This is a genomic window from Mesorhizobium sp. M0816, from assembly GCF_040320005.1.
Classification (GTDB): Bacteria; Pseudomonadota; Alphaproteobacteria; order Rhizobiales; family Rhizobiaceae; genus Mesorhizobium.
Map to the genome: position 1 here is coordinate 1 of NZ_JAMYOT010000011.1, position 55428 is coordinate 55428.

General features: G+C 59.7%; 57 protein-coding genes and 6 pseudogenes (1 of these 63 only partly in view). 42 read left to right on the plus strand and 21 right to left on the minus strand.

What is annotated here, in order from left to right; translation table 11 throughout:
* The 3 genes and pseudogenes from NKI17_RS18360 to NKI17_RS37005 all read right to left on the minus strand — a co-directional run.
* Positions 1-991: pseudogene (locus NKI17_RS18360) on the minus strand (recombinase family protein); the annotation flags it as partial.
* The gene (locus NKI17_RS18365; protein WP_128178386.1) at positions 978-1166 is read right to left on the minus strand and encodes a hypothetical protein; all 189 of its coding nucleotides are present in this window, start codon (positions 1164-1166) and stop codon (positions 978-980) included. The gene NKI17_RS18365 and the pseudogene NKI17_RS18360, both read right to left, overlap by 14 nt.
* 308 nt (positions 1167-1474) lie before the next feature.
* Positions 1475-1810: pseudogene (locus NKI17_RS37005) on the minus strand (IS66 family transposase); the annotation flags it as partial.
* A gap of 32 nt (positions 1811-1842) precedes the next feature.
* On the opposite strand from NKI17_RS37005, the gene NKI17_RS18375 reads away from it, so the two are divergent.
* Positions 1843-2241, plus strand: coding sequence for a hypothetical protein (locus NKI17_RS18375; protein WP_352906490.1), 399 nt, complete (start codon positions 1843-1845; stop codon positions 2239-2241).
* Between the two features lie 354 nt (positions 2242-2595).
* On the opposite strand, the gene NKI17_RS18380 is transcribed toward NKI17_RS18375, so the two are convergent.
* Positions 2596-4053 carry a toll/interleukin-1 receptor domain-containing protein gene (locus tag NKI17_RS18380; RefSeq protein ID WP_352692247.1) on the minus strand — a complete coding sequence of 486 codons (1458 nt, stop codon included), beginning with the start codon at positions 4051-4053 and terminating at the stop codon, positions 2596-2598.
* A gap of 268 nt (positions 4054-4321) precedes the next feature.
* Between NKI17_RS18380 and NKI17_RS18385 the strand changes: the two genes are divergently transcribed.
* The 4 genes from NKI17_RS18385 (at position 4322) to NKI17_RS18400 (ending at position 6341) form a co-directional block, all read left to right on the plus strand.
* Positions 4322-4828, plus strand: coding sequence for a hypothetical protein (locus NKI17_RS18385; protein ID WP_352692246.1), 507 nt, complete (start codon positions 4322-4324; stop codon positions 4826-4828).
* A complete protein-coding gene (locus NKI17_RS18390) occupies positions 4825-5052 on the plus strand; it encodes a hypothetical protein (RefSeq protein ID WP_352692245.1) in 228 nt (75 codons plus the stop codon). Before NKI17_RS18385 ends, NKI17_RS18390 begins: the two co-directional genes overlap by 4 nt.
* 90 nt (positions 5053-5142) lie before the next feature.
* Positions 5143-5649: a hypothetical protein gene (locus tag NKI17_RS18395; protein WP_352906491.1), complete on the plus strand. Its 507-nt coding sequence runs from the start codon at positions 5143-5145 to the stop codon at positions 5647-5649.
* On the plus strand, positions 5649-6341 hold the full coding sequence (locus tag NKI17_RS18400) for a glycine-rich domain-containing protein (protein WP_352828437.1): 693 nt from the start codon (positions 5649-5651) through the stop codon (positions 6339-6341). The genes NKI17_RS18395 and NKI17_RS18400 overlap by 1 nt, the downstream gene beginning before the upstream one ends.
* 127 nt (positions 6342-6468) lie before the next feature.
* Here the strand turns inward: NKI17_RS18400 and NKI17_RS18405 are convergent, their stop codons facing one another.
* Positions 6469-6951 (minus strand): hypothetical protein, encoded by a 483-nt coding sequence (locus NKI17_RS18405; RefSeq protein WP_352906493.1) that lies wholly within the window; start codon positions 6949-6951, stop codon positions 6469-6471.
* Between the two features lie 402 nt (positions 6952-7353).
* Between NKI17_RS18405 and NKI17_RS18410 the strand changes: the two are divergent.
* Positions 7354-7550: pseudogene (locus NKI17_RS18410) on the plus strand (hypothetical protein).
* Positions 7551-7581: 31 nt separating this feature from the next.
* Positions 7582-7782 (plus strand): hypothetical protein, encoded by a 201-nt coding sequence (locus NKI17_RS18415; RefSeq protein WP_352692240.1) that lies wholly within the window; start codon positions 7582-7584, stop codon positions 7780-7782.
* Between the two features lie 190 nt (positions 7783-7972).
* Here NKI17_RS18415 and NKI17_RS18420 read toward each other — a convergent pair whose 3' ends face one another.
* A complete protein-coding gene (locus NKI17_RS18420; RefSeq protein ID WP_352906495.1) occupies positions 7973-8866 on the minus strand; it encodes an ATP-dependent DNA ligase in 894 nt (297 codons plus the stop codon).
* A 397-nt stretch (positions 8867-9263) separates the two neighbouring features.
* Positions 9264-9470, minus strand: a complete 207-nt coding sequence (locus NKI17_RS18425; protein WP_352646961.1) for a KTSC domain-containing protein — start codon at positions 9468-9470, stop codon at positions 9264-9266.
* Between the two features lie 152 nt (positions 9471-9622).
* Here NKI17_RS18425 and NKI17_RS18430 point away from each other — a divergent pair, with 152 nt between their 5' ends.
* Together NKI17_RS18430 and NKI17_RS18435 are read left to right on the plus strand one after the other, a co-directional pair.
* On the plus strand, positions 9623-10435 hold the full coding sequence (locus tag NKI17_RS18430; protein WP_352828441.1) for a thermonuclease family protein: 813 nt from the start codon (positions 9623-9625) through the stop codon (positions 10433-10435).
* 100 nt (positions 10436-10535) lie between these two features.
* Positions 10536-10985, plus strand: a complete 450-nt coding sequence (locus NKI17_RS18435) for a hypothetical protein (protein ID WP_352906496.1) — start codon at positions 10536-10538, stop codon at positions 10983-10985.
* 279 nt (positions 10986-11264) lie between these two features.
* Here the strand turns inward: NKI17_RS18435 and NKI17_RS18440 are convergent.
* A pseudogene (locus NKI17_RS18440) lies at positions 11265-11515 on the minus strand (DUF2285 domain-containing protein).
* A 132-nt stretch (positions 11516-11647) separates the two neighbouring features.
* Here NKI17_RS18440 and NKI17_RS18445 point away from each other — a divergent pair.
* The 3 genes from NKI17_RS18445 to NKI17_RS18455 are packed head-to-tail and all read left to right on the plus strand — an operon-like array spanning position 11648 to position 13588.
* On the plus strand, positions 11648-12775 hold the full coding sequence (locus NKI17_RS18445; RefSeq protein WP_352692236.1) for a hypothetical protein: 1128 nt from the start codon (positions 11648-11650) through the stop codon (positions 12773-12775).
* The gene (locus NKI17_RS18450) at positions 12772-13125 is read left to right on the plus strand and encodes an STAS-like domain-containing protein (protein ID WP_352646953.1); all 354 of its coding nucleotides are present in this window, start codon (positions 12772-12774) and stop codon (positions 13123-13125) included. The genes NKI17_RS18445 and NKI17_RS18450 overlap by 4 nt, the downstream gene beginning before the upstream one ends.
* Entirely contained in the window at positions 13109-13588 is a 480-nt protein-coding gene (locus tag NKI17_RS18455) for a hypothetical protein (protein ID WP_352646951.1), read from the plus strand. The genes NKI17_RS18450 and NKI17_RS18455 overlap by 17 nt, the downstream gene beginning before the upstream one ends.
* A 28-nt stretch (positions 13589-13616) precedes the next feature.
* Here the strand turns inward: NKI17_RS18455 and NKI17_RS18460 are convergent, their stop codons facing one another.
* The 8 genes from NKI17_RS18460 to NKI17_RS18495 all read right to left on the minus strand — a co-directional run bounded on the left by NKI17_RS18460 (position 13617) and on the right by NKI17_RS18495 (position 19784).
* Positions 13617-14375, minus strand: coding sequence for a tyrosine-type recombinase/integrase (locus NKI17_RS18460; RefSeq protein ID WP_352692235.1), 759 nt, complete (start codon positions 14373-14375; stop codon positions 13617-13619).
* 26 nt (positions 14376-14401) lie between these two features.
* Positions 14402-14980, minus strand: coding sequence for a hypothetical protein (locus NKI17_RS18465; RefSeq protein ID WP_352692234.1), 579 nt, complete (start codon positions 14978-14980; stop codon positions 14402-14404).
* A 65-nt stretch (positions 14981-15045) separates the two neighbouring features.
* Positions 15046-15588, minus strand: coding sequence for an FRG domain-containing protein (locus NKI17_RS18470; RefSeq protein WP_352692298.1), 543 nt, complete (start codon positions 15586-15588; stop codon positions 15046-15048).
* A 288-nt stretch (positions 15589-15876) separates the two neighbouring features.
* Positions 15877-16314: a hypothetical protein gene (locus tag NKI17_RS18475; protein ID WP_352692233.1), complete on the minus strand. Its 438-nt coding sequence runs from the start codon at positions 16312-16314 to the stop codon at positions 15877-15879.
* The gene (locus NKI17_RS18480; protein WP_352906499.1) at positions 16311-16832 is read right to left on the minus strand and encodes a hypothetical protein; all 522 of its coding nucleotides are present in this window, start codon (positions 16830-16832) and stop codon (positions 16311-16313) included. The genes NKI17_RS18475 and NKI17_RS18480 overlap by 4 nt, the downstream gene beginning before the upstream one ends.
* 521 nt (positions 16833-17353) lie before the next feature.
* On the minus strand, positions 17354-17998 hold the full coding sequence (locus tag NKI17_RS18485; RefSeq protein WP_352906500.1) for a nitrogen fixation protein NifQ: 645 nt from the start codon (positions 17996-17998) through the stop codon (positions 17354-17356).
* Between the two features lie 291 nt (positions 17999-18289).
* A complete protein-coding gene (locus tag NKI17_RS18490; protein ID WP_352646943.1) occupies positions 18290-18526 on the minus strand; it encodes a ferredoxin in 237 nt (78 codons plus the stop codon).
* Between the two features lie 40 nt (positions 18527-18566).
* Entirely contained in the window at positions 18567-19784 is a 1218-nt protein-coding gene (locus NKI17_RS18495; RefSeq protein ID WP_352906501.1) for a cytochrome P450, read from the minus strand.
* A 328-nt stretch (positions 19785-20112) separates the two neighbouring features.
* On the opposite strand from NKI17_RS18495, the gene NKI17_RS18500 reads away from it, so the two are divergent.
* The gene (locus tag NKI17_RS18500) at positions 20113-20562 is read left to right on the plus strand and encodes a hypothetical protein (protein WP_352906502.1); all 450 of its coding nucleotides are present in this window, start codon (positions 20113-20115) and stop codon (positions 20560-20562) included.
* A 124-nt stretch (positions 20563-20686) separates the two neighbouring features.
* On the opposite strand, the gene NKI17_RS18505 is transcribed toward NKI17_RS18500, so the two are convergent.
* Positions 20687-21754, minus strand: a complete 1068-nt coding sequence (locus NKI17_RS18505; RefSeq protein ID WP_352906504.1) for a hemin-degrading factor — start codon at positions 21752-21754, stop codon at positions 20687-20689.
* 725 nt (positions 21755-22479) lie between these two features.
* On the opposite strand from NKI17_RS18505, the gene NKI17_RS18510 reads away from it, so the two are divergent.
* The 17 genes from NKI17_RS18510 (at position 22480) to NKI17_RS18590 (ending at position 39149) form a co-directional block, all read left to right on the plus strand.
* Positions 22480-22800 (plus strand): iron-sulfur cluster assembly accessory protein, encoded by a 321-nt coding sequence (locus NKI17_RS18510; protein WP_352906505.1) that lies wholly within the window; start codon positions 22480-22482, stop codon positions 22798-22800.
* A gap of 264 nt (positions 22801-23064) precedes the next feature.
* Positions 23065-23310: a NifU family protein gene (locus NKI17_RS18515; RefSeq protein WP_352906506.1), complete on the plus strand. Its 246-nt coding sequence runs from the start codon at positions 23065-23067 to the stop codon at positions 23308-23310.
* Positions 23261-24478 carry a cysteine desulfurase NifS gene (nifS, locus tag NKI17_RS18520; RefSeq protein ID WP_352906507.1) on the plus strand — a complete coding sequence of 406 codons (1218 nt, stop codon included), beginning with the start codon at positions 23261-23263 and terminating at the stop codon, positions 24476-24478. Before NKI17_RS18515 ends, nifS begins: the two co-directional genes overlap by 50 nt.
* On the plus strand, positions 24475-25683 hold the full coding sequence (gene nifV / locus NKI17_RS18525) for a homocitrate synthase (RefSeq protein WP_352906509.1): 1209 nt from the start codon (positions 24475-24477) through the stop codon (positions 25681-25683). The genes nifS and nifV overlap by 4 nt, the downstream gene beginning before the upstream one ends.
* Positions 25680-26060, plus strand: coding sequence for a nitrogenase stabilizing/protective protein NifW (gene nifW / locus NKI17_RS18530; protein ID WP_352491471.1), 381 nt, complete (start codon positions 25680-25682; stop codon positions 26058-26060). Before nifV ends, nifW begins: the two co-directional genes overlap by 4 nt.
* Before the next feature lie 188 nt (positions 26061-26248).
* The gene (locus NKI17_RS18535) at positions 26249-27100 is read left to right on the plus strand and encodes an electron transfer flavoprotein subunit beta/FixA family protein (RefSeq protein ID WP_352906510.1); all 852 of its coding nucleotides are present in this window, start codon (positions 26249-26251) and stop codon (positions 27098-27100) included.
* 18 nt (positions 27101-27118) lie between these two features.
* On the plus strand, positions 27119-28228 hold the full coding sequence (locus NKI17_RS18540; protein ID WP_352720363.1) for an electron transfer flavoprotein subunit alpha/FixB family protein: 1110 nt from the start codon (positions 27119-27121) through the stop codon (positions 28226-28228).
* 8 nt (positions 28229-28236) lie between these two features.
* A complete protein-coding gene (locus tag NKI17_RS18545) occupies positions 28237-29544 on the plus strand; it encodes an FAD-binding protein (protein ID WP_352906601.1) in 1308 nt (435 codons plus the stop codon).
* A gap of 11 nt (positions 29545-29555) precedes the next feature.
* Positions 29556-29855 carry a ferredoxin family protein gene (locus NKI17_RS18550; protein ID WP_352480510.1) on the plus strand — a complete coding sequence of 100 codons (300 nt, stop codon included), beginning with the start codon at positions 29556-29558 and terminating at the stop codon, positions 29853-29855.
* 257 nt (positions 29856-30112) lie between these two features.
* Complete coding sequence (gene nifA, locus NKI17_RS18555; protein ID WP_502894551.1) at positions 30113-31801, plus strand: nif-specific transcriptional activator NifA; 1689 nt, start codon at positions 30113-30115, stop codon at positions 31799-31801.
* Positions 31802-32039: 238 nt separating this feature from the next.
* Entirely contained in the window at positions 32040-33515 is a 1476-nt protein-coding gene (nifB, locus tag NKI17_RS18560; RefSeq protein ID WP_352906512.1) for a nitrogenase cofactor biosynthesis protein NifB, read from the plus strand.
* A gap of 31 nt (positions 33516-33546) precedes the next feature.
* On the plus strand, positions 33547-33741 hold the full coding sequence (locus tag NKI17_RS18565; RefSeq protein WP_352457023.1) for a 4Fe-4S dicluster domain-containing protein: 195 nt from the start codon (positions 33547-33549) through the stop codon (positions 33739-33741).
* Positions 33742-33840: 99 nt separating this feature from the next.
* Positions 33841-34161, plus strand: a complete 321-nt coding sequence (locus NKI17_RS18570; protein WP_031256099.1) for a nitrogen fixation protein NifZ — start codon at positions 33841-33843, stop codon at positions 34159-34161.
* Positions 34158-34370, plus strand: coding sequence for a putative nitrogen fixation protein NifT (nifT, locus tag NKI17_RS18575; RefSeq protein WP_352457024.1), 213 nt, complete (start codon positions 34158-34160; stop codon positions 34368-34370). Before NKI17_RS18570 ends, nifT begins: the two co-directional genes overlap by 4 nt.
* Before the next feature lie 36 nt (positions 34371-34406).
* Positions 34407-35312 carry an SIR2 family NAD-dependent protein deacylase gene (locus NKI17_RS18580; RefSeq protein ID WP_352784635.1) on the plus strand — a complete coding sequence of 302 codons (906 nt, stop codon included), beginning with the start codon at positions 34407-34409 and terminating at the stop codon, positions 35310-35312.
* Positions 35313-35385: 73 nt separating this feature from the next.
* Positions 35386-37254, plus strand: coding sequence for an ABC transporter ATP-binding protein (locus NKI17_RS18585; RefSeq protein WP_352827691.1), 1869 nt, complete (start codon positions 35386-35388; stop codon positions 37252-37254).
* The gene (locus tag NKI17_RS18590; protein WP_352906513.1) at positions 37254-39149 is read left to right on the plus strand and encodes an ABC transporter ATP-binding protein; all 1896 of its coding nucleotides are present in this window, start codon (positions 37254-37256) and stop codon (positions 39147-39149) included. Before NKI17_RS18585 ends, NKI17_RS18590 begins: the two co-directional genes overlap by 1 nt.
* Before the next feature lie 611 nt (positions 39150-39760).
* Here the strand turns inward: NKI17_RS18590 and NKI17_RS18595 are convergent.
* The 3 genes from NKI17_RS18595 to nifA (NKI17_RS18605) all read right to left on the minus strand — a co-directional run bounded on the left by NKI17_RS18595 (position 39761) and on the right by nifA (NKI17_RS18605) (position 44039).
* Entirely contained in the window at positions 39761-40801 is a 1041-nt protein-coding gene (locus NKI17_RS18595; RefSeq protein WP_352906515.1) for an LLM class flavin-dependent oxidoreductase, read from the minus strand.
* A 91-nt stretch (positions 40802-40892) separates the two neighbouring features.
* Positions 40893-42032 (minus strand): histidinol-phosphate transaminase, encoded by a 1140-nt coding sequence (gene hisC, locus NKI17_RS18600; protein ID WP_352749981.1) that lies wholly within the window; start codon positions 42030-42032, stop codon positions 40893-40895.
* A 234-nt stretch (positions 42033-42266) separates the two neighbouring features.
* The gene (gene nifA, locus NKI17_RS18605) at positions 42267-44039 is read right to left on the minus strand and encodes a nif-specific transcriptional activator NifA (protein WP_502894552.1); all 1773 of its coding nucleotides are present in this window, start codon (positions 44037-44039) and stop codon (positions 42267-42269) included.
* 735 nt (positions 44040-44774) lie between these two features.
* Between nifA (NKI17_RS18605) and NKI17_RS18610 the strand changes: the two genes are divergently transcribed.
* The 4 genes and pseudogenes from NKI17_RS18610 to NKI17_RS37010 form a co-directional block, all read left to right on the plus strand.
* Positions 44775-44984: a hypothetical protein gene (locus tag NKI17_RS18610; protein WP_156937379.1), complete on the plus strand. Its 210-nt coding sequence runs from the start codon at positions 44775-44777 to the stop codon at positions 44982-44984.
* Between the two features lie 54 nt (positions 44985-45038).
* On the plus strand, positions 45039-46367 hold the full coding sequence (locus NKI17_RS18615; protein ID WP_023678259.1) for a dicarboxylate/amino acid:cation symporter: 1329 nt from the start codon (positions 45039-45041) through the stop codon (positions 46365-46367).
* A 303-nt stretch (positions 46368-46670) separates the two neighbouring features.
* Positions 46671-47702, plus strand: a complete 1032-nt coding sequence (locus tag NKI17_RS18620) for a LacI family DNA-binding transcriptional regulator (RefSeq protein ID WP_023678260.1) — start codon at positions 46671-46673, stop codon at positions 47700-47702.
* Between the two features lie 414 nt (positions 47703-48116).
* Positions 48117-48361, plus strand: a pseudogene (locus NKI17_RS37010) (IS1634 family transposase); the annotation flags it as partial.
* 93 nt (positions 48362-48454) lie between these two features.
* On the opposite strand, the gene NKI17_RS18625 reads toward NKI17_RS37010, so the two are convergent.
* Positions 48455-49477 carry a LysR family transcriptional regulator gene (locus NKI17_RS18625; RefSeq protein WP_352750603.1) on the minus strand — a complete coding sequence of 341 codons (1023 nt, stop codon included), beginning with the start codon at positions 49475-49477 and terminating at the stop codon, positions 48455-48457.
* 270 nt (positions 49478-49747) lie between these two features.
* Here NKI17_RS18625 and NKI17_RS18630 point away from each other — a divergent pair, with 270 nt between their 5' ends.
* The 8 genes and pseudogenes from NKI17_RS18630 to NKI17_RS18665 form a co-directional block, all read left to right on the plus strand.
* Positions 49748-50341 carry a NodA family N-acyltransferase gene (locus tag NKI17_RS18630; RefSeq protein WP_023678262.1) on the plus strand — a complete coding sequence of 198 codons (594 nt, stop codon included), beginning with the start codon at positions 49748-49750 and terminating at the stop codon, positions 50339-50341.
* Positions 50338-50994, plus strand: a complete 657-nt coding sequence (gene nodB, locus NKI17_RS18635) for a chitooligosaccharide deacetylase NodB (RefSeq protein ID WP_352586914.1) — start codon at positions 50338-50340, stop codon at positions 50992-50994. The genes NKI17_RS18630 and nodB overlap by 4 nt, the downstream gene beginning before the upstream one ends.
* A gap of 14 nt (positions 50995-51008) precedes the next feature.
* Complete coding sequence (nodC, locus tag NKI17_RS18640; protein WP_352756525.1) at positions 51009-52367, plus strand: chitooligosaccharide synthase NodC; 1359 nt, start codon at positions 51009-51011, stop codon at positions 52365-52367.
* A 48-nt stretch (positions 52368-52415) separates the two neighbouring features.
* A complete protein-coding gene (nodS, locus tag NKI17_RS18645; RefSeq protein ID WP_352450799.1) occupies positions 52416-53012 on the plus strand; it encodes a nodulation methyltransferase NodS in 597 nt (198 codons plus the stop codon).
* 35 nt (positions 53013-53047) lie between these two features.
* A pseudogene (locus tag NKI17_RS18650) lies at positions 53048-53296 on the plus strand (carbamoyltransferase N-terminal domain-containing protein); the annotation flags it as partial.
* 38 nt (positions 53297-53334) lie between these two features.
* On the plus strand, positions 53335-54246 hold the full coding sequence (gene nodI / locus NKI17_RS18655) for a nodulation factor ABC transporter ATP-binding protein NodI (RefSeq protein ID WP_023678267.1): 912 nt from the start codon (positions 53335-53337) through the stop codon (positions 54244-54246).
* 3 nt (positions 54247-54249) lie between these two features.
* Complete coding sequence (locus NKI17_RS18660; protein WP_023678268.1) at positions 54250-55038, plus strand: ABC transporter permease; 789 nt, start codon at positions 54250-54252, stop codon at positions 55036-55038.
* A 67-nt stretch (positions 55039-55105) separates the two neighbouring features.
* Positions 55106-55428 carry the 5' portion of a LysR family transcriptional regulator gene (locus tag NKI17_RS18665; protein WP_023678269.1) on the plus strand. Its footprint extends 640 nt past the window's final position, so 323 of the gene's 963 nt are visible here — the first part of the coding sequence; its start codon is at positions 55106-55108; the stop codon falls past the right edge of the window.

The window sequence follows — 55428 nt, forward strand, 5'->3', positions numbered from 1 at the left end:
GGAGCAGCGCGCGACCGCCGCGGCCCGACTTGACGCCGCCGGCTTTGCCATAAGCGTTGGCCGCGAGCAGTTCCTGGTTCCGTTCGTACTCGCTCCATCCGATGTAGCCTTCGTGATGGTCCTTGAGCACCACCGCCCACTCGCTAGCCGGCTTATAATGGCCATAGCTCTTGCGAACGCGGCCATCGACGATCTCAGTGCGCTTCTCGCTCTTACCATAGACATAGGCGCCGGCGTAGAATGGGTTCTTCAGGATCGAGATCACGTTGCGGTAGCGGATCGGAACCCAGTCGAAGGACACCATCTTGTTGCCGTCGGAGGGTCTGGGGAAATGCACGTCATCGTCGATCATCGAGATCAGGACCTGGCGCGCACTGCCGAGTTCGCGGAAGCGCGCGAATATCAGGCGAATGGTCTCCTGCAGGCGCATGTCGGGATCGAACCCGAGACCGTAATCGCGGTGCCAGACATAGCCGAAAGGTACGGAGATGCGCAGTTCCCCGCGCTGTGCCTTGGCGCGGGCGGCCTCTTACATGCGGGCACGCAGCACGCCGAGCTCGAACTCGCTGATGCTGCCCTTCATACCGAGCAGCAGGCGGTCGTTCGGCAATCCCGGATCGTAGACTCCGTCCAGATCGATCACGCGTGCATCAACTTCGCCGCACAACTCGAGCAGCCGATGCCAGTCCGGCCCGTTGCGCGACAGGCGGGACGCCTCCAGGCAAAGCACGGCGCCCACATGGCCGGTGCACAGATCGTCGACCAGGCGCTCGAAACCGGGACGCTCCACAGCCCCGCTTGCGGTTCGTCCCAGATCCTCGTCGATCACCTCTACTTTGCGGAATCCCCAGCGCCGCGCGACGTCGACAAGCTCATATTGCCGACGTTGGCTCTCAAGGTTGAGCTGGACCTGCGCCTGAGTGGACTGACGCACATAGACGACAGCCTTGCGCTTGAGGACGGCAGTCGGAATCAGATTACCGCTCGTCATCGCAGCTCTCCTCCTCCGTTGCCACGCCGGCGGCGGCCATCAATACATTGGCGAGCCGGGCGATCACTATGGTCCGTTGCGCTGAACTCAGCCCGTTCAGCTTCTGCGAGTCGAGCGGCAAGCTGAGTTGGCGAACGACCACGAGAGATCGTGTCGGTGGTGGCAGGGTTCTCATGTTGCGCCTCCGCGATGGTGAAACCATCCGGACAGCCTCGCCGGAAACGGCGTTCGATCAAGAGCTTGTGAAGCTCAAGCAGCGCGGCAAGCGATACGCGCGGGGAGCCCAGGTCCATCGCCGCGCAAGCCACGGGATCGATCATCCAGGCCGGAGCGGTAATGACATGCCCGGGCGCGACGACGAGATGAATGATCCGGCCGTTGGCGCGCTCTTCGCTGTTCTCGCAGCGAAGCCGATGTCCGAAATACGGGTGCCAACGGTAATGGACCTCGACCTCCTGCCCAACATGGGCAGAATGACCCCGAGATGGTCTGCGGCCGGATGGCGCGCTCGACGGTGTTGGAGTCGATTTCGATGCGGCCGTCGGTGAGGAAGCGCTCGAGCGCGCCACGCCGGCCGAGCGCATAGCGGATCGCCTCGGCGGGCTTCGATTTTCCCGACAGCTTGGGCAGCTCCTTTTCCCACAGCGCAAAGAGAGCGGCAACGATGGCGGCGGATTTCTCCTGACGCGCAGTAATCCGTACTGCCGGGTCCTGGCCGCGTACGGCCTCCTCGGCGGCCCACAGTGGGGCCATCTGCGCCACCGTCTGCGAGGCGATAACGGAGGAGCCTGCGGCATGCAGTTCGTAGAACTTGCGGCGGCAACGACACACGCGCGGCAGTACTCGACGCGGTGCTGCGCGAGTTGCCGAACAAGCAGGCATCTCTGTCGATGCCGGAACTTCTTGACGTGCTTCAGGCGACGGGCCGCCGAGAGCAAGTCGGCAGTGCCACGGCGTTCAATCACTCGATTAAGGAATCTCTCGGGACAGCATCGCCGTCGGTGGCCTTGTTTAATATGGCCAGATCGCTTGGCGCCAGCTACTTGACGCGGGCGGGCGATGCTACACGGCGTGCGGCATGGCACGGCAACTTGAAGACGTTGGCGGACATGTTCACCGGCCCGAGCTCAGTGGAGATGATCCGCGCCGCCACGCAGCGGAGCCCGCAGATCAGCGTGTCGGAAGCGTTGCTGCGATCTGCGCTCGAGAGCGGTGGGACTATTTTCGATCCAGCCGGGCAGAGGCACTGAGATTGCGGCGCATCCGCTTCACTCGCCAGTGATCACGGATGCTCTCAGCCAGCGGCCCGAACACGAAGTACAGCACGTTTCCGACGATGCAGATCAGGATGAGCGTTATGAGAATCCCCATCGCGCGAACGTAGCAGACAGTATTTTGTATGTCGAATGACCTCTAGTGCGTCGCGCAGTGGGTCTATTATGCGCAACACTGCTGAACTCGAAAACGCCATCGGCAGCGCGACGGAATTCAATCGGTCGATAAATGCCGACCAGGGCGGCGATGCGTCGCCGACTGGCGCGCACCGGCGCCGAAACTGGCGGGACTCTTGATACGCGAAGCGGAGGGGAGTAGTACCGATCCGGCTAAGGCCGCGAGGCGAGCAACTCCAAGCCAAAAGCAGCCGGAATATCAAGCGTTGTATAGTCCCACCTAGGCAATCTCGATTCCGGAAGATCAGTGATAAACCGCTCCAACTCTCCCTTGCTTTGGACGCCAAGTAGCATCTTCGCCCTGTCGAAATAGGCGCTCGATTCGCTGCGGGCGAACACCTCAAAGGCTCCATCATAATCGTGCCGGTAGAGTAGAGTTGTCGGCCACCACATTCGACGCCCGCCATCGTTCTTTGCCCGTGCGCGATCTATCTGGTCGCGGAGATAAAGGATGAAATCGGCCTGCATCATCTGCTCAAAAGAGAACGGTTTCCCGACGCACCTTTCTTTCAACAGATCGGCATGCACAGACACTCGTCGTAACTCCAATCGCTTATTTCGGCCTCCGTTGAGCGAAGGCATACCCGCCCAGAAATGAGCAAAGGAAGCGCTTTTGGGCCCGCCGTGACGGCTTGGGTGATAGTATCGATTCGACAGAAGGTGAGCCGCAAACTCGAAATTCTCGCGTCTCACCAAGAACGCCACAAAGGACAGAAACAATTCGTGGCTGAAGAACTTAAAATTATCGAAATGCCATTCCGTGTAATCGCGGGCACTCTCCGGCGCTTCGTTGAACGCTAGCAGCGCCTCAAAAAATCGATCTGTCATATGGAACGCGTCTTCATCTGATCGGTAGCTCGAAAGCGTCGTCAGAAGGGCGAGAATTTGATTTTCGCAAGGGGTCAAACTTTCAATCGACTGAAAAATGACTTCGTCCAACAATTCGTGCTGCCCTTGAATTCGAAAGGCTGCCAAGCCTTCGAGCACGCTGGCGAGGTAATCTTCGGCTGCACCCTTAAAATTCGGACGGCCCGCTTTCAGACCATCCATCGCAGAGTGGTAAGCGGCTGCGTTTCCAAACAGCTTCGGTTTGTTTTCATCGAAGAATTCGGGCGGCTTTCCGATCGCGGGTTTCACATAAACAGGCTTGTCGAAAATCCACCGAACGAGCTGTTCGAAGTTCTGCCGGTAGAGGTCGTCGGCGCTCAAATCTATGTAAATTCGCGAACCATAGTAGGCGGGTAAGAGCGCCCTCCCATCCGCATCACGTTCCCGGACCACCGCTACAAATTTGGTCTGCTTGGCGCTCGCATAGACCTTTGGCGAGATAATTTGAGACTCTATTCCAACGCCACCGCTTCGCTCATTTGCCCGTTCCACGTACTTAGCGTCACAAACCAAAAGCACCTTGGTGATCGTGTCGTCAGTGATCATCGCCTCCATGAAAACGTGCGGATCTTGCCCCTCGCGAAGATCCCACTTGTCGAGAACGACGTCGATGCCGCTTTGACGAAGCTCGGTCCCCAGTTGAAGAACCCATTCCTCGTGATCAGGGTTCGTCCAACTGTAGGAGATAAAGCATCTCGGTGGTTGTGCTGAAGCCTCTGCCAAGTGCTATCTCCTGCTCGAACTGCCTTTTGCGGTGCCATGTCTATGTCGACGGCGAATCGCAGTTTCGCCTAGACTAGCCTAGTTTTCCGAGCCCAAATCGGGTAGAGTTATCGCGCCGGAACAATCGCAGACTCGGGCAACTGCACCAACCGCTTCGGATCCCACCGGGGCTAACGTCAACGGCTTCCAACAAGCATCTGAAATCTGAGTGCGGAGCGCTGCTCCTGCGCCGTGATGCTATCTGGAAGACGACGTTCTGGTGCATCAAATGGCTGCTCCCGAAAAGCCCGTCATCGAATTCAGCTACCAGTACTACCTGCCTTACGGCACGCAGCTTGACAATGTTCTTGCCGAACTCGTCACCAGCATTGACGAGACGATCGACGCTTTGGCCGACGTACGCCGCAGTGACGGCGCGCTGCCGAACGAAAAGGTCACGGTCGACAGCCTTTCCCCTTCCGTCCTGGCGCTACTGCGCGGCGACGGCCCAACCGGACCCACAGGGCCGACCGGCCCGACTGGTGTCGGGGCCACCGGCCCTACAGGGCCGACTGGCATCACCGGTGCTACCGGCCCCACGGGCGTTGTCGGAGCGACCGGCGTTGGCGCGACAGGTCCGACCGGCGTCACCGGAGCAACTGGTCCGACAGGTCCAACCGGCGTCGTCGGCGCAACCGGTCCTGCTGGCGGCCCGACCGGCGCGACGGTGTCGCAGGCCCGACTGGAATTACGGGTGCAACAGGTCCAACTGGCGTTACCGGAGCAACGGGCGTGACCGGCCCCACTGGCCTCATCGGCCGCGATGCCGGACTGCGCTTTCTGTGGGACACTGGCACGACAGCGGCCGATCCGACGACCGGCAAGCTGCGCATCAATAACGCCACCCTGACATCGGCAACGGCGCTCTACATTTCCGAGAACGACAACGACGGCAACGCCATTGCGACGTCGATCGCGCTTTGGGGTGACAGCACGACCACGGCGCGCGTGGCCTGGTGACGATCCGCAAGATCGGCACGCCTGCGACTTTCCTCCAGGTTCAGATCACGGCCGCGCTGACAGACAAGCGGCACTTGGGATCAATTCACAGTGGCCCATGTAGCGTCCGGCGGCACGTTTTCGAACAGCGATCCCGCCGCCGTGTCGTTCGAGCGCACCGGGAACGTCGGGGCCACCGGTCCGACCGGCGTCACGGGACCGACAGGCATCACCGGACCGACAGGCATCACCGGTGCAACCGGCGTGACTGGTGCGACGGGGCCAAGCGGCAGCCCTCTGCCTCGGATTGCCAGTACCGCCAGTTCGGCGACGCCTACGCCGGATTCGACCAACACCGATGAATATATTTTGACCGCGCGGGCGGCCGCTGCGGCTTTCGGTGCGCCGACCGGCACGCCAGCTAACGGCCAGAAACTGATCATTCGCGTCAAGGACAACGGCACCGCCCGCGCCTTGACGTGGGATTCCATTTATCGCGCGGGCACCGATGTCGCACTCCCCGCAACGACCGTCCTCAGCAAGACCATGTATCTCGGCTTTATGTACAACACGACTGACACGAAGTGGGACTTGGTCGCCAAGGTGAATAATATCTGATGCCGTACTCCCAGACGATCGCACTCACTTCTGGCACATCCTGGGTTGTCCCTGGGGACTGGAACAGCGCGGATAACCAGATCGTGGTTATCGGTGGCGGTGGCGGTGGCGGTGCGTTCGGCGGCGGGGGCGGCGGCGGTGGCGGTGGCGCCTGCTGCTTCAAGACTCATTATGCCCTGAGCGGGGCCGGCCCCATCTCTTACGCGCTTGGTGACGCCGGTGCGGCGGGTTCGGCGGGTGGAGACACCACGTTTGATGCCAGTGCCTTCATCGCCAAAGGCGGCACGGCTGGCGCCAGCGCGACGACAGCGGCAGGCACCGGCGGCACCGCGGCAGCGTCGACGGTTCCCGCCGGCGGTTCGAAATTCAATGGCGGTAACGGCGGTACGGGTGAGTCCGCCGGGTCTAAGCGTGGCGCGGGCGGTGGCGGTGCCGGGGGCACGAATGGAGCCGGTAACACTGGCGTCACCCCGGCTTCAGGCGGCACCGGTGGATCGGCGATGCGGGATCAGGTGGCGCAGGCGGCACATTTACTAACCCAGGGGGCGCTGGTGGTGCCGGTAGCGAATTCTCCATTACCGCAGGCGGCTCGGCTGGCTCTGGCGGTGGCGGCGGTGGTGCGTCAGGCAATTCAGGTGGCGGCGCTGGCGGGAACTATGGCGCTGGCGGCGGCGGGCGAGGAAATGGTCTAGGCACCAGCGGCGCGGGCACCGGCGGCCTTATCATCATTCAATATAATCCGGCGGTTTCGACCGACACGTCTGGCATGTTTCTGGTGTTTTAACCGATCGCCACCATTGGCCGTGACGACGGCAACGGTCAGTTCAGTGGGAGCTTGTGAATCTCCAGTCTGACCGGACCGCCTCTGTCGCAGCTTGTGCAGAACAGACCCCGCTCGACCGTGCTGAACAGCGCATCCTTGCCATAACGCCGGATCAGACCGGCCGGCTTCACCTCGGCATGATGCGAACAGTTTTTGCACCAGGCACGCAGCTTGTGCCATTCGCGCAGATCGCCAAGAGACACATCGAGCCCGGCATGCACGCTGCCTTCCACTATCACTTGCGGTGACACCATGGGCTCGCCTGGCGTGATAATCTTTTCATCACATGCCGGCTGTTGTAGTGGATCAGCAGCATCCCCGGCCGGCGCCGAATGGCGGCTTGCCATGCGGCTTGGCTGACGCTTGAATCCGGCGATCGACAGATGGTTTCGACAAGGGCCTTTTCCTCCCGATCCCAAACCTCGATCCGGAAATTGTCCTCCGCAGTTTTTGCCATAGCTTCGCCGGCCAGCGTCCATTTTGGCGCTTCGCCATCGCTCCTTCCCGCCTCAGGTTGAACCAGAAATAAGGAACATTTTCCTCTCTGGTCAAGGCGCTCTTGACAATTTTGTTCTCATTCTGTTCACTGTCTCTAAAGATCGCAAAAAGAAGCCCTGCGTGCCGCACTGAAACCCGTCCCGATGAGCGATGAACCTATCCGCCTGCCGGATGCAATAGAGCCCGTCACGCGGCCTGGCGTTCAGCATCACAGGTGCGAGCGTCCCGACTGTGGCAAAGATGCAGGATGGGGATTCGCCAAGTCGCGGCAGCCATCGCACTGGTTCTGCTTTGAACACCGTTCTGATGGCGAAGTATATCTCTAGGAGCGTGGCAAAGGATGGTCAGCGCCGAAACGACAGAATGAGTATGTCGACCGGGAGATCGACTGCCAGGAGGCGATGGAACCGGGCTTTCAGGTGATCGTCGATTGCATGCTCGAGGCGGGATGGACGCGCGGGGAGATCACGCGGTCGTTGAAGCGGCTCATCGCGCCGACAACATGACCCAGAAGGAAAATGCCAAAGTCGAGGCACAGCTCGCCATCGCTCGCGCCATGATGCGTGCCGGCCGGCCTTGACGATCGCAGGACGGGCGCCAGTATCCTGGCGATGGATGAGAACTACATCTACGGGGAAAGAACTGGCCTGCAGCTCGTTCGCATGGCGATCGAACTCACCTGTCCAGCCGGCGTTCTGCCGAGCGAGGAGGCAGTGAACCTGCTCTATGGACCGCTGCCGGTGCATGAGGGCGAGGCGCTGGCAAAGGCGATTATTGACACCGTCGAGCGACTGACCCGCTGCCCGAACTGAAGTTGCCCAGCCCCGATGATAGGCACCTTAGTCTGAACTGTCTGCGCAATGGTCCGTTGCACAGGCGGCGTCAGGAACCGCGGCGCTCATTCACAGTTGGTAGCGTCATCTCCGGGAGGAGAGTTCGGCGCAAGACAAGGATTGCGCTGATAGGGCCCGCCAGCCATTCCTGGACTTGGCAGGCGGGCCCTTATTTTCCCGGACGCTCCGGATCGTCGCCGAAGCCAAGCAGCGAAGCGTGGCGTATATACTTGTGCTCGCCACGAAGATACTTGATCCGTAGCTTTACGCCTGGCTCAACCCACTGCGTCGCCGGTCGCTTCTTGATGCCGCCCGGAGGTGGGCCGGCATGTTCCATGACCCGCTTCCACAGCCGCTCCTTCATGTCGCGCCCCAACGAGATGAAAGCTGAACCGACATACTTTCCGGTGTCGGGATGCGCCAGCAAGGCGAACGCCGCCTTGCCCGGCTCTCGCTCGACGCCGAGCAGTTCGAATTCTTCGACCGTCCAGCTCTTGGTCTTCAGCCAGTTCGACGTCGGGCCACTCCGATATGGGCTGTCGGCGCGCTTGGAGACGATCCCTTCAAGCCCAGCCTGGTCAGCGAGGTAGAAAATCGACTTGGCATCACCGGGTAGAGCCTCGCTGAACTGAATGCGGCTGTTCGGCTTGATGATGCCAAATAGAATTTCCCGGCGCGCCTTGCATCCGATGTCGCGCAGATCGTGGCCGTCAAGATGCATGATATCGAAGGCGCCGAGGATCGTGGCGTAGGGATCGCTGTGGACGGCTTTCTGTAGTGCGTCGAAATCGGGCAGGCCATTCACGCCCGTGACGACCGCCTCGCCCTCAAAGATCGCGCTCTTGACGTCGAGATCCCGCGCGGCCTCGATGATGCCGGTGTATTTCCGCGTCCAATCCGCTCCGCTGCTGCTGAAGGCGCGAATATCGTCAGGGCTGCTTATGATGATCTGGGTTCGGTAGCCATCGAGCTTGATCTCGTGAATCCAGTGTTCACCCTCGGGTGGCTTTGCGACCAGCTTGGGCTCCATCGCACGGATAAACGCCAGCCTCGCCCCGTTCATACAAACTCCACGCCACACCAACCCGATTCAATAAACTTTGAACGTTTCGGTTCCGCGAAGCTCAAAGCCCGCGTCTCTGGGGGGAGGAGACGCGGGCAGATCGGATGCCATTACCGATCTTGCAGCAATATCGTGTGAGGGGAAGGATTTGCTGCGTGCACCGAACCTTCCCCGCGCGCCGGTGTTCCAACTGACCGCAAAAAATCCCGCCGCACTGCCAGAACGGCGGGACCGATCAAGCGCTTTGCACCAGGCGGGGTGGGCGTGGGTCGGGCTTTGCCAAGTGCGCGCGGACCGAAAGTGACCTTAGGGCAACAGCGGCAAAGCGTCTACCAACCGCCGGTTGGCGCGGCGAAGGACGGAATTCGGCCGCCGACAGACCAGGCGTCCCGGGCAGCTAATCGCTCCCAACCAGACGGAAGCGAAAGTTGTTGCGGATGTGGTCGTTGAAGTAGCGACCCTTCGCGAAGGCGGCTCGGAATTCGGCGTAAGTGTCCGGTGGCACGTCCTCGAATTCGTACCGTTTGCCGCTGGCGACGAACCACACCGAGAGGATTTTGCTGTCCGGGTCGTATTCCGTTTTGCGTATGGAGGTGGACGGCATGACGGCGGCTCGATCAAAAGCAGTCAACGATCGGAGAGGCCGGCGCGTTCCTGGGTCAGTGCGGTGCGCCGCGGGCCAAGAGGCCCGACCGCCGTCGGCTCTGGACTTGGCCCTCAATTAGAAGCACTCTGCCCCTCAAGAGGAGACAGGGGTTGGGCAAGTCTCGCTATAATGGTCGAACCGACCAGTGGCGTAAGCCGGGGCGCGTGCGCCAACTGGCTGGCGTTCCGAAGCGGCTCGTGTTCGTGGCCTTGGCCGCGATGGCAGCCTACGGGACGCAGTTCGTCGTGCAACATAGCGATCCTGTGCCCGAGCTCAACGTATCAAACTGGATCGGATCAAAGCCGGCGCCGATCGCCGGTGTCGCGTCTGTCATCGATGGCGATACGATCGAGATCCACGGCCAGCGCATCCGCTTTAACGGCATCGATGCGCCCGAGAGCCGGCAGTACTGCAACGACGCGAAGGGTTCTGAGTATCCGTGCGGACGCCGGGCCGCTAACGCGCTGGACACGTTCCTGGCCGCGTCGAAGCCGGTGCGATGCAGTTTCGTCACTTGGGATCGCTACGGCCGCTTTGTCGGCGACTGCCGGCGGGTGGACGGCTCCGGTGTCGCCTCATGGATGGTGGAACACGGCCAGGCGCTGGATTGGCCGCGCTATAGCCACGGCGCGTACGCGGAGCAGCAAGCAAAGACAGAGGCGGCGAAGGTCGGTCTGTGGGTCGGAATGTTTCAGGCGCCCTGGGAATGGCGCGCGGCGCACGCGGATGGCGCGGCGCCGTCGGGCCAGCCGCTCGGCATCATCGGCAGCCGGCAAGTGGCGCGGAGCTATTCGTGCGAGCCGCGGAGGACGTGCTCGCAGATCAGCACGTGCGATGAAGCCCAATGGTATGTTGGCAACTGTTCGTGGGGCCGCAAGCTGGACCGAGATGCCGATGGAGTAGCGTGCGAAACGCTGTGTTAGTGAAAGACAATCCGCCGAAGGGGTTTGGCGGAACTGAGTGATTGGGTGGGAGGGTGAAATGGGGCTCGGTCGACGAGCCGCAGTTTCGGCTGCGGTAGTCTTGGCGCTTGCAAGCGCCTCGTGCACGACATCGCAACAGTCGCTCAAGAAGAATCCGAGCGCAGTCAGCACTTCAGCGCTCTGCAGGACGCTGGCGTCTACCAAGGACGCGACGTTCCAGCAGGATCTTTACGCTGAACTAACGCGCCGATCGGTGACGCTAGATCAGTGCGCCAACATGATCAGGAAGCAGAACCAGGCGATCGCAGCCGGCGTCGCAATCGCTGCGGTGGGCGCGGCCGTTGTGGTATGCTCGAATAACAACTGCGGCGGTGGGGGCTATGTCAGGCCGAACTATTACCAGGGTGCTGACTGGGACGAATTCTACAGCCAGTACAGCCAACTTGTTTGGGCTTGTCGAGACATCGCGACCGGTCAATTTGTCGACTACAGCAACTGCATGGGCAAAGCGCAGACAGATTGGCGCTGGCCTGCAAAATACGTCTTCTGAAACGAACGCCAGCAAGACGCTTGGCAAGCTGGGGTGAGAATTGAATTACTATATCTACGAGAATTGGGCCCACGATCGGGGGCGAATCCATAGAGCCGACTGTGGCTTCTGCAACGGAGGTCAAGGCACGCAGGCCGGAGCGGGCGACAGGAACGGCCGCTGGCTCGGCCCATTTGACCGAGAATCCGCATTCGCAAAAGCTACCCAGCTCAATGGCGCTGACATGCGCGGCTGCTCAATATGTAATCCCTAAACGACTGTCGGGCGAGGAGGGAGATTTCAGTGCCGCGCGCCGCCGGCCAGGAGGTATCTGTAGCCATTCGTCGTCATCCACCGTGCGCGGGCAAGATGTGTCTCCCATGCCCGGAATGCACGATCCTTCTCCGGATCGATGTGCAGCACGATCCTGGCGACCTCGCGCCAGTCCGCATCTTCATATAGGTAAGCATGCATTCTTCGTCGTAGCCGGTCAGGACCGATGAATTGGGCGCCTCGTCGGCGACGTCGGGGTCAAACAAGGGTTTGCGCATGGCCAAGTTCTAGTGACCGTTAGCCGTGTTGCAAATCGCGGATGCGAAATTCTGAGCCGCTTGGAAAAGCGTTAGCCCCTCCTTGACTCTGCCGAGCGTTTAATTTCAACAGTCCAGCGGGGGTGACGAAAAGTGAAGAAACCTGACGAGGTCTGGAAGAATTGGCATGCATTGAGAGCAGCCAATGAACGTCGCCGCAAAGCAGCAACGTCAGGGGGAAGCCGTATTCCGACAGTCTTACCTGCGGAGACTGCCAATCCGAGATTGCCAAGACCGGCAACCGACATCGTTGCACCTATAATGGAAGTAAGAAGGGGCAGTCGGCGCAAACCCTACCTGTATATTCAACCTCCTGCTGATTTCTCGCTTCGATCGAACTATGAACAGGTCGCGTCGTTCTTCGCGTATCTTCGTTTCCAAATTTATCGTGACAAAATACCATCTGAGCTCCCTAGGGGTGTTGCTTTCGAGGCTTTTCAACGTGCCTCGCCAGGGGCGGCCCTCGTATTGGCGGCAGAGTTATTCCGTTGGCAGCAATTTATCGGGAGAAAGCTCGCCATCCTGAGACACAGCCTCTGGAATCCAGAAATTGATTATCTTTTCCAGAACCTGGGTCTGTTCGATTTTCTTGAGACCCCCAACAAACCAAAGATCCGGCGCCGGCCCGCAGCGCCCCTGGTTGAAATCCTCAAATATCGCAGTGACACTGATGTGGTGGGCGCCAAATGCGACGATTTGTTGGAACATTTGGCGGAAATTTCCGGACCAATACATGCGGCCAATTTCATCTATGACGGGCTCATTGAGGCTCTTAAGAACTCTAAGCAACACGCCTATTTGGAACCCGATGAGTGGTTCGGCGTTCCTGCGGGTACGTGGTTTATGTCCGGTTCGTATAACCGAACTTCGCAGTCCCTCACAGCAGCAGTTTATGACATGGGAGTTGGAATTCCCCGCACCTTGCCCCGGGCTACGATTTGGGAAGGGGTGCGCGGTGTTTTGACTGCATTGGGTGGAACGACCGATGATGCGCAGATGATCAAAGCCGCTATGGAATACGGGCGCACCCGTACCATGGTCCAGGGGCGTGGCAACGGCCTTCCCACGATGATGAGGATCCTCGACCACCACCGTGGATACCTGCGAATTATCAGCGGGACGGGTGAGGCTGTTTATGATAGCGTAGATAGTGTGATAACCACGACCAACCACAGGGTGGCCTTGGGCGGCACACTGATTGAGTGGAGCATTTCAAAATGACGATGGCTCTGAAGAATCGGGTGGCGACGATCAACATACTCAAGCAGTTTTCGAAGACCCCCGGCGGCCGATACTACACTGATGGCCCCGCATCGGGGCAGAAATTTCGTGAGGAATTTCTGCTTCCCGCATTGGCCGCGAACGACCGCGTCGTCGTTGAGATGGATGGGACTAGAGGTTACCCGTCTTCGTTTTTGGAAGAGGCCTTCGGCGGTTTGACCCGCGAACTGAAATGGTCGCCTGAAGAGTTCCGCCAGCGCATTGAACTTCATGCATCGCCGGACTTCGCTGTGTATATTTCAGATATTGAATTTCATGTCAGAAAAGCGAGCGATGGCGGACGGCGCTGAAACCTTCTTCATCTCCGTGCTCGGCGGCGTAGCTTCTGGTTTGGTCGGTTTAACTGGATTGGCCATTCAGCAGCGTTTCACATCGAACACGCAGATGATTGACGCCACCCTTGCGGAACTTGAGCAAATGACCGCGGAATGCGCAGCCAAAGCTTCGGCCGTTTGGATGCTGCCGGGCGACCCCTTGTCGCCAGACGTGGAAAATACAATCGTCAGCCTACACGACATCAATGTTTTCGCGAATTTCGTCACTACGCGCGTCAAGAACTCGCACACTAGAGTCAATTCCGCCTTCCTGAATTTTAGGCAAGCCACTAGCGGCGATGATTTTGATGTGAAGGGACGCCAGCCCGACCCTACCAGGGTGCTTGAGATTCGTTCCACGGCCTCAAAGCTCAAGATTGCGTTTCGAGAGGTGAACTACGAGCGAAAGGCGTTCCACTTTCCGTACCTGGATATCTGAGGCCCGGTTCGTCCGTCCGATCGGGCTATCAGATATCAGGCGCTAGCCGCCTGATCGTGTCGGCCACGTAGGAAGGCGCCAAGTGTGCATAGTGCTTCTCGGCCATTCGAGTATCGCTATGGCCGAGCGCTTCGGCGATGACGATCAGGGGCGCCCCGTTGCGGACCATCGTGCTGGCATAGGTGTGCCGGATCTCGTGCAGCGTCACGTCTGACAGTTTGGCCCGAGCGAGCAGCGCCTTCCACGGCCTATTGTATGTGGACGGCGCCCAAGCCGCGCCGCTTTCCTGCCGCAGCAGCGCGTCGGTGCCGGGACGGTCGCGAGAAAGCCTTTCGAATAGCTCGGCGCCGCCGGCAGGCAATGGGATGTGCCGCGGCTTGCCGCTCTTGCTCTCGGCAATGAAGACAGACTTGTTGGCTGCGTCGTAGTCCGACACACGCAGCCGGGCGAGCTCGCCGAAACGGGCGCCAGTCACCAGGGCGGCCGACACGAGATCGCGAATTGCGCCGTTACTGGCGGCGATCAACGCCTTCTGCTCAGCCGGCGAAAGGAAGCGGACCCGCGCGGCAGTCGTGCCGCGGTACGGCTTCACAAGGCGCCACGCAGCGTCATCAGTAACTAGCCGATTGTTGAACGCCCAATTGAGCGCGGCTTTCAACGTCGTCAGCGTTCGGTTGGCTGAGTCCCGGCGGCGGCGGATAGTTTCCGGGTCCGACAGATCGACGGTAACGACATTTGCCTTTTTGGCGAATTTGCCGGTGCGCAACCGCTTCTGCGCCGAAACCATGCCGTCGCGCCAGGCACGAATCTTTTCTATCGAGAGATCCGCGACCTTCGACGATCCGAGCTTTGGTCGAATGTGGAACGCTGCCCTTGTCTTCGGATCGACTTCATGCCCTCGGCGGCGCGTGCTTCGAAATACCGATCGAGCACGTCATTTAGAATCAGCGCCACAGGGGCATCGTTGCCAGCCTTTAGCGATTTGAGCCACCCGCGAGCCGCGTCCTTTGCCTGCTCATGCGAAAGGATGGTTGAACCACGGCGGGGATGAGATCGTCGGCGCGGCCCAGCTTGATCTTGACGCGAGTGCCGTCGCTCGAGCAGCGATGCTGCCAGCCAAGAACCGCCACGGCCATAGCTCCCGCGGCCGCGCCCGTAGCCCAACCGCAAACCGGGATTGATGATCTCCCATTCGGGAGCATCCGAGTAAGAAAGAGCCGCCCGACTAGTTCGGCTGGATAATACGCTGCGGCGCTGCGCCATATTCGCTCCGAAGATTTTCGTTGCCAATTTCGTTGCAACAAACCCGCCCAATCGCAGATGGTCGCGTCTACACAATAGCGCACATTGACCTTTTAAATCAAACGTGTATGGCTGATCAAAGTTGTTCATGAATGTTCAAGATGCCGCCCTCTCACGGCGGGAACAGCGGTTCGATTCCCCTTGGCTTACGAAAATCAATGACTTACTTTTGGATGCGTCATTCGGTCGAATATCCGCCGAATAAACGTCCGCGTAGACCAGCGATTGAGGCGGCGTGTCCGCGCCAGTGTGAGTTCCCATCCGCGTTCCGCGTGGCCCCGATCGCAGCTCCCGCTACGGCGCACGCTTTCTTGCCAGCGTCGAGCTCGATAGCCCGGCAATGGCCAGTTTTGTTGTCGGGCAGCTGTGGGTGGTCGCTCACTACGAGGACATGCTGGAGCGCGGCAGTGAGCTCGCCAAGCGGTGAACGGCGCAGCCGACACGATCCTTAACCGCATCATGGATTCCTCTTTGCGTACCTGGCTACTGATAGTGAGGCTAGAGATCGAGCCGTAGTGCTGTGCGCGCACCAGCATGTCGAACATCGACTTGTCGTTGCTGAACTCTGTAGGTGCCTCAAGCATTAGTTCGCTGAAGATGCGGTTCTCCGCATCAGAGCGCACTCCCCGCATAATAGAGGGCTTCAGTTGCCACTTGGCATCAGACTCGCCACGGTAGCAGCGAGCGCCACCTGTCATCTCAGGGAGCTCGAACACCCGTTGCAGGTATGCCGTCACGCTTTCGACTAGCAGCGGCTTCTTCGTGCCCCGGTTCGCTTCATAGTGGAGGTCGCAATCTTGGCCGCCCCAGCCGACTTGGGACGAGGAACCATCCTACGTATATGTGAGGTCATCCGCCGTCCGCTCCATGCCCCTCATGTGCATAAGATAAACAAAGGCAGAAAATCTACAAGTTCATCCTCGTCTAAATTGAGCTTACTTCTTCCAAGAGCTTAATCAGTCGACCATTGAGTCTTTTCGTTTTGTTCACGAGGTCGATCGAAGATTTCCGTAAACCGCCTTTATAAATGATAGGATTGCAAATAGCATCATCATTACCATTGCAAGTGTGAATGCCATGGTCACATAGTCCCAGGTGGGTTGCAGCTTCCCTATGGTTTCGCGGGTCAGAGGGAAATTTAGCCAAATCCTTATGGCATTGCAGAAGCAAAAGAGGACCACAACGGCAGCGGCGAAGCCTATAGCGATCGCTTTAAGGCGTGCCGCAGTTGTGGAAACAGTAATCAATACGAAGAAAATGGCGAACAGAGTGGAAATGGCCAACGCTGTGGAAATGACCTGATCGTTGGCATCTGAACGCATTATGTACGTGTTTTTGAAGAGCGTAGCCCAGCTAGAAACCCAGCCCTGAAGAAGCTCTGGCGTGACCTTTCGAATAAAGTCAAAAATCTCTTCTAAACTCATCCGCCTGAGCTCTGGAAGAGCGGCATTGGTATGGCTCCCAACACTCGGCCATGCTTGTCGCGAAACTCGTAGAACGCCGGCGCAGGCCCCCAGGCGTTAGAAAAGGGGGTGAGCACGTCAAAGCTGATCGATCCGTCGCGCGAAAGCCCTGTCGCCTCTTTGTTTTCTTTGAAGAAGGCCGCAGCGAAGAAGTCGGATTTTATCGGGAAAACAGGCGTGACCGTAACGTCCTCAACCTTGCCAAGCTTTCTTCCCTCATACTGTTTCGCGGAGTAAGCGAAGAAGCTTTGGAAGCCACCCCCCGTCACGCCTCCTGGGATCGGTGCGATGCCAATTTTTCCGGTAACTTCGAGCATTGTGTCGTGCGGATCATCTGGGTCGCTTGGGAAGAATACTCTCACATCATCCTGCCACCCATCGGGAGGTAAGTCCGTACCCTGAGGTTCGTTCCCAACTTGGGTGGCGGGAGCGCAATTTCCTTCTTTGCCATTTCGTTCTTCGTCGTCGGCCGTCCCCATGAACTCGGCAGGCGTCCTTTCTCCGAGGTTCCCATGTTGGATGCAGCCACGCACTGGCCTGGGGCTGATGTCGTCACGCAATCGAGGCGTGGGTAGTTCGACTGTCGCGGGAACATAGGTCTGAAATGGCCCAGCGATAAACCAGCTGACTAGGAGATCGCTGTTGGGATCGAGGTTTTTAACACAAGAAATGTAACGTCGCAGCTTGCCTTTCTTCTCGACCCAGGAGCTGGTTACGAAGTTGAAGTTGCCGACGTGATGTTCCTGACGGGTATCGCCCTCATCGCAGGTTTTCGCTTCGGCCGGTACAACGGAAAGACGCTCGCAAGCAGGTCAAATCGCTTGCGCCTGCCGTAAGAGCTCCACCGGCGGCGCGCCATGACGACGGCCCGCCGAAGCGAGCACCGCGAGCAATCGGGCAGCAGGCACAGCATTCAATCCCCGAAGGCGTCAGTCGACATTCGACAAGAGACATATGGCGCGGCGCGAGCGCTGGGGCTTACGACTGACGGAAGCGGCTCTCAATCCGAGGCGATGCCGTTCTTGATCCGTGTGAGGTGGCTTTCGCCTTCCTCCGGGCCGAAGCAGCTTTCGAAATCATTGCATTCCCGGCAACTGGGCGCGCTGCACAGCGAAAAACCTTCGGCCTCGCAGAGCTTGCGGTAAAAGTATCTCTTCCATTTCATATTTTGGGTGTTGCCGGCCGCCAGCCTCGGAAAATGCGAGGCGAGCAGGCAGCAGAGGTCGCTTCGATTAAAAAGGCCAAGGTCCTGCCAGAGATGGTCATTGCGCATGGCACGCCGGGCGATGATCTTGGCGAAGCGGGCGCTCGCCGGGTCGCCCGGCCGGGCATGCTCCAGCAGCAGTCCGCGCAGAAGTTCTTCCTCCGGATCCGGCTCGGGCTCGCTCACCTCTTCCAAGGCAAACGCGTTGATAGGAATAGCAGGGAAACAGCGGGCCAGGACATCGCGCAGCTCGGCGCGCGAAAGGCCGGTTGCCTCCGTCACCGTCGCCTCGCCGGCCTCGCCCTCCTCGAGCGCACGTGAAAGCACACAGGCAAGCACATGCTGGTCGAACCTCCTCTCCAGCTCGATCTGCGGCCATCGGCCGGTGCTGAGCCGGGCATAGTGTTGGGCAAATATGGTGCCGTTCTCCTGGTTTGTCATATCAAGTCATGCAGCGACCCGGCCGGCCGCAACATGGGTCGGGCAGTTCTTCGGGTAGAGGCAGTCGCGGATCGCCTCGCGGTCGAGTAGATCGGTCATTTTCGTCTGGTCCATCGGCTCTGTCGCAAATTCTGTGATTGGAAGAGGTGTTTCGCGAACCCCCGCCCTGCCGTTTGCGCCTCATGGGGAACACCTCGGCGCCGGAAATGCCCCCGCGGAGTTGGACGTGGACCGTGCTGGGACAGAGGTCGCGTGCCGTCCTTTCCAGTGCGGCCACATGGTCGACCCCATTCAAGCCCGGTAGACTCTCGGTTGAATGACGTCCGATTCAAAGCGTCCGCGGGTGAGTTCCAGCGCACGTTCAGGACAGGATCGCGCGCCTCGCGATGCAGGCAGCTCCTCCCCTTCCGCAACTTCAATGTCACCAGGCAGGATGTAACCCTCGCCATCAAGCTTGAAGATGTCCGGCGCTTGCGCCGCGCATCGGGCGTGACCCTGGCATTTGGCATTTTGGACGATGATGCGCATGACGCTGCCTCCATTGTCTGTGCCCCGGCTCGGGGCGGGCCTAGGACCAGTCCAGGATCAAATTTTCGATCCCGAACACATGGCCACCAGAGGTGATGGGTGCCGTACCCTCCTTGATCCGGAAGGCCGGGATGCGCGCCAGCCACTCCTCCAGGGCAATGACAATCTCCCGCCGGGCAAGGTGTGAGCCAAGGCAACGGTGGGGACCATAGCCAAAGGCGGCGTGGCGGTTGTCCTCGCGCTCCAAATCGATCGTGTTAGGGCATTCGAATTCCGCCGGGTCACGATTGGCAATCATCGTGGCGCAGGAAACATAGTCCCCCTTCCGGATCGGCGCGCCTTCGAAGTCGATATCTTTCGTTGCCACGCGGATCAACTGAACGGTCGGATAGACGCGAAGCAATTCTTCGGCCGCGAGCACGATCCGGTCCGGTTCGCTCCGCAGCAATTGCTGATCTTTGAGGTTGCGCGCGAGGTAGGCCAAGTCAAAGCCTATAGCTGCTGCGACCGTGTCGAGCCCAGCGACGAAGACAAGCACGCCGATGCCGCGGACTTGGGTGTCCGTCAGCCGGCGGCCCTCGACCTGTGCCTGCACGACAAAGGTCATGAAATCATCAACCGCCTCCTCGCGGCGCGTGGCTGCAAGTTCGTCGATGAATGCCACGATCGTCCGGGCCGCCGCCGGGCGTTTCACATCGTTACCGTGAAGCAGATCTTTCCCCCAGCCGACAAATGTGTCGAGTCGGTCATCCGGCAGCCCCAGAAAGCGAAGGAAGATGCTCACCGCGAAAGGAAATGCAAAATCCTTCATGACGTCGCAGCTTGTGCCCGACGCGGCGATCCTTTCGATCAGCTCGACCGCCCGTTCGCGGACAGCCGGTTCCAAAGCCATCACCCGCTTTGGCGAAAGCAGCGGATTGAGTAGTGAGCGAAAAACGCCATGGGCAGGCGGATCCAATTCAAGCGGGATCATCGGCCAGTTTTCGCCAAGCGCGGACGCGAAGATGCTGCGATGGCTCGAAAACGTTTCGGCGTCCTGCAGCACCCGGCGCTGGTCACTGGCGCGAGTGATGACCCAGGTACCCCGCCCATCGCGCGTGTTGCAGGGCGAGTAGAAGATCGGCGGCCCGGCATGTACGCAAGCGACGGCTGCTTGCGGATCCCCGTTGGGCGTCGGTGACATCCCTGGTGACGTAAACAGGCTGAAGTCCCTCACCATTTCGGGCGGGACATGATCCGGAACGGGGTTGGTCGCCATTTTGCTTTCTCTACATTGGCGTTCGTGGCTCGATTGAGATTGCACCGCTGTTCATAAAGTCGATTTCCAGCATGGGTATGTCTCTTGTCGGGCGCTTCTAGATTGTGTCGCCCGATACAGCCCACCTGCACCAGCGCGGATGAGATCGAAGTCAATCAGAAGGGGCATCTCCGCCGCGCTGCGGTCATGAAGCAAAGCCGCCGCTTATCCAGTTAGGGTTGAGAGGCTGGTCAATCACCGCTGAGCTCCGTGACGCACCGCTGACGCCCTGCTGATGCCCTGCTGATCAAATTGTCAAAGCAAGTCGCGTGCCGGATAGGCGTTACCCATGGCGCTGCACCAAGCGATGCCAGCCTGCACTGGGCCCGCCGCCGCTAAGTTGATGATGACCTGTCCATCATTCTTAGGACAACGTCCGACAACCGACATCCACGGTCGGTTTTGTCGAGTCCGCGACATCGGGCTGTTCGGCCTGGCTGCTGCTGCACTGCCTTCCGGTCGACGAGCGAGAAGATCGCTCGCACGGCCCGGATTGAGCAACGACGCGATCCAGCGCAAGGATCGGGTGCGGTCCGACAAAACCCGGCGGCGCTTGCGCGCGATGATCGAAATTATCAACAAGGTCGAGCCGCGCTTCGGTTCGGCGCTGATGGCGTATGGGTTGTATGCAGCCGCTGCAAGGATTTTCGGTTTAGACGGCGATGCACTCGTGCGCAGCGGTCCGGCCGACGACGAGCTTGACTGTATCGATGCGGCTAATTCCGGCGTGCACACCTGACCGTGCGTATGCGCTACGACGGCAAGCTCTATCGCACATGGACCTATATTTCCTCGCGAGCCGCTGTCGGAAGGTGGTGCCGAGTCCTATGGCGGCCGGTTCAATCCGGGGGCCTGTCGGCACTCTACACATCCCGGTCGGTCGGATCGGGAACGCGTGGCAGACTCTCGACCAGAAACCGCCAGTCGCTGCGCTCGCGTTCGCCTTCCTTGCGCGTGCCGAAGAACTGGATGATCATCTTGCCGTCGGCGCCATAGGCTTCAACGGACGTGACGTGACCGTCCCTCGTCGGCTTGCGCACGGCCCAGACCTCGCGGATGTGATGAGTCCTAAGATGGAGATGGAAGTTCTCGTCGAGCACATTGATCCGCGGCCCGATCTGCTTGACCGACTTGATCGGGCCGGAATGGATCTGGATGCAACCACGATTGCCGACAAAGCACATGATCGGCATCTCGTCTTCGGCCGTCTGTTGGAACAGGGCGCCAACGGCATCATTGTCGAGCAGCCAGGCGTAATCCTCGTCGGCCATACGCATCGCCTGGCAGCGGCTGAGCTTCAGGGTCTTCAACATATGGTAGAACTGATGCACGTCGCTCAGCCGGCTCCAGTGCTCGCGTAGGTCGTCGACCGTGGCGGCTTGGTCTGGACTCACTGCGTTATCGCGCGCCCCGCTCGCCTCGACCGATATGATCGGCTCCTGGTCGGAGGATACGAGCTCTGCCGCCAGATTCTGATATGCGTGCAGGTTCGAGGCGGGCCTGAGATGTACTTTGTGCATCGCCTCGCCGGTGGCATCAAAGAATTGCAGGCTGCGGCGGATCTCGGCTCCCTCGCGCTTCTCGACGGCGAAGCCATACGCCCACGCTTTCGGGAAGATGCGCAGGTCGATCTCGTCGCCGAGCACCATGGCATGCGGGTTGCCGGTGACCACTTTGTCGTAGACGCCGATCTTTTGGTGCACGGCACTTTGGTTGCGGGTGACCGCCATCACCTCGCCGACCGCTTCGAGGCCGGTCAGCAGATCATCGACGCGCGGCTCGATGCGCACCGCGCCGTGACCGCAATGCGCCGCGACCAATTCGGCTTCCGAAATGCCCAATCGAGCGGCGAGATCATGCTCCCGGATTTTCGGATTGTCTTCGCACGCCCGCCGGATTTCGTCCGGCGACGGTTTCTCGCGCTGGTCCATGTCTTACCCCTGCTTCCACCTACGTGTGAGGATCAGCTGCCCTGCCGGTGAATCTTCAGCCGATCGGGCGCGCCGTAATGCTCGACCCTGATCTGCTGCTGGCCCGTGAACAAAGTGTCGCTGGACAGCGTGCGCACCTCGTCGCACCCGCGCGAAAACGGGGGGTGCTATCGGAGCGGCGAGACCCGAGTGACACGAGCAGGCACATGCCGATGGAATCTCATCGAGGCGGTCGGTGGCCACCGGGCGGTGGTGAGCGATTGTGGGTGTTGTCGCAATCGGCCAATCGGTCATTCGGATGCCACGGGCGGCGCTGCTTCGCCAAACAAAGCGTGTCTGACCCAGTCCTGACATGTTGCTCCCTTGCTTCGCCGCATCGATCGCGAGGGCACCCACGACACGATTGTGGATCGGCAGTCTCTTGCCGCCTCGCCAGTGGAGCTTCAAAAACCGTGCCAATTGCGCCGAAGCAAGCTCAGAAGGAGTCTTCTGTAATGGTCATTGGTTTAATGTGAGTTCAGCCAACAACTCAGGCCCAACATCCCGCGTGGCGGACCCGACAAACCCGACAGTACGTGTCGGTTGGCCGACACCTTCGCAGCAATGGACTCACAAGAACCACCGCAGGGTCAGAGATGCCGCGCTGTGTTGAAACATTTTTTCGCTTTGGCACGGTGCATGCAACGTGATGCGCAAGCAGGTCCCGGACTGAGGAGAATGGAGCCATGATTACGCTCACCGACAACGCTGTTGCCGCCATCAAGACTGCTCTTTCCCGCGCCAGCGAGCCGGCGGAAGGCTTTCGCATCATGGTCCAGGCCGGCGGCTGCGCCGGCTTCAAATACTTAATGGGCCTGGAGAGCGTGTCGCGCGAGGGCGACGCGATCACCGAGACAGATGGGATCAAGCTGTTCGTGGACGCGGGCTCCCAACCGCATGTCGCCGGCATGACCGTCGACTTCCTCACCGGGCTCGAATCTTCCGGCTTTGTCTTGGATAACCCCAACGCGCGCGAGAAGTGCGGCTGCGGCAAGTCCTTCAGTTGATCGCCCGAAGCGCCTGTGCGGGTCCATGAAGCGATTGCCGCCGACGGACTCATTTGCGGCAGAGGAGGCTTATATGGCCGGCACAACAGATGTCCCTGTCCTCAAGAACAAGGCAAGGTCGAAGCCGATCTTGGGACCGGCAATCGCTTCAGGTAGGATGCAAAGAACGTCGTCTCCCGAAACAGTTCGGTTCCTGGTGGCACCCAAGCTGCTGGCGGCCAAATCGCGCCGCTGCGCCAAATTCGGCTTATCGATAACGTTGTCGTGTTCGGGCGTCCTTACCTGCGGGCTGACGGCGGCGACTGCGGACTTGGCCATGTCGACGCCGATCCGGTCTACGTCAAACTCTCGGGCGTCCGCGCCGGCTGCCAGTTCGGGCCCATCATCATCAACGGCATACGCCAGAGGCTCAATGAGGCGGTCGCGCGCTCGCGTCATTCCGGTCAACTGAGGATCGCACATGAAACCTATCTACCTCGACAACAACGCAACCACACGGGTCGATCCTGAGGTCGTGCAAGCGATGTTGCCGTTCTTTAGGGATCAATTCGGCAACCCTTCGTCGGCGCACGCTCTTGGCGCCTCAGTCAGTGCGGCGGTGAAAAAGGCGCGGAGGCAGTTGCAAGCTCTGATCGGCGCGGAGTTCGACGATGAGATCACCTTCACCTCGGGTGGGACAGAAAGCGACAATGCAGCGCTTCTTTCGGCGCTCGAGGCGGCGCCCAACCGAACCGAGATCGTTACGTCCGCGGTCGAGCATCCCGCCGTGCTGACGCTCTGCGCGCATCTTGAGAAGATCCGCCGCGTCAAGGTGCACAGGATCCCGGTGGATTGCCGTGGCCGGCTCGACCTCGACGCCTATATGGCCGCCCTCACCCCACAGGTGGCAATCGTCTCGATAATGTGGGCGAACAATGAGACTGGTGTGATCTTCCCCGTGGCCAGGCTTGCGGAGTTGGCCAAGGAAGTGGGCGCCCTTTTCCATACCGATGCTGTGCAGGCGGTCGGCAAGCTTCCGATGGACCTGAAGTCGACCGCAATCGACATGCTGTCGCTCTCCGGCCACAAGCTGCACGGGCCGAAAGGGATCGGCGCGCTTTTCGTAAAACGTGGCGTCAATTTCCACTCGCTGATCAAGGGGGGCCACCAAGAACACAACCGGCGTGCTGGCACCGAGAATACGCCCGGCATAGTCGGGCTCGGCATGGCGGCCGAACTCGCCTTGAAATTCATGGACGACGAGACCACACGGGTAAAGTCGCTCCGCGACCGTTTAGAGGACGGGATTCTCCAGCGCATCCCAAGCACCTGTGTCACTGGTGATCCCCTGGAACGGTTGCCCAACACCGCAAACATCTCCTTCGAACATGTCGAAAGTGATGGAATTCCACTCCTCCTCAGCCGCGTGGGCATCGCGTGTTCCTCCGGCTCCGCCTGCACCTCCGGCTCTCTGGAACCGAGCCATGTCCTGAGCGCGATGAAAACGCCACACGCGGCAGTCCGCTTCTCCTTGGCGCGGGACAACGGCGAAGCGGACGTCGACCGGGTCCTCGAGGTCATGCCGGCAATCGTGGAGAAGCTGCGTGGCTTTCCCAGTTCTGGGCCGGGTAAGCGAAGCTCCGAAGACGTTCAATCCGGTCTATGCCTGAGCGGCAGCAGAACCGGCTACCGTTCATGACCCGTCATGTCTTTCTCAACGATACGACCTTGCGCGATGGCGAGCAGGCGCCCGGCGTCGCCTTTACCACGACGGAAAAGCTGGAGATCGCCGAGTCTCTTGCGGCGGCCGGCGTCACAGAGATCGAGATCGGCACGCCGGTCATGGGCGCCGACGAGATCGAAACAATTCGCGCCGTGGTCGCGCGGTGTCTCCCGGTTCGGCTCATGGCCTGGTGCCGGATGACGTCGCTGGATCTCGATGCAGCGATCGAGAGCGGCGTCCACGCCGTCAATCTATCGCTGCCTGCGTCGGACATCCAACTTGCCGCCAAGCTCGGCCTCGATAAGGCGGGAGCGCTCCAGGTCATCGAACATATGGTCAGGCGCGCAGCCGCCGCCGGCTTCTTCGTCGCGGTGGGCTGCGAGGATGCCTCGCGGGCCAATCGGGATCATCTCGCCCGCGTCATCGAGACGGCTGCACGCGCGGGCGCAAGCCGCGTCAGGCTAGCCGACACAGTCGGCGTTCTCGACGCGTTTTCGACCTTCGAACTTGTCGCCCAGCTCGTGGCGCAGTCTCCAATCGACCTTGAATTTCATGCGCACAACGATCTCGGACTTGCTGCCGCCAACACGCTGGCCGCGATCCGCGCAGGCGCGCGCCATGCGTCCGTCACCGTCCTGGGGCTCGGCGAGCGTGCGGGCAATGCCGCGCTGGAAGAGGTGGCCGCCGCGATGGCGGTCTTCGACGGCGCGGATACCGGCATCGAGCTGACCGCATTGCCCGACCTCGCCGCCCAGGTGGCTTGGGCCGCCCGCCGGCAGACCGCGGCCATTAAGCCGGTCGTCGGCGCCGATGTTTTCACCCACGAATCCGGCATTCACGTGGCAGGGCTGCTGAAGGACTCGCGTACTTATCAGGGGCTCGATCCGGCTCTCGTGGGCCGCTGCCGGCGTATCGTCATCGGCAAGCATTCCGGCGCCGCTGCGATTGCCCATGTGCTGAGCGAAAGCGGTCGCGATCTCGACCCGGATCTGGCAGCCGCGATGGTGGCCCGCGTCCGGCGCGAGGCGGCCGAGACCAAATCGACCGTCGCTGCAACTCAACTGGTCGAGCTCTACGATGGAATGTGCAGCGAGGCATCCCTCGCGGAGCTGTGCGGGTCCAGGTCAGCAGTGCGCGAGCGCACCGACACCACAGTTTTCCGACCAGGGAGAATGCAATGAATTGTTCCGCTGACAGCCGCCCCATCGATGTCACCGACATCCTCGCACGACTGAAGCGCCTGTCGGCTGCGGAGGAGTTCTTCGCAGTCCTTGGCGTCTCCTATGATCCGAAGGTGCTGAATGTCTCGCGGCTCCATATCATGAAGCGCGTGGGCCAATACCTTGCCGAAGAAGATTTCTCCGGTCTGCCCGACCAGGTGATTGCCGCGCGGGTGCGCGCGACGCTCGAACGCGCTTACGAAGACTTCGCGATTTCCTCGCCGCTCACGCATCGGGTCTTCAAGGTGCTCAAAGACCACGATCCGAACAAACCTGCCACGCCGGGCCGCACCTTTGTCCCGTTCGACTCCGTACTGAAGCGGTTCGGACAGGAATGACCGCGACACGGGTTGCGACGCGACAATGTCGAGAAGCCGACAAATCCGGTCATCACCACGGCGCCCTCAGAAGCAACCAAGCGAAGTTCTAGCAATACGGGGCAGCGCAAAACAGTTGGCACGAATGATGCGCACCAAAGAGATAACCGCCAAGCCCGCATCCGGACAGGAGCCTAGAGAAACCGCCAATGCACATCGTAATCTGCATCAAGCAGGTGCCGGACTCGGCACAGATAAGGGTCCATCCGGTGACGAACACGATCATGCGCCAGGGTGTTCCGACTATCATCAACCCTTACGACCTGTTCGCCCTCGAAGAAGCCCTCAGACTGCGCGACGCCTATGGTGGCGAAGTCACCGTGCTCACTATGGGTCCGCCCATGGCAGAGGACGCGCTGCGCAAGGCGCTCGGTTACGGCGCCGACCGAGCGGTGCTCTTGACCGACCGCTATTTTGCCGGCTCCGACACGCTGGCTACCTCGTTCGCCCTTTCCCAGGCAATCGCGAAGGTTGGCGAGACGTTCGGCACGCCAGACCTCGTCTTCACCGGCAAGCAGACGATCGATGGCGACACCGCCCAGGTCGGGCCCGGCATCGCCAAGCGCCTCGGACTCCTGCAACTGACCTATGTCGCGAAGATCGCCTCTATTGACCTTGCTGCACGCGAGATCAAGGTCGAGCGCCGCTCCGAAGGCGGCACACAGATGCTGAAGAGCAGGCTCCCTTGCCTCATCACCATGCTGGAAGGCACAAACGAGATCCGCCGGGGCTCGATCCAGGACGCCTTGTGCGCCGCGCGCAGCCTGGTCTTGAAATGGAGTGCGGCCGATGCCGGCATTGAGGATCTCACCAAATGCGGCCTGCGCGGTTCACCGACGGTCGTCAAGCGCGTTTTCGCGCCTCCTGCGCGGGCCGAAAAGGCGACAAAAATCGACACCGCCGAGATGGCCTTGCGCGATGTCGCTGACGAACTCATCACGGCAATCTTCACCCGCCAGCCGGCATTGGAACATGAGCTCGCGTTCAACGGCGGCGCGTGAGAGGGCAAGGAGCAGACGATGTCGACCGCGAACCGAGAAACCCCTCGCCCTGCCGCCGGCCGTGCCGGCATAAAGAAGGAGCTGCCCGCGCATTTCAAGGACTACCGGCACATTTGGGTTTTCATCGAGCTCGAACGCGGCCAGGTCCATCCCGTATCATTCGAACTGCTCGGCGAAGGCCGCAAGTTAGCAGACAAGCTTCAGGTCCAGCTTGCAGGCGTCGTGCTTGGACCGCCGGGAGAGGCCATCGGGAACGCCGTTGCCGAAGCGTTCGCTTATGGCGCCGACCTTGTCTACATCGTCGAGGCGCCGTTGCTCGCCGACTATCGGAACGAGCCATTCACCAAGGCGATGACGGATCTGGTCAATACCCACAAACCCGAGATCCTTCTTCTCGGTGCCACCACACTCGGCAGGGATCTTGCCGGCTCCGTGGCGACGACCTTGCAGACAGGGCTCACGGCCGACTGCACCGAACTTGATGTGGATACCGACGGTTCGCTCGCCGCCACCCGTCCGACTTTCGGCGGTTCCTTGCTGTGCACGATCTATACGCTCAATTTCCGCCCCCAGATGGCGACAGTGCGACCGAGGGTCATGCCCATGCCGCCGCGGGCGGATAAACCGGTCGGGCGTGTCATCCGGCACAAGCTCTCGGTAGCCGAGGACGAGATCGTTACCAAAGTCCTGGGCTTCCTGCCGGATAGTCAGTCGGCAAAGGCAAATCTTGCCTATGCCGACGTCGTGGTTGCGGGAGGCCTCGGTCTAGGCGCGGCGGAGAACCTGCAGCTTGTGAAGAATCTCGCGCGGGCAATCGGCGCCGAGCATGGCTGTTCGCGCCCGTTGGTCCAGAAGAGCTGGATGCCGGCTGATCGGCAGATCGGCCAAACTGGCAAGACCATCCGGCCGAAGCTTTACATAGCGGCCGGGATTTCCGGCGCCATCCAGCACCGGGTTGGCGTAGAGGGGGCGGATCTCATCGTGGCCATCAACACCGACCCGAACGCGCCGATTTTCGATTTCGCTCACCTCGGGATCGTCACCGACGCGATCCGCTTCCTGCCCGCACTGACGGAAGCCTTCACCCGGCGGCTGTCGCCCCACAGTCGCGATAAGCTTGCGAGCTAAGGATGGACATGATTGAGGAACAATTCGACGCCATTGTTATTGGGGCCGGCATGTCCGGAAACGCAGCTGCCTACACCATGGCCAGCCACGGCCTGAAGGTGCTGCAGTTGGAGCGGGGTGAATATCCGGGGTCCAAGAATGTCCAGGGTGCCATCATGTACGCGAACATGCTGGAGAAGATCATCCCGGATTTCCGGGACGATGCGCCTCTCGAGCGGCATTTGGTTGAACAGCGGCTTTGGGTGATGGACGACACATCCCATACCGGGATTCACTATCGGTCGGACGACTTCAATGAGGCGAAGCCCAACCGCTACACGATCATTCGTGCCCAGTTCGACAAATGGTTTTCGCGTAAGGTGCGCGAGGCCGGCGCGACGGTTCTGTGCGAGACGACCGTGACGGAACTCATCCGTGACGCCAAGGACAGGGTGATCGGCGTCCGCACAGACCGGGCCGGCGGAGCCATTTACGCGGACGTGGTCGTCCTCGCAGAAGGTGTCTGCGGACTCCTTGGCACGCGGGCCGGCCTGCGCGAGATGCCGAAGCCGCAAACCGTGGCGCTCGCCGTCAAGGAAATGCATTTCCTGCCCGAAGAGGTCATTGAGCAGCGGTTCGGCCTCAAAGGCGATGAAGGCTGCGTGATCGAGGCGGTGGGCACGACCTCCCGCAGCATGGCCGGGCTCGGCTTCCTCTACACCAACAAGGAGTCGATCTCACTGGGCATTGGCTGCCTCGTCTCCGATTTCGCCGCGATGGCCGAGAGCCCTTACGTCCTCCTCGACGCCTTAAAAAGCCATCCTTCCATCCGGCCGCTGATCGCCGGCTCGGAAGTGAAAGAATATTCCGCGCATCTCATTCCCGAAGGCGGCTACAAGGCTATTCCGCAGCTCTTTGGCGACGGTTGGGTCGTGGTCGGCGATGCCGCGCAACTGAACAACGCCATTCACCGCGAGGGTTCGAACCTCGCCATGACCTCCGGCCGCATCGCGGCTGAGGCAATCATCGAGGTCAAGAGCCGCAAGGGTCCTATGACCAAACGGAATCTCGCCCTTTACAAAGCCATGCTGGACAAGTCCTTCGTGGTCAAGGACCTAAGGAAATACAAAGACATGCCGGCCTTGCTCCACACCAATTCCTGCAATTACTTCACGACTTATCCGCGGTTGATGTCGCAAGCCGCGCAGAATTTCATGCGTGTCGACGGCACGCCGAAGATCGAGAAGGAAAAGGCGACCACGGCGGCCTTCATCAAGGCGCGCTCGCGCTGGGGGCTGGTCAGCGACGCGGTCCGCCTTGCATTGGCGTGGCGCTGAGGGGAGACGAAATGACGATCGCAGTGACGAAGTCACGTGTCGAGGACAAGCTTTACCAGAACCGCTACTTGGTGGATTCCGGCCGTCCGCATATCAAAGTGCTACCGCACGAGAGGCCAAGCGCGAACTTGCTCGCGCTGACCCACGTCTGCCCGGCGAAATGTTATGAGTTGAACGACAAAGGTCAAGTGGAGATCACTGCCGACGGCTGCATGGAGTGCGGCACCTGCCGGATTTTGTGTGAGACCAGTGGCGAGATCGAGTGGAACTATCCACGCGGCGGTTTCGGAGTCCTCTTCAAATTCGGATGACCGACGCACGCACGTATCAAGAGGGTTAGTCTTGGTACACCTGAGGTCGCGACCAACGCCAAGTCTCATCTTTGCTTGAATCGCCTCGCAACGAAGAGAAGCTCGTGAATACTGTGCTTTCACAATTCAGACTCAGATACAAAAGGAGGAGCACTCTGGACGATAACCCCTGAGGTGTTTCCATGGCTGACGTACCGCAAGATCGGGTCGACGAGGTAGCACCTCGGGATACCCGCCCTGAACCGCCCATCAAAAGCATGCCCCAAGCAGATATCGCGCTCAGGGGACTCTACGAGATATCGAAGGTGCTGACCGCTCCCAGCGAGCTGGAGATTACGCTCGCCAATGTCGTGAACATCCTGCCTTCGTTTCTGCAGATGCGTCACGGAGCAATCGTCGTCCTGGACGCTGAAGGAGAGCCGGAGATTGCCGCAACTGCCGGCAATACCCACGCACCTCAATCAGGCACTCGCCGCGTCATACCAGAGGCCGTAACACATCAAATCGTCGCTACGGGGACGCCGCTCTTCATACCGGACGTCCGCAAGTCCCAACTATTTCAGGCTGACCTTCAAACGTTTTCGAGCAGCGGCACCATCCCAATTGCCTTTATCGGTATCCCGCTAGAGGCTGATCATAAGATCCTTGGGACATTGTCGATCGACCGCGCCGGAGACGGCGCCACCGACTTTCGCGACGACGAGGACACATACTTCCTGACGATGGTCGCCAACCTTGTCGGCCGGACCATCCGTCTCCATCGCACCCTGAGTACAGATCGTCAGCGGTGTGTCCATGAGCAATGGAGACCGGAGAAATCGCCCAACGAGGGGAGGACCTACGACCCTGCCCGGCATGCGGATGCCAAAATCGACGGGATCATCGGGGAAAGCCCCGCACTCAAGCAGGTGCTCGAAACCGTCTCGGTCGTAGCAGGGACCAATTCCACCGTGCTACTGCGGGGTGAAAGCGGCACCGGCAAGGAATTCTTTGCGCAAGCCATCCATAAGCTCTCACGTCGGAGGAAGAAGTCTTTCGTCAAATTGAACTGCGCCGCACTGTCTGAAAGCGTTCTGGAGTCAGAACTGTTTGGGCATGAAAAGGGCGCTTTCACGGGTGCTATCTCCCAGCGCGCCGGTCGTTTTGAATTGGCAAATGAGGGAACGCTGCTACTTGATGAAATCGGCGAGATTTCGCCGGCCTTTCAAGCCAAGCTGTTGCGTGTCTTGCAGGAAGGCGAGTTGGAGCGAGTCGGCGGCACCAAAACGCTACAGGTCGACGTGCGCCTCATATGCGCCACCAACAAGGACCTCGAGACGGCCGTCATAAAAGGGGAGTTCAGGGCCGACCTTTATTACCGCATCAATGTGGTGCCAATTATCCTGCCTCCGCTCAGAGAGCGACCCGGCGATATTCCACGCCTTGCGAACGCCTTCCTCAACCGATTCAACAAGGAGAACGATCGCGCACTCGCCTTCGCGCCGTCGGCGCTTGACCTGATCTCGCAATGCTACTTCCCTGGTAACGTCCGCGAGCTGGAGAACTGCGTCCAAAGGACGGCCACACTTGCGCGTTCAAGGACGATCACGCCATCCGATTTCGCCTGTAAGAAGAGCCAGTGCCTTTCCTGGCTCCTCTGGAAGCGAGCCGACCGCTCGAATGGCGGCAATACCATCGACGATCTCGCACGGGTCAACGCAGTGCCGGTCGGATTGCGGCTGCCGGCCAGTCGCATCGGTGCCTCCGCAGGCAACGCATCTCCCCTTGCGGCCGGCGATCCGAACGATCCCGCTTGTCCCCCGCGTCTGACGGAACGCGACCGGCTGATCGACGCGATGGACAAGGCCGGTTGGGTTCAGGCCAGGGCGGCTCGTATCCTCGGCCTCACGCCGCGGCAAATCGGCTACGCGCTACGCCGACATGGCATCGAGGTGAAGAAATTCTAGACGTCGTGATGACGTCAAACGTAAGCCCGGAGTAGTCTCCCTCACACTCTGCCCGCCCAAGGCTGGTAGCCTTCGCGACCCGATTTGCTTGTCCACTGTCGGAAGCCCGACAAAGGTGTGTCGGAGCAATCCGACGGAATCCGACACGAAAGCCAATTCGTGAACCAAAACCGCTCTTTGAGCTGGCATAGCTCTTGCGGTTTGAACTGCGACATTCACCCAGCAACGGAGCCGTTCGATGTCCGCACCGGCAATTTCGCTTGAGAGCCTCAGCACGACATTCGGTGACCAGTTGCTTGCCACCGTGAAAGCCGGTGGCTGCGCGTCTTCGTCCTGCGGCTCGTCGATAAAGCCGGACGACACGGATCCGGCTATCTGGGAGAAGATCAAGGATCACCCCTGCTTTTCAGAAGAGGCGCATCACTATTTCGCGCGCATGCACGTCGCGGTCGCGCCCGGCTGCAATATCCAGTGCAACTACTGCAATCGCAAATATGACTGCGCCAACGAAAGCCGGCCTGGGGTGGTCTCCGAAAAGCTGACGCCCGACCAGGCGCTACGCAAGGTGGTCGCGGTCGCCAATGAGGTGCCGCAGCTCTCCGTGCTCGGCATCGCCGGACCGGGCGATGCCTGTTACGACTGGAAGAAGACGAAGGCAACGTTCGAACGAGTTGCCAGGGAAATCCCAGACATCAAGTTTTGCATCTCCACGAATGGGCTCGCGCTGCCGGACCATGTCGATGAGCTTGCCAACATGAATGTCGATCACGTGACGATCACCATCAACATGGTCGACCCTGACGTCGGTGCAAAGATCTATCCTTGGATCTTTTACGACCATCGCCGCTACGTCGGCATCGAAGCCGCCCGGATCCTGCACGAGCGGCAGATGTTGGGTCTGGAGATGCTGACCGCGCGCGGCATCCTCACCAAAATCAATTCGGTGATGATCCCCGGCGTGAACGATGAACATCTGATCGAGGTGAATAGATGGGTCAAGGAGCGAGGCGCGTTCCTGCACAACCTCATGCCGCTGATTTCGGACCCGGCGCACGGCACGCACTACGGACTGAGCGGGCAACGCGGCCCAAACGCAATGGAGATGAAGGCTCTTCAGGATCGTGTCGAAGGCGGCGTCCAGTTGATGCGCCACTGCCGGCAGTGCCGGGCAGATGCCGTCGGCCTGCTCGGAGAAGATCGTGGCCAGGAATTCACAGTCGACCGGATTCCCGGCGAGGTCACCTACGATGCCAGCAATCGCAAGGCCTATCGGGAGCTGGTCGCGGAGGAGCGCCGTGATCACGTGGCGGCTAGGAGAGAAGCGATCGGATTGGTCAAGGCAGCGAGCCCCGGCAAGTCCCTTCTCTTCGCGGTGGCGACCAAGGGCGGCGGCCGCGTCAATGAACATTTCGGCCATGCGAAGGAATTCCAGGTTTATCAAGCCTCGCCGAGAGGGATCAGCTTTGTCGGGCATCGCAAGGTGGAGCAGTATTGCCTCGGCGGCTGGGGCGGAGAAGCCGCCCTCGATGGCGTCATCGCAGCGCTTGAAGGCATAGATATCGTGCTGTGCGCCAAGGTCGGAAATTGCCCGCAGGATCAGCTCGCGGACGCTGGAATCCGAGCCACCGACGATTATGCCCATGACTATATCGAGACCGCAATCAGCGCGATTTACGCCGCGTGTGGGACCCCCGCACTCGCGGCGACGGCCTGAGCTGTCTCATTCATTCGGACCAGGAGTTAAAATGGCTTTCAAGATTATCGCATCCCAATGCACCCAATGCGGCGCCTGCGAATTCGAATGTCCCTCCGGCGCGATCAAGTTCAAAGGCGAGAGCTACGTGATCGAGCCGCACAAGTGCACCGAGTGCGAGGGGGTCTTCGATGCGCAGCAATGTGCCTCGGTATGCCCGGTGCCGAAGACCTGCGTTCCTGCGTGACGGACATTGGGCTGCCGACATGGTCGGGGCTGCCTTCGCAGGACGCCTGGAACGCCTTTGTTCACGATCTGCAGCCTCAAGAGAAATCAGGGAACGGACATGTCGCTCGGACGCGAAGAGGAGGTCGAAATCCGCAGGCCTCCACGATTCATGCCGGGAGAGCGGGTACGTGCCACTCGCCACATAAAGAATGACGGCACCTATCCTGGCAGGGAGATCGGCGAAAATCTCGTGCGGAAGGGCGACGAGGGATATGTGCGCGACATTGGCACCTTTCTCCAGCAGTTCTTCATCTATGCGGTCGAATGGATCGACCGTGGCACCGTCGTCGGCATGCGAGCGCGTGAACTGATGAGCCTCGACAAAGCCGAGGCGCCCTGCAGTGCTGAAAGCAATACCAATGAAGGGACGGCCAGATGAAAGTCATGATCCGCAGGACCGATGCTGGCTTGTCGGCGTATGTCCCGAAGAAGGACCTCGAAGAGCCGATCATCAAGCTCGAGAAGGAAGAGTTGTGGGGCGGAACTGTGACGCTCAGGAACGGGTGGCGGCTCCTCCTACCCGATCTTCCACGGGATACGCGTCTGCCGATCACCGTCGAGGCAAAGAAGGTTTCCGAAGAGGACTGATGCTGCCCCTTGATAGGTGCGTCGCGAGGAACGAGCATGAACACGATCCTGACATCGGGCCACCTGGTCATCGTACGGGACAGTTTTGCCGAAAAGCTGCTTGACCTGGCGAAGAAAGCGCTCGCCGCCGATGAGGTGATCCCCTATCTCGGTCCGGGTCTTCTTGAATTCAACTGTGCGGAACCGCCTGTGCCGCATACGCCGGAGGTCGTTGCCGCGGCACTCAATGCGCGGGCGCCAGCCCCTTCCAGGATCCGCACCAATATGTGGTCGGTTGCGCAGTTCATCGAACAGCGCCGGCATCGCCGGACGCTGCAAGCTTGGATGAGCGACATATTCGCAGCGCCGGTGGCGCCTACCCTCCTCCACGCCTGGCTCGCAAGGCTGCCGCTCTCCCTCATCGTCGACAGCTGGTACGACGGCGCGATGCGCACGGCTCTCGTAGAGACCGGCCGAACGGACGTCGTCGAGATCCAGGGCGTAACGCGGGCGAACGAAATCGGTAACATTTGGACGAAAACCTACGATTTGTCCGGGAGGGAACTCGACCCCCGATCGGGGGCGAAGACGGTTCTCTATACACCTCACGGGAGTATTAGGCCGGCGCAAAACTTTCTCGTCGCAGATTCCGACTATGTCGAAGTCCTGACCGAAATCGATATCCAGACACCGATCCCAGACGTGGTGAAGGAACGGCGCATCACCCGCGGATTTTTCTTCGTTGGCTGCCGCTTCAACGATCAGATGCTGCGCACCTACGCCAGGCAGATCATGAAGCGCTCCCGAGGTCCACATTGCGCGGTAATGGACGCGGAAACGCTGACCAGAAACGAAGCGCGTTTCCTTGCGGCAAGCGGAATCACGGTGATCGACATGCCAGTAACTGAAGCCGCGGCTCGGCTTATAGGAACGCGCCCTGCTGCAGGTGGTGGACAGGATTAACAATGGCGGGCCCCTTTGATGATTGGTCCTTCGGCTTGCCTCGAAGGCGCAAAATGCAGTCGGGAATACACCCGTGAGCAGTGATGCTATCGGCAGCGCAACGAACGCTCTCAATTCGTTGACCCATGTGGAAGCGGCGCGCTGGGGCCGGGATTTGAGTACGCTGTTGCGCATCACGCGTATGAATTTGCGGCATCCCTGGCAGGTCGCCTTCGCTATGGGCTCGACGATCATGGCGGCAATCCTCCAGTTGCTCATTCCCCAGCTGCTCGGCCGGGCTGTCGACCAGACCCAGACAGCCATCGGGGGCGGTGTCGCGGGGACCGCGGCAGGACAAGCGCTCTGGATCCCGGCTCTCCTGCTGCTCGCCGTCAGCGCGCTACGCGGCCTTTTCACGATGGCGCAGAACTATTTTGCCGAAGCCGTCGGGCATCATGTCGCGTACGAACTGCGGCTCGCCTACTACGACAAGATCCAGCGTCTCAGCTTTTCCTTTCACGACCGGGTCCATTCAGGCGATCTGATCACCATCGGAATGCTCGATCTCCAAGGCGTGCGGATGTATTTTTCCACCGCGCTCGTTCGCGTGGTCCTGCTCACCATGCTGATCGGGATCGGCGCCTACATGATGATCTCGACCGATCCCATGCTCGGCCTGGTCGCGCTGAGCTTCGTGCCTTTTGTCGCCTGGCGCTCATCGGCCACACAGCTTAGGCTGCGCGCCACCTGGCTCGACCTGCATGAGCGGCTTTCGGTACTGAGCCGCGTGATGGAGGAAAATCTCGCAGGCATCCGCGTGGTCCGCGCTTTTGCGGCTCAAGCCTACGAGATGCTGAAGTTCGACGGCGCTTCCAAGAACGCGCTCGACCTCGCCCACGACCGCGTTGACATCTACGTGCCCAGCACGTCGGCGATGACCTTGTCCTTCTTTTTCGCAATGGGATTGGTGCTCTGGATCGGTGGCAGCAAGCTCGTCGCTGGCGAGATCAGCGTCGGAACGGTGGCGACCTTCCTGACCTTCATGACAATCCTGCAAATGCCAGTCCGCCAGATCGGCCTCATGGTCAATGCCTTTGCCCGCGCTTCTAGCTGCGGTTCGCGGCTTTTCGGTCTCCTCGACCAGGAGATCACAATCAGGGATGCTCTCGAGGCCAGACCGCTCGAGATAAGCGACGGCACTCTGCGCTTCCACAATGTCTCGTTTGCGTACCCCAGCGCCGAAAACCGCGCCATTTTGAAGAACCTCAGCTTTGAGGCCCGTAGAGGCGAGACGATCGCGATCGTCGGTCCGCCGGGTTCGGGCAAATCGACGATGGCTCATCTGGTCCCCCGCTTTTACGACGTGACCGGTGGCGCCATCACGCTGGACGGCCAGGACGTACGCAATGTCACCCTCGCGACGCTTCGCAAGGCGGTCGCCGTCGTACAGCAGGATGCATTCCTATTCACCACTACGATCGAGAACAACATCGCTTATGGCGATCCCTGGGCGAAGAGACAGCGAATCGAACGCGCTGGCGAATTCGCCCAGCTCCACAACTACATCCTCGGGCTCCCAGCAGGCTACGAGACGGTCGTGGGCGAACGCGGCGTCTCTCTCTCTGGCGGCCAGCGCCAGCGTCTCACGATTGCTCGCACCATGATGCTGCGCCCCTCCGTCGTCGTTTTCGACGACTCAACGGCCGCGATCGATGCCGGCACCGAGCAGCGCATCCGCGCGGCGATGCGGCGCTTCGCCAAGGATCGGGTGACGATCATCATCGCGCACCGGCTGAGTGCGCTTGTGCATGCCGATCAGATCCTTTTTGTCGATAACGGCGAAATCGTAGAACGCGGCACGCATCAAGAGCTTTTGGCGAAGCGGGGACGCTACAGGGCCCTTTACGATCTCCAGACGCGCCCGGGTGATGACAATATGACCCAGTATGGGGGCGCCCGCTGATGGCGCAGGGCCGCGCCGGCGAAGTCGAAGCCGAACGTGACGACGGCAGACGCCCTCCGCGCGCGGTTGTCGGCTCGCACCGCATCGAGGAGGAGATGTTCGGCCGGGCTTTCGACAAGAGCATCCTCCGGCGCATCTGGGCTTTCGTCCGTCCCTATCGGGCCAGGGTAGTCATCACCATTGCAGCAATGCTGATCTTCACCGGGACGCAGCTTCTCATCCCGTTGATCATCCGCTACGCGCTCGACCAGGGCATGAACCCGGCAAGGACCGATCGCTCAGCCCAGCTCGCGGCCGTCGGCGCGTTCGTTTTGGCGATTTTGGTCAATTTCGCTGCCGGCTACATGCAGGAAACCGTGGTTGGGAAAGTGGCCGAGAATGTCCTGTTCGACATCCGCCGCGCCATGTTTGGCCATCTGCAGAAGGTTTCGCTCTCCTTCATGGACAAGACCGAGGTCGGACGCCTCATGTCGCGCCTGCAAGGCGACGTCAACTCCATACAGGAATTCCTCGAAACCTCGGTATATTCCGTAGGCGATGTTGCGCTTCTCTTCGGCATCGTTTTCGTAATGCTGTGGCTCGACTTCCGCCTCGGCCTCCTGACGCTCTCGGTTCTGCCGGTCCTGGTGATCGTCCGCATTGTCTGGCTGCCGCGTGCCCGCGACGCCTTCATGGCCGCACACGAGACTAATTCCGTCGTCAACGGCGCGCTGGCCGAAGCCATTCACGGCGTGCGCACCGTCCAGTCAATGGACCGCCAGCAGGTGAATTTCATCCTTTTTGACGACAAGGCCCATGCCAACCTCAGGACCCACCTGATCGCTGCCAAATATGCACTGGTCATGGTGCCTATCGTCGATGGCCTCACCGGCCTCGCCATGGCCGCCGTTATTGTGGTCGGCGGCTCGATGGTCATGAATGGCCGCATAGATGTGGGCGTATTGATTGCCTACCTATTTTACATCCAGCGCTTCTTTGACCCGATCCGCTCACTCACCCTGCAATATTCGGTCATGCAGCGCGCCATGGCCTCAGGCAAGCGCCTGACCGATGTGCTCGACGTCAAGATCGATGTTCAGGACAAACCCAATGCCGAGGTGCTTTCGCCCGAAATGGACGGCTCGGTCGAGTTCAGGGACGTCACCTTCGGCTACAATCCGAACCGTTCGGTGCTGAAAAATGTCTCCTTCCGGGTCAATCCCGGCGAGACGGTCGCACTGGTCGGGCCGAGCGGTTCTGGCAAATCGAGTGCGATGGCCCTGGTCCACCGCTTCTATGATGTTCAGCAGGGCCAAGTGCTGGTCGGCGGATATGATGTGCGCGATCTCACCCAGGAATCGCTCGGCCGCCAGGTCGCCATGGTGCTGCAGGAGCCATTCCTGTTCACCGGGACGGTCTTCGAGAACATTCGATACCACAAGACAGAGGCCATGCGAGACAAGGTGATCGAGGCCGCCAAGGCGGTCGGCGCCCACGACTTCATCATGAGCCTCGCCGACGGGTATGAGACCCAACTTGGCGAACGCGGCGACAACTTATCTCTCGGCCAGCGCCAGCTTATCAGTTTCGCCCGCGCCCTAGTCGCCGACGCCAAGATCCTCGTGCTCGACGAAGCTACCGCCAACATCGACAGCTACACGGAAATGCAGATTCAGAAGGCTCTGATAAAGCTGCTCGAAGGGCGCACTGGCCTAATCATCGCCCACCGTCTTGCCACGATCCGGGGTGCCGACCGCATCATCGTGCTTCAGAATGGCCAAGTTACTGCGACTGGCAACCACGATCAGCTAATAGCCATGAGGGGCCTGTATTCCAAACTCTACAATCTCAACTACGCCTCCTTCGACGATATTCCCGAACACGATACGACCGTACAAGCTGGCTCCCAGACCTGACGTCTTGCCGGCCTTGTGGTACTGGCATTGACTCGGGCGTGCCGGACACTCAGGCCGCCGCAGACGAGGAAGCAGGCAGCATTCATGAAAAGCACTCGCGCAGATCGTGAAGACCGGCTGCGAACGATTTCCTCCAGCATCGTTATCCGACCGCGGTGCACCCCGCGACATCGGGCGAACTCGCTCCAGGTGGTGTCGCTCGGCGTAGCAAAGCCGCTCGCGAGCGCGCCCTCAACAGCGCCGTAGCGAGTGACGGCTTTGCTACCGTCGAGCCGCTGATGAAGCTGGATCTGGGCGCCGCACCGGCGCCGCCCCGGGCGAGAAGAACCTCTGCGGCGGGCTATGTGCCAACGACTAGCGCGAGCGCGACGAGCAGACGCGTGCCGGCATCGTGACGCGCTCGGCCATCATCTTCTTAGGATCGTGCAGGTTCACACGATGGCCCAGACGCCAGCCAACGCACAAACCCCTGGTAATCTGTGCCGCCGGCTCGTGGTCAGTTTGGCCTCCCTCCCGATTGCCCGCCCCACCACGTGCACGCTCGAGCACGTGGATGTGAGGGAGCGCTGTTACAACGATTTAACCTTCAGATCAGACCGCGAATTTCACGGTCAGACAAGTCGAGCCATGATTTCGGATTGAATGGTCGTCGCGGTGTACAGGGAAGCATCTAGCGGCAGATTTCCAAATGCCAGTTGACAAAGCAGGTAGTTGGCACCTGCCTCTTCCAACTGATCTAACAGAGCTTTTCGCACAGATTCTGCTGATCCTACCACGCACAATTCACGCTCTACTGCCTCATCGAAGGTCAGCGGCAGGTTTGGTGGAGTCGGGATGGCATTAAGGTCGTAAAGGAATTGGAAGCTCTTGAGCCATCGTTCGTAAGCAGGTGCCGCGATCGAATACGCGTCTGTTTCAGAACGCCCAATCACCACCATTCGGAGCAATCCAATAAATAGCGCTCGATCGCCCGTGTCAGTGTTGTCCTCTCGATAGGCGCGGAAGGCATCTGTAGTTTTGCGAACAGAAGAGGAAGGCCCTACACACGCGATGTTTGCTCCATTCGCAGCGGCCCAGGCTGCGGACTCGGGTCGATTGGCGGCGACCCATGTCGGCGGATGTGGACGCTGATGAGGTCTTAGCGTCAAAGGAACGTCATTGAGCTCAAAATGGCGGCCTTGATAGCACAGCGTGCCAACCTTAATGGCATTAACAAGTATTTCAACAAGAATTTCGCTGGCTTCCGCATAGCGGCCCGGCACCGCGTCCGCACCAATCCCGAAGTAACCCAATTCGATCGGGAGAGCACCGCGCCCTATGCCCAGTTCGAGCCTGCCACCGCTCAACTGGTCCAGCATACAGATCTCTTCGAACGCACGCAGCGGATGATAAAGCGCAAGCAGCATCACCAAGGGTCCGAGACGCAGGCGCCGGGTGCGCTGGGCGACGCTCGATAAGAACAGATTCGGCGATGGACCTCTCCCATGGGGGGTACAGTGGTGCTCTGCGAGATGATAGGCATAGAACCCTAGCTGATCGCACGCCTCTGCTAATATCAGGCGATCTTCGTACTGCCGGGCAATATCGCGGCCGTCCTCGTCCAGATGATCGAAGATGCCGAAGGCTAGGTTTGAAGGAAAGACGTTTGTCACTCGATATTGTCCCCGATTTTAAAGCAGGCTGTTCTCTTGCTGGGATGACCAAGCAAGCCGAAAGATAGCAGTGTGTGATCTCGGATTAGCGTCAGCGTACCGAACAAGCAGAGCCTGACGCTCCCCTGCCCGTGGTGCTTGGTATGTTTAAGCTTCCAACTATATCGCGAGCGGCAGCAAGAAATGCATCCAATTGCTCTTTTGTGCCGATGCTGACGCGGATGCAATGTTCCAAACCATTGTCCGGAAAGTAGGCAACGAGTATCTTTTGCCTTTCCAAGGCTGCTTGCCACCATGAGCCGTCCTGTCCCGCTGGCACACGGGCTAGCAAGAAATTTGCGTGGGAGGGCGTTACGGAAAATCCAAGTTGCGACAGTGCGGCTGTCACTCGCTGTCGTTCATGTCTGATGTGCTTGTGGTTCTCTGCGTAGGCGCCGCGATGCGCAAGCACGCTGATACCAACCGCATGCCCGATCACGTTCATGTTGAAGACGTTCTGGATGTTGCGCAGCCTGCCAATAATCTCAGGGTGACCGAAACCGAAACCGACGCGAATGCCGGCGGCGGCATAGCTCTTCGAAAATGTTCTCAAGATCAGAAGGTTCGAATAACGGTTGATGAGGCGCAGCCCGTGATCGGGTGCAAAGTCGACGTAGGCCTCATCAAGGACGACCAGGCGATCCGATTGTGCCACGAGGCGTTCGATATTGCTTATCGAGAGGAATGTTCCGGTCGGATTGTTTGGATTGGCCACCAGAATGAACTTTGCGTCTTTTGCCGGGCCGGAAAGCAATTGCTCCATTGGCAGCGAATGAGTTTGACATCCGATTTCGAGAAACTCAGCACCATGCAACATGGCAAGTTTGCGGTTGAACGAAAACCCTGGCGATATCATCGCCACCTTGTCGCCAGGGGCGAGGAAAGCTCTGTAGATGAGTCCGAGCAGTTCAGACGACCCGTTGCCTGCGATGACCTGATCCGTGGATACGCCATAGGTATTGGACGCTGCTTCCCTCAAGCTGATGTTATCGTCGTCCGGATACAGATACTGGCGATTGAGGGCCGCCACTGCACTTTGCATTATGATTGGCGGCAACGGAAACGGGTTCTCATTCGTATTCAGCTTGACAAAACTTCTGTCCGGCGCTGGTCCGTTGGACGGCAGAGCATCTAACTGTCGGGTCCCTTGCGGAAGAGACGAAAGCACAGCTTGCAGTTTTGCATCGGACATATTTTATCTCCGTTTCAGTCGCACAGGGGCATCCGTATGAGCTCGCAACGAGAGCAACATGGCGGACGGATTGACGATGGCAGCGTCGCCTTTCACAAGATGGTCGCAACGCCGGCTGCCACGGGAATTCGGCCAGGCTGTCCTCGGTCGGATCGGCTTGACGGGACGCGGATCTGCATCCCTGCGCGGGCCAAGCCGCTAAGCGGTCTCAGCTAATCCGCCTGAGTCATGCTTTCACAGACGCTTGACCTCGATGCCGTATTTCCTCAGCACGTAGCCAATCTGGCGCGGGGTCAGTCCAAGCAGGCGCGCCGCCTTTGCCTGCACCCAGCCACATCTTTCCATGGCAGCAATGACGCGCTCGGCGTCGGTGGTCCTCGCGCCCAATGAGTGGGGTGCTCCGGCAGGCGGGACTGTGGTGGCGGCCGAACGAGCGGCCGCATCCGGCGGCGTGGCCGGATTCACTGCCTCTGGCACGATTGGCGCTGGTTGCAGCGCGGCCTTGCCCGATCTGCTCTTCCGCAGCGCCTCGGCAAAGCATTGGTCGTGGGAGCACGCAAAGTCGTTTCTCCCGATTGATCGTCCCTCCGCCAGGATCGCTGTCCGGTGCACGCAATTTTCAAGCTCGCGAATGTTGCCGGGAAATTCACATTTCATCAGTACTTCAATCGCACGCGGATCGAAGGTCAGCGTACGGCCGTTCTCATCGTTGAAATTCTTGAGAAACTCAGCTGCGAGGAGCGGAATATCGCTGCGCCTTTGGCGTAATGCCGGCACCAGCAAGGGAACCACGTTGATGCGATAATATAGGTCGGCGCGGAACTCATTCCTTGCAACCGCCTCTTCAAGGTTCCTGTTCGTGGCGGCAATCACGCGAACGTCGACCTTGATGGTCTGGTTGCTGCCGACGCGCTCAAACTCCTGCTCCTGCAGCACGCGCAGTAGCTTTGCCTGGAAGGAGGCCGAGATCTCGCCGATCTCATCCAGAAACAACGTCCCCTTGTCGGCGAGCTCAAAGCGACCCTTGCGGGAATTGAACGCGCTTGTGAAGGCACCCTTCTCATGACCGAACAATTCGGATTCCAGGACTGTCTCTGGCAGCGCTGCACAATTGAGTTTGATGAAGGGCCGCTTGGCGCGCGGCGACAACTCGTGAATTGCCTTGGCGACCAGCTCCTTCCCGGTACCGGATTCGCCTCGCAACAGAACCGTGGTCTTTGCCTTAGCTACAACTGCGATCTTCTCGAGCAGCGCGCTTAGCGCCGGACTATCGCCAATCATTCCCTTGACGTGAACCTTCTTGCGCTGCGGTGCAGGGTGCTTGACATCAGAGAATTGCGTTTGCAGCCCATCTTCCACCTCCGTCGGTCGTTCGCGGTCGCCCGCGGAGAAGCGGTGCAACTTGACTGTCTGTCCCACCATGTTGGCTATCATGGTGAGCAGCCGGACATCATAATCGAGCCGATATGTTGACCTGCTGTCCAAGGCGCGGTCGATAGTCAGCGTGCCTACGGCGTTCCCATCAACACGAATGGGAACGCCGATGAAGGACACGGTGTCGGAGGCCCCAAGCACCTCTATGTCAGCGGCAGTGAAGGCCGAATGCACCGCTATGTTCTCGGCGACAAGCGGCGTGTCCGTCGTCACAATCAGATCGATTGCCTTGCGCGGCAGGCGCATCCGGGAGCGCTCATCGCTGTTCTCGTCGCAGCCGGTGACTACGGTGATGTCCAGTACGCCCTCAGCGTCGAAGAGAGCGATGATGCCGTGCCGCATCTGCACAAACGAGGGCAGGAGATCGACGACCTTGGCCAACGTGACTTCGAGCCGGGCGGGGTCGGTGAGTACTTTCGATATTTCGAAGATGCCGGTAAGCGCGTGCTCGTGCGATGGCACAAAAGGGACCGCGGTGTTCATCTCGGACTTTGGGTAAGCCCTTTTCGCATCCGGAAGCGAAATGCGGCACTCGCTGGCATTTTGTTCTGATTTGGGAATGTTGTGGTGCATATGATCCTCGATCTCGCGCCATGAAATGCATGCCGGCGGCATGTGCGCCCGCGACGTCGCGGGCAAGCGCGAAAATGCTCTGACGTGAACTCGTGCCACCGCCGTGTGGTCGAGTGCAAAGCGGGTCGACCCCTGACGCATCGCTTGGCTCTCCCCCCACGAAGCTTGGCCACGTTCTCGGCTTGCACGGGGGCAACCACACGTTGATTTTCAAAAGACTGGAGCGAGGCGGGATAGTCAATCGAGCTTTCTTTCATTCGTGAAAGGAAACCTCGCGGCCTATGATAGAATTCATCAGTTCTAATTTTTGTCGGCGATGTTGAACGACAGAAATACGGCGCCGGCGATGCGGTGCCCGAGCGGCTGACCGCGCCGAGTTGCCGGGCCGTGCCAGTCACCAGCGCCTGCGAACCAGGGGCGGGAGCGATAATCACTGCCGACGACACTGGTCGGTCGCGGCAACCGCCATTTCCTCGATATTGATGACGCAGATAAGGCGGCGGCGTCGCGTGTGAAGGCGCGAAGCTGGCGGTCGAGCGCGGCTTTCTCGGCGGTGCTCGGAACTTCTGAACCGCATCGTCGCGGTCAGCACCAGCGGCGTCAATCCCTACGTCTCGACGTCGCTTTCAAGCTGTCGCTGCAGCGGGAGCGCGGCAAAGAACACGGCAATTCTGCGCCCTGGTGCCAGCGATGCGGCCCTTCCCAAAGTCGGCAAACCGAGGAGCCCGCCACGATGTGCAGCAAAACCGCAAGCCAGAGAGATCGACCGGCAATCTGCCGGAGAACATCAAGCGCGTGCTGGACGGCGGCCTTGTCATTCCCGTCTTGTGCCACCGCATTCATCCCATCATTGGCGAGCCCAACGTCAGTTCAGGTCATGCGGATCCATTTGGCATGGGTATTGCGGCGGCGTTGGTGCAGCGTTCGACCGGAGCGCCGCGATAGGGAGAAGCCCGGGAGAAGTCACGCCACCTCGATCCGGTCAGGGAGAGAGAAACAGTGTCAGCTGCACAAGTCCGCGGCGCGAGTCCCGCGCCCCGCAAACCCTTCTATGCCAAGCTTTACGCGCAGGTGCTTGCCGCCATCGCCCTAGGCGTCGCAATTGGCTATTTCTATCCGGGGACCGGCGAGAGCCTGAAGCCGCTGGGTGATGCCTTCATCAAGCTGGTCAAGATGATCATCGCGCCTGTCATCTTCCTGACAATTGCGACCGGCATTGCCGGCATGAACGATCTCCACAAGGTCGGCCGGGTCGCCGGCAAGGCAATGGTCTATTTCCTCACCTTCTCGACGCTCGCGCTGATCGTCGGCCTCATCGTCGCCAATGTCGTCCAGCCTGGCGCCGGCCTCAACATCGATCCGGCCTCGCTCGATGTCCAGGCCGTGAATACCTATGCCGCAAAGGCCCACGAGCAGTCGGTCACCGGCTTCCTGATGAACATCATCCCGCCAACGATTGTCGGTGCCTTCGCGGAAGGCGACATCCTGCAGGTGCTGTTCTTCTCGGTTCTGTTCGGCATGGCGCTGGCGATGGCCGGAGAGACGGGCAAGCCTGTCGTTTCCTTCCTTCAGGCGCTCATCGCGCCTGTCTTCAAGCTCGTCGGCATTCTGATGAAAGCCGCGCCGATCGGCGCTTTCGGCGCAATGGCCTTCACCATCGGTAGATATGGCATCGGTTCGGTCGTCAACCTCGCGATGCTGGTCGCGACGTTCTATTTCACCGCCTTCCTCTTCGTGTTCGGGGTTCTCGGCGCGGTCTGCCGCTACAACGGCTTTTCGATCTGTTCTCTTATTCGCTACATCAAGGAAGAGCTGCTGCTTGTCCTCGCAACGTCCTCCTCGGAGGCCGCGCTCCCCTCGCTCATGCAGAAGATGGAGAAGGCGGGCGCCAGGCGTTCGGTTGTGGGTCTCGTCATCCCGGCCGGATATTCGTTCAATCTGGACGGCACGAATATCTACATGACCCTGGCGGCCCTCTTCATCGCGCAGGCGACGAACACGGATCTGTCAATCGGCGATCAGGTGCTGCTGCTGCTCGTTGCGATGCTTTCCTCCAAGGGCGCTGCAGGTGTGACAGGTGCGGGCTTCATCACCCTGGCTGCTACGCTCGCCGTAGTTCCGAGTGTTCCCGTTGCTGGGATGGCACTGATACTCGGCATCGACCGCTTCATGTCCGAATGCAGGGCGCTGACGAATTGCGTCGGCAACGCAGTGGCATCCCTCGTCGTTGCCCGCTGGGAAGGAGAATTGGACCGAGCGCAGATGAAAGCCGCCTTCTGCGGTCATCAGCTTGCCGAGGCATCAAACCGGCTATCGTCCGCCGAGTAAGGTCGACGCACCGCGACCGGTTTCGCCAAGCTGGTCACATGACCTGAACGATCGACTTGCAGGCTCTAAACGGCGCCTCACGGACCATGTATCAGAAGCGCAATATGTGTGAGTGCAAATCATCGCCGCCCTAAGCGAATGAACCTTCCGTTATACCCGGCCGGTCTACATCTGGAGTAGTCCAATACGCTGTCGATCATTCAGTATGCGGGCGTCTCCAACTTTGCCCACCCGAAACCATTGTCGAATCGCGCTAGGTGACAGAGAGCCAGCCTGCGTCAAAAACCAATCAGAATAGGACCCATGACCAAGCGCCCCACAATTGCCGATCTCGCCCGCGAAGCCCGAGTCAGCGTAGCAACGGTCGATCGGGTTCTGAACGCCCGCCATCCGGTGCGCGAGGAGACCGCGCGGCGGGTCCACGACGCCGCCCACGCGATCGGCTATCATGCTGCCGGCCTCATCAAGCAGCGCTTGCGGCGAGACCTACCGTGCTACCGTCTGGGCTTCATCTTGAGAAAACCGGCCCAGCATTTCTACCAAGACTTTGCGCGCGAGGTCGAAGCGTCGGTCAATTTGGCCCAGTCCTTCCACGGCATTCCGCTCATCCAATTCGCCCCGTCACATATGCCGAGCGACCTAATCGCACCGCTCAAGGATTTGGGCGCACGCTGCCATGCGATCGCGATGGTGGCACCGGACCACCCGAAAATTACAGCAGCGGTTGAGGACCTCAAGGCCAAAGGCATTCCGGTTTTCTCGCTGCTTTCCGACTTCGCCGCCGGCGTGCGACAGGGCTATATCGGCCTCAACAACCGCAAGGTGGGGCGCACGGCCGCTTGGATGGTGTCCAAGGTCGCAAAACGGCCCGGCAAGGTGGCGGTGTTTGTCGGCAGCCATCGTTTCCAGGGGCACGAGCTCCGTGACGTCGGCTTTCGCTCCTATTGCCGTGAGAACGCGCCGACGTTCGAGGTGCTCGATCCGCTTGTGAACCTGGAGAAACGGCAGGTCACCTACGAGGCAACGCTTGATCTCATGCAGCGGGAACCCGAGCTCGTCGGCTTCTATGTCGCCGGCGGCGGCATGGAGGGCGCCATCTCCGCGGTCCGGGAAGAGGGTAAAAGTCGCGATCTCGTCGCGATCGTGAATGAAATCACGCCGGAATCTCGGGCGGCACTCGCAGATAACATCATCACGATGGCGGTCGCCACGCCAATGCGCCGGCTTTCCCAGGAGCTGATAACGCTGATGACGCGGGCTATCGAGACCGGCACTGCTGAAACACCAGGACAGACATTTCTGCCGTTCGACATCCATCTGCCGGAAAATATATGAAGCTGATGGATTCTATCGTAAGCGGGGAGTTTCCTTTCATAAATGAGAGAAAGTTGATTGATGATCCGATCCACGCGGGGTAGCCGCACCCCACAGGCCTCAGCCGCGGCCCAGGATGAAAGCGCCGATTGAGTGAACGGATCGGCCGCGCGTTCAGGCGGAAGCGCGAGGTAAATTCCCTACATCCGCAGCGTCGACCTCGACCGGCTTCATTGCCAACATCTCGACGTTGTCGGTGCAGGGCGGTGTCGTCAAGGATGCCTCACGCCAGTAGCCGAGCGAGGCCGGCACAGTCCATTGGGATCGACCTCGTCGACCGCCATCTCCTCGCCTGGCCGCGCGTGAAAAGCCGCGGCAAGGCCGGCAAAGTTGGCATTTGAGTGGGGCTAAACATCTTCTGGGACTTCGCACGCGAAATCGGAGGCGGCAGTCAACTCAGCACCAACCGGGCATGTGTTCTGCTCGTTCCTGGCCCTCGTACTCAGCAAGGAACTGCGCCGCTCTGCCCCGAATGGCAACCGCTCCTCCGCGACCGCCTCCAGGAGCCACCATCGAAAAGGATGGTCGCGTCGTCACCACCACGTCACGGCAAAAGTGGGCAACGTCTTGAAGGCAGCTGGCATCGCTCTGCGACACACCTCGACAAACAACTCGCCTGAGATCAGCCCCAAAAAGGTAGTGGCAACACGCGCCGGCGCGCGCCTAACATGGTGATTAATGACATTATTCTTACAGCCGGTGTTTAAGTGGGGCTAAATCTCTTCTGGGACTTCGCACGCGAAATCGGAGGCGGCAGTCAATTCGGTACCAACAACGGCAAGGTCGGATCCGGCGTGCCCGAGACACTCAATAATTTCAAGCAAAGGCGCCAGGCGAGATGCCTCCTGCAACATCATTTCCCGCATCCACAGGCTTGCCGGATCAGTATTGTGAAGCGCAGGCCATTGGACGGCCTCCGTGAATGCGGGATGAGGAAGTGGCGGCGGAAGTCCGACAATCCGCAGGGGTGTTGTTTTTGCGAAATGCTGCGCCAGCCGTAAGGGCATGGTCCCGATGCGGTTGGTGCCTGATACAACGGGCGGGATCATGCTAAAGCCCTGTACGACGACCTCGATACGTCTCTCGAAACCGTGCTCGAGCAAATACCATTCCTCCATGGTGGGCTGCCGGGTGTGCCTGAATCTGAGCACAACATGCCCCATGGACAAGTATCGCTCGAATGTAAGTGGCTCTGACAGCTGCTTGTTCGTGCCGCAGCCTACGCATACGAGCATATCTTCGAACAGGGCTGCGCGAGGATGTTTCGACATGAACACTTCCGGCATAATCAGAAAATGAACGTCGCCGCGCCGGAGAAGCTCCTCGGGGTCGTCGGAAATAGCCAGACATTCGAAGCGGACGGCGGGAGCTTCCCGCGCAGCACGCTCTACGATCTTCTTAAAAAATACGAGCGTGAGGTAATCGGAAAGCATGATTCGGAAGAGACGATCCGATTGGGCTGGGTTAAAGGCGTCCCAGGAAATAATCGATAGCTGGATGTGCAGCAATGCGTCCCGGACTGCTGGGGCGAGCCCCTCCGCGCGCGGTGTCAAAATGAGCTCGCGGCCGTTCATCGCAAATAGCTCATCGCTGAAATAGGCGCGTAACCGAGCGACGGCGGCGCTCATGGCCGGCTGGCTCAGGTTAATACTCCGGGCCGCCGCGGTGACTTTACGTTCCCTGATCAGAGCGTCCAGCACAACGAGGAGATTTAGATCCAGCCCCTTAAAACGCATGTCCTGATCTATCCAGCGTGTGGATGGGTATCATCTAAACAATCAATTTTACGAATTTACGAACCATGCATTAGAGGAACGTAAATGACCGACGTCAAGCTCAAATCGACGGCGCCGCGACACGGGCGGGAACATCGAGAGAGCTCATTTGCGAGCCCGACCGGCTGGCTCACCTTCGCTAACGACAACGGTTGAGTGCAGTCAAACAACGCCGCCGCTTTGGCCGGGTAATGCGGCCCGCAAGAAACTAATAAGAAAGAGAGATCCTGAATGCGCTCGCAGGTGCAGTGGAAGTTGTGCTGGGAAAATGAGTTGCAGCTCTCCGACCATGTCGAGCTCGCCAAGTTCTTTCGAAATACCTATGGGCCGACTGGGGCGTGCAACGCAGAACCGTTCGAAGGTAGTCGAAGCTGGGCCGGAGCCAGGCCTGAACTCCGCGTAATCGCCTATGATTCGAGCGGTGTAGCGGCCCATATGGGCATACTGCGCCGTTTCGTCAAGGTTGACGCGGTCGATCTATTGGTGGCTGAGCTGGGCCTGTACGGGGTACGTCCGGATCTTGAGGGCCTCGGAATCGCCCATTCGATCCATGTCATGCTTCCAACACTGCAGGAGCTTGGCGTTCCATTCGCTTTCGGAACCGTCCGGGACGCGCTGCGGAATCATGTTGAGAGGTTCGGGCGGCGATACAGCCCTTTGGCTGTTTTGTCGGGAATTCGCGTGCGCTCCACCCGACCAGAGGCGCGCCTCGACCTGCCGCCCACACGCATCGATGACGCACTCGTCATTGTTCTGCCAGTTGGACGACCGATCAGCGAATGGCCCACCGGCGCAATGATCGATCGGAACGGACCAGAGCTATGAGCCGTCCCGATTGCTACGAAGTGCGCCGTGAGTGCTCCGACGGCACCAGCCGTCGCAGCGTTTATCTGACGTTCGACGACGGTCCCAATCCACTTTTCACACCGGAGATTCTGGATGTGTTGGCAGAGCAGCGGGTGCCGGCGACTTTCTTCGTCATCGGCGCCTACGCCTTAGAGCACCCGGATCTAATCCAACGAATGTTTGCAGAAGGGCACGAGCTAGGCAACCACACGATGACTCATCCGGATCTGTACAAATGCGGCTTCGGCGAAGTGCAACGTGAGATCTATGAAGCGAACGGCGCCATCATGAGGGCGTGCCCTCAGGCCTCGGTGCGCTACATTCGCGCGCCCTACGGCGCCTGGAGCGAAGAAGTCTTCACAGCGTCACAGATCGCCGGGCTGACGGCCCTCCATTGGTCCGTCGACCCTCGAGATTGGTCTCGCCCTGGGGTCGACGCGATTATCGATACCGTGCTCGCCTCTGTCCGGCCGGGCGCAATCGTACTCTTACACGACGGATGCCCTCCCGGCGAGTTGAGCCAGGGCGCTCACGCCGGTCTGCGCGACCAGACGGTCACGGCGCTGTCCCGGCTGATTCCAGCACTTCATGAGCGCGGATTTGTAATCCGCTCACTTCCTCAACATCACTGAACAAACGAGATCCCATGACTCTTCTTGGTACAACCAGCACTGTGGCCATTTCGCTATATGCACTGCTCTCGACTGCTTATAAGAGCATGCAGGGGATTTATGCTCTGCCGACAAACGACTCATCGGCGTTGGAGGATCTCGTCGGCTCCGATCAACTGCCCAGCGTGGATGTCATCGTCCCCTGCTTCAACGAGGATCCGCGCACGCTTTCAGAGTGCCTGGCTTCCATTGCAGACCAAGAATACGCCGGAAGACTTCGGGTCTATGTGGTTGATGACGGTTCTGGAAATCGCGAAGCCGTAGGAACTGTCCACGAAACCTACGCGCGCGACCCTAGGTTCGACATCATTTTGCTTCCCGAGAATGTTGGAAAGCGCAAGGCACAGATCGCCGCGATACGCCGCTCATCCGGGGATTTGGTGCTTAACGTTGATTCAGACACGATACTCGCGTCCGACGTCATTACCAAGCTTGTACCGAAGATGCGAGATCCAGCGGTCGGCGCAGTCATGGGTCAGTTGACGGCCAGTAACCGGAGCGAGAGCTGGCTGACCAGGCTGATAGACATGGAGTACTGGCTGGCTTGCAACGAGGAGCGCGCGGCACAGGCTCGCTTCGGTGCCGTTATGTGCTGTTGCGGCCCATGTGCCATGTACCGCCGGTCTGCGCTCCTTTTGTTACTGGACCAGTACGAGTCGCAATTTTTTCGGGGCAAGCCAAGCGACTTCGGTGAGGATCGCCATCTCACTATCCTCATGCTGAAAGCAGGCTTTCGAACCGAGTACGTTCCGAGCGCCATCGCGGCCACAGTCGTTCCGAACAGACTCGGACCGTATCTGCGCCAACAACTCCGTTGGGCACGAAGCACATTCCGGGACACGCTGCTTGGGCTGCGCTTGCTGCCCGGCCTCAATAGCTATCTCACGTTGGACGTGGTCGGACAGAATCTCGGGGCGCTACTCCTCGCCCTATCGGTACTAACGGGCCTCGCACATTTCGCACTGACAGGCACTGTGCCTTGGTGGACAGGACTGATGATTGTGTCCATGACCATGGTCCGATGCAGCGTGGTAGCAGTTCGTGCTCGACAGTTTCGATTTCTGGGCTTTTCCCTGCACACGTTCATCAACATCTTTCTCTTACTTCCCTTGAAGGCCTACGCGCTGTGTACATTGAGCAATAGCGATTGGCTGTCGCGAAGCTCTGCTGTCGCTACATCGAACACTGGGGGAAAACAGGCCCCCACCCAAACTCCGATCACTGGATCAAGCAGGGCAGAATTCTCACCGCATGCAGCTCCGCTTCGCAGGCTCAATCTTGGGCGGGATTCTTCGGGATTAGCGCTTTCGGGCAACATTTGCGGCGACGAGTGATCGCTAATTACCTAGGTGGACGAGAGGTGGACGAGTTTGACCCAGAACATGAATCATCAGTTGCTCGATCGGGAATTGGCCGCAGACGATCCGTGGCGCCTCGACGGCAATCCGTTCGAGCGGGAGCGCCACACGCAAATGCTCCAGCTGGCGCTTGCCCAAGGCTCCATTACAAATGCCCTCGAAGTCGGGTGCGCTGCCGGCGCATTCACGGAAAAACTAGCCCCCTACTGCCAAGGGCTCACCGTCATCGATGTCGTGGCGCAAGCGATTGCTCGAGCACGTCAACGGATAAAGGAGCCGTCGCGCATCAACTGGATAGTCTCCGATGTTCAACAGTTTTCGACCGACGAGTTGTTTGACCTGATCGTTGTGGCGGAGGTCCTATACTACCTCGAAGACATAGCCGAGATGCGCGCGGCCGTCAAAAACCTGGTGCGGGTGCTTGCGCCAGGCGGGCATCTGATCTTCGGATCGGCAAGGGATGCTAATTGCCGTCGCTGGGGTCACGCCGCTGGTGCTGAGCCGGTCATCGCCATGCTGAACGAAACGTTGATCGAGGTAGAGCGTCTTGAGTGTCGGGGCGAGTCGGTCAACGAAGACTGCTTGCTCGTCCGTTTCCGGAACCCGCTTTCCGCTTCCTGATGAATCGAATCTATCGCCCTTAACGTGGAGACACTATGCGCATCTGTGGTACCAAGCTGACCCATGATGGGGCGATCGCCCTTGTCGAGGATGGACGGCTCGTCTTCTGCGTAGAGCAGGAAAAGCGGCACAACAATCCGCGTTACCAAACCATCGATAATCTCGACGCAATTGTCGCCGCTTTGGCGGAACAGGGGCTAAATCCTTGTGATGTCGATCAGTTCGTTATCGACGGCTGGGATGGCGAAGACGAGTCACAGTTTCAGGTCCGGCAGGCAACAGCAACCGCCAGTCGTGGCGACGCTCTCGGTAAAATGAACTCATGTCCACGGTAACGATCGATCTTACTGACGTAAGCAAAACTTATGACAAGCTCGTTGTCGACAGACTGTCGTTCCGCGTTACGGCGGGGGAATGCTTCGGGCTCTTGGGACCGAACGGTGCGGGCAAAAGCACGATTGCGCGTATGGTCCTCGGCATGACATCGCCTGATGCGGGGAAGATTACTGTGCTCGGCGCTCCAGTGCCGGCGCGCGCGCGTTTGGCACGTATGCGCATCGGCGTGGTCCCGCAGTTCGACAATCTTGATACCGCGTTCACTGTACGCGAGAACCTGTTGGTGTTCGGGCGCTACTTCCGGATGAGCAGACGCCAGATCGAAGCGGTCATACCGTCGCTGCTTGAGTTCGCCCGCCTCGAGAACAAAGCGGATGCGCGCGTCGCCGAACTGTCCGGCGGCATGAAGCGGCGCCTGACGCTCGCGCGTGCGCTGATCAATGACCCGCACTTGCTGGTGATGGACGAGCCGACCACCGGCCTCGATCCGCAGGCCCGCCACCTGATCTGGGAACGGCTGCGATCGCTGCTGGCGCGGGGCAAGACTATTCTTTTGACTACCCATTTCATGGAAGAGGCCGAGCGGCTGTGCGATCGGCTGTGCGTTATGGAGGAGGGGCGCAAGATCGCCGAAGGCCGCCCGTCCGCACTCATTGACGAGCAGATCGGCTGTGACGTGGTCGAGGTCTACGGCGGCAATCCGCATGAACTGGGTGCGCTGATCCGGCCGTACGCACAGCGCATCGAGGTGAGCGGTGAGACGCTTTTTTGCTATGCACCCGATCCGGAGCAGGTGCTGGGGCAGCTACGCGGGCGCGCGGGTCTGCGCCTTCTGCAGCGTCCCCCCAATCTCGAGGATGTGTTCTTGCGGCTAACCGGGCGCGAGATGGAGGACTGAACAATGGGCGAACGTTATGCGGCGGGCATGCCCGCCAATGCGTGGAATTGGGTCGCGGTTTGGCGCCGCAACTATCTTGGATGGAAGAAAATCGGGCTTGCATCGGTTCTCGGCAACCTCGCCGATCCGATGATCTATCTGTTCGGTCTCGGCTTTGGCATCGGAACAATGATAGGTCCTGTTGAGGGCACTTCGTACATTGCGTTTCTCGCGGCTGGCATGGTTGCCACAAGCGCGATGGCATCGGCGACCGCTGAAACGGTTTACGGGAGTTTCGGACGCATGGACAACCAGCGCACCTGGGAAGGAATGCTATGCACTCAGCTGACGCTCGGCGATATCGTACTCGGCGAATTGGCGTGGGCAGCCACCAAGGCCCTGATGGCGGGCACAGCAATCACCATTGTTGCCACCACGCTCGGCTACACATCGTGGCCATCCATCCTCTGCTTGCTGCCAGTCATCGCTCTCAGTGGCCTCGCCTTCGCGAGTCTAGCGATGGTCGTCACGGCGCTTGCGCCCAGTTATGAATATTTCATATTTTATAATACGCTTGTTATAACACCCATGCTGTTCCTTTGCGGCGCGATGTTTCCGGTCAACCAATTGCCCGGCGCTTTTCAGGACGTCGCCTCCTTGTTGCCGCTCGCACATGCAATTGACCTCATTCGTCCGGCGATGCTTGGCCGTCCGGCCGGCAGCATGGGCCTGCATATCGGCGCGCTTTGCATATACACGGTTTTGCCGTTCTTCCTATCGGTTGCTCTATTTCGTCGTCGGCTGATGCGTTGACGCTACTCACCATTCGTAAAATTGTTTCTTTGGGCGATACCCATCCACGCGTCGGATAGGTCAATACATGCGTTTTAAGGGACTCGATCTAAATCTCCTGGTTGTGCTGGATGCTTTGATCAGGGAGCGTAAAGTCACCGCCGCGGCCCGCAGTATTAACCTGAGTCAGCCGGCCATGAGCGCCGCCGTCGGTCGGTTACGCGCCTATTTCAGCGATGAGCTATTTACGATGAACGGCCGCGAACTCATTTTGACACCGCGCGCGGAGGGGCTCGCCACAGCAGTCCGGGAGGCATTGCTGCACATCCAGCTGTCGATTATTTCCTGGGACGCCTTTAACCCGGCCCGATCGGATCGTCGCTTCCGCATCATCCTTTCCGATTACCTCAC

What these genes read in the sequence shown, in the direction of transcription:
- NKI17_RS18365 (WP_128178386.1), bottom strand. Translation starts at nt 1,166, where the DNA reads ATGAGAACCCTGCCACCACCGACACGATCTCTCGTGGTCGTTCGCCAA.
- NKI17_RS18385 (WP_352692246.1), top strand. Translation starts at nt 4,322, where the DNA reads ATGGCTGCTCCCGAAAAGCCCGTCATCGAATTCAGCTACCAGTACTAC.
- NKI17_RS18400 (WP_352828437.1), top strand. Translation starts at nt 5,649, where the DNA reads ATGCCGTACTCCCAGACGATCGCACTCACTTCTGGCACATCCTGGGTT.
- NKI17_RS18405 (WP_352906493.1), bottom strand. Translation starts at nt 6,951, where the DNA reads ATGGACGCTGGCCGGCGAAGCTATGGCAAAAACTGCGGAGGACAATTT.
- NKI17_RS18415 (WP_352692240.1), top strand. Translation starts at nt 7,582, where the DNA reads ATGGATGAGAACTACATCTACGGGGAAAGAACTGGCCTGCAGCTCGTT.
- NKI17_RS18420 (WP_352906495.1), bottom strand. Translation starts at nt 8,866, where the DNA reads ATGAACGGGGCGAGGCTGGCGTTTATCCGTGCGATGGAGCCCAAGCTG.
- NKI17_RS18425 (WP_352646961.1), bottom strand. Translation starts at nt 9,470, where the DNA reads ATGCCGTCCACCTCCATACGCAAAACGGAATACGACCCGGACAGCAAA.
- NKI17_RS18450 (WP_352646953.1), top strand. Translation starts at nt 12,772, where the DNA reads ATGACGATGGCTCTGAAGAATCGGGTGGCGACGATCAACATACTCAAG.
- NKI17_RS18455 (WP_352646951.1), top strand. Translation starts at nt 13,109, where the DNA reads ATGGCGGACGGCGCTGAAACCTTCTTCATCTCCGTGCTCGGCGGCGTA.
- NKI17_RS18460 (WP_352692235.1), bottom strand. Translation starts at nt 14,375, where the DNA reads ATGGTTTCGGCGCAGAAGCGGTTGCGCACCGGCAAATTCGCCAAAAAG.
- NKI17_RS18465 (WP_352692234.1), bottom strand. Translation starts at nt 14,980, where the DNA reads ATGAACAACTTTGATCAGCCATACACGTTTGATTTAAAAGGTCAATGT.
- NKI17_RS18470 (WP_352692298.1), bottom strand. Translation starts at nt 15,588, where the DNA reads ATGACAGGTGGCGCTCGCTGCTACCGTGGCGAGTCTGATGCCAAGTGG.
- NKI17_RS18475 (WP_352692233.1), bottom strand. Translation starts at nt 16,314, where the DNA reads ATGAGTTTAGAAGAGATTTTTGACTTTATTCGAAAGGTCACGCCAGAG.
- NKI17_RS18480 (WP_352906499.1), bottom strand. Translation starts at nt 16,832, where the DNA reads ATGGGGACGGCCGACGACGAAGAACGAAATGGCAAAGAAGGAAATTGC.
- NKI17_RS18485 (WP_352906500.1), bottom strand. Translation starts at nt 17,998, where the DNA reads ATGACAAACCAGGAGAACGGCACCATATTTGCCCAACACTATGCCCGG.
- NKI17_RS18490 (WP_352646943.1), bottom strand. Translation starts at nt 18,526, where the DNA reads ATGCGCATCATCGTCCAAAATGCCAAATGCCAGGGTCACGCCCGATGC.
- NKI17_RS18495 (WP_352906501.1), bottom strand. Translation starts at nt 19,784, where the DNA reads ATGGCGACCAACCCCGTTCCGGATCATGTCCCGCCCGAAATGGTGAGG.
- NKI17_RS18500 (WP_352906502.1), top strand. Translation starts at nt 20,113, where the DNA reads ATGGCGCTGCACCAAGCGATGCCAGCCTGCACTGGGCCCGCCGCCGCT.
- NKI17_RS18505 (WP_352906504.1), bottom strand. Translation starts at nt 21,754, where the DNA reads ATGGACCAGCGCGAGAAACCGTCGCCGGACGAAATCCGGCGGGCGTGC.
- NKI17_RS18510 (WP_352906505.1), top strand. Translation starts at nt 22,480, where the DNA reads ATGATTACGCTCACCGACAACGCTGTTGCCGCCATCAAGACTGCTCTT.
- nifS (WP_352906507.1), top strand. Translation starts at nt 23,261, where the DNA reads ATGAAACCTATCTACCTCGACAACAACGCAACCACACGGGTCGATCCT.
- nifV (WP_352906509.1), top strand. Translation starts at nt 24,475, where the DNA reads ATGACCCGTCATGTCTTTCTCAACGATACGACCTTGCGCGATGGCGAG.
- nifW (WP_352491471.1), top strand. Translation starts at nt 25,680, where the DNA reads ATGAATTGTTCCGCTGACAGCCGCCCCATCGATGTCACCGACATCCTC.
- NKI17_RS18535 (WP_352906510.1), top strand. Translation starts at nt 26,249, where the DNA reads ATGCACATCGTAATCTGCATCAAGCAGGTGCCGGACTCGGCACAGATA.
- NKI17_RS18540 (WP_352720363.1), top strand. Translation starts at nt 27,119, where the DNA reads ATGTCGACCGCGAACCGAGAAACCCCTCGCCCTGCCGCCGGCCGTGCC.
- NKI17_RS18545 (WP_352906601.1), top strand. Translation starts at nt 28,237, where the DNA reads ATGATTGAGGAACAATTCGACGCCATTGTTATTGGGGCCGGCATGTCC.
- NKI17_RS18550 (WP_352480510.1), top strand. Translation starts at nt 29,556, where the DNA reads ATGACGATCGCAGTGACGAAGTCACGTGTCGAGGACAAGCTTTACCAG.
- nifA (WP_502894551.1), top strand. Translation starts at nt 30,113, where the DNA reads ATGCCCCAAGCAGATATCGCGCTCAGGGGACTCTACGAGATATCGAAG.
- nifB (WP_352906512.1), top strand. Translation starts at nt 32,040, where the DNA reads ATGTCCGCACCGGCAATTTCGCTTGAGAGCCTCAGCACGACATTCGGT.
- NKI17_RS18565 (WP_352457023.1), top strand. Translation starts at nt 33,547, where the DNA reads ATGGCTTTCAAGATTATCGCATCCCAATGCACCCAATGCGGCGCCTGC.
- NKI17_RS18570 (WP_031256099.1), top strand. Translation starts at nt 33,841, where the DNA reads ATGTCGCTCGGACGCGAAGAGGAGGTCGAAATCCGCAGGCCTCCACGA.
- nifT (WP_352457024.1), top strand. Translation starts at nt 34,158, where the DNA reads ATGAAAGTCATGATCCGCAGGACCGATGCTGGCTTGTCGGCGTATGTC.
- NKI17_RS18580 (WP_352784635.1), top strand. Translation starts at nt 34,407, where the DNA reads ATGAACACGATCCTGACATCGGGCCACCTGGTCATCGTACGGGACAGT.
- NKI17_RS18590 (WP_352906513.1), top strand. Translation starts at nt 37,254, where the DNA reads ATGGCGCAGGGCCGCGCCGGCGAAGTCGAAGCCGAACGTGACGACGGC.
- hisC (WP_352749981.1), bottom strand. Translation starts at nt 42,032, where the DNA reads ATGTCCGATGCAAAACTGCAAGCTGTGCTTTCGTCTCTTCCGCAAGGG.
- nifA (WP_502894552.1), bottom strand. Translation starts at nt 44,039, where the DNA reads ATGCACCACAACATTCCCAAATCAGAACAAAATGCCAGCGAGTGCCGC.
- NKI17_RS18620 (WP_023678260.1), top strand. Translation starts at nt 46,671, where the DNA reads ATGACCAAGCGCCCCACAATTGCCGATCTCGCCCGCGAAGCCCGAGTC.
- NKI17_RS18625 (WP_352750603.1), bottom strand. Translation starts at nt 49,477, where the DNA reads ATGCGTTTTAAGGGGCTGGATCTAAATCTCCTCGTTGTGCTGGACGCT.
- NKI17_RS18630 (WP_023678262.1), top strand. Translation starts at nt 49,748, where the DNA reads ATGCGCTCGCAGGTGCAGTGGAAGTTGTGCTGGGAAAATGAGTTGCAG.
- nodB (WP_352586914.1), top strand. Translation starts at nt 50,338, where the DNA reads ATGAGCCGTCCCGATTGCTACGAAGTGCGCCGTGAGTGCTCCGACGGC.
- nodC (WP_352756525.1), top strand. Translation starts at nt 51,009, where the DNA reads ATGACTCTTCTTGGTACAACCAGCACTGTGGCCATTTCGCTATATGCA.
- nodS (WP_352450799.1), top strand. Translation starts at nt 52,416, where the DNA reads ATGAATCATCAGTTGCTCGATCGGGAATTGGCCGCAGACGATCCGTGG.
- nodI (WP_023678267.1), top strand. Translation starts at nt 53,335, where the DNA reads ATGTCCACGGTAACGATCGATCTTACTGACGTAAGCAAAACTTATGAC.
- NKI17_RS18660 (WP_023678268.1), top strand. Translation starts at nt 54,250, where the DNA reads ATGGGCGAACGTTATGCGGCGGGCATGCCCGCCAATGCGTGGAATTGG.